Source organism: Gordonia sp. CPCC 205515, assembly GCF_048537925.1.
In the GTDB taxonomy this organism is placed as follows: domain Bacteria; phylum Actinomycetota; class Actinomycetes; order Mycobacteriales; family Mycobacteriaceae; genus Gordonia.
Genome location: NZ_JBCLVJ010000004.1, coordinates 285,201 through 340,884, shown reverse-complemented (window position 1 = coordinate 340,884; position 55,684 = coordinate 285,201). Strand labels below are relative to the sequence as shown.

Sequence of the window (55,684 nt, the reverse complement as noted above, 5' to 3'; positions counted from 1 at the left end):
GTTCGACGAACGCCTTCTCGATGGCGGTTGCCTCGGCCGCGGCGAGCGGCGTCATGATCGATTGCGCCCGGGTGACCATCAGATCGCTGCGAAGCAGGCCTAGCGCGGAGAACTGGCCGGGGCTGCGCGGCACGATAACTCGATCGAGGCCGAGGATCTGCGCGACCCGGTCGGCGAGCATGGGTCCGGCGGACCCGGACGGCTGCAGCGCGAACTCCGACAGGTTGAAGCCGCGGTAGACCGAGATGGTGCGCACCTTGGCGGCGATGTCCTGGCACGCGATCTCGTACGCCGCCGCCGCGAGCTCGGCGTCGGACATGTTCCACTGTTTTCCGCTCTGCGCCAACGCCGTTCGCGCACTCTCGACGTCGAGTCGGATGGCGCCGTTGGCGAACAGATCGGGCTGGAGGATGCCAAGTGCGGCGCAGGCGTCGGTCAGCGTCGGCTCAAGGCCACCACGCTGGTAGCACACGGGACCGGGGTTCGATCCGGCCGACGCCGGGCCGACCGCGACACTGCCCAGCGCGTTCGGGGCGATGATGCTGCCGGCACCCGATCCGATGCTCTCCACGTCGACGAGCGGCATCGTGAGCGTGAGCCCCGTCTCGAGGGTCCAGGTATCGGTCAACGGCGTCTTGGCATTTCGGATCGCGGCGACGTCGGTGCTGGTGCCACCGACGTCGATGGTCAGCAGATTCGGGTTGCTGCTCTCGGCCGCGAGTTTGATGCTGCCGCTCACGCCGCCGACCGGACCGGACACCAATTGGAACACCGGCGCTTTGGCCGCGTCGCGGAAGGTGGCGACACCCCCGTTCATCATCATGATCCACAACGTGCCGCGGTAGCCGTCGGCGGTCAGTCGGCCCATCAACCGGTCGAGATAACCGACGACGGTGGGCCCGACATAGGCGTCGAGCGCGACCGTCGCGGTGCGTTCGTGTTCGCGCGTGACCGGATACAGCGCCGAGGTCTGGATGTACGCGTCGGGGATCTCCTCGGCGACGATCTCGGCAGCGCGCTGCTCGTGGGCGGGATTCGCGTACGAGTTGACCAGGCAGATCGCCACCGATTCGGCGCCGTCGGCCGCCAGTTCCCGCGCGGCGCCACGGACGGCTTCCTCGTCGAGCGCCAGGATCTCGGTGCCGTCGTAGCGGAGGCGCTCGGGCACCCCGAATCGGAGCTCGCGCTCGACGATCGGTCGTTCCTGATGGGGGCGTCGCCAGGTCGGATCGTAGAAGCGTTCGCCGAACTCGCGGTGCATCCGGCCGATGTCGAGCAGATCGCGATGGCCGCCGGTGGCCAGCAGCGCGGTCCGTTTTCCGGTGCGGCTGAGGAGTGCGTTGATGCCGACGGTGTGTCCGTGCACGATCTCGGCGACGTCCGGGACGTCGACGTCGATGGCCGTCAGCGCGTCGAGGACGCCGACTTCCTGTTCGACGGTCGAGAGGACTTTGCCGTCGCGGATTTCTCCGGTCTCCCGGTTCAGTCCGATGATGTCGGTGAACGTACCCCCGACATCGATGCCGACCACCCAGTCGGCAGGTCGTTCGACCTGTGTCATAGCTGCGCCTTCCTGTGACGTGCAGTTGGGCGATCACGGTGCGGCCCAACCGTTTTGTGTCACAGGTCACTCTGCCGTGCGGCAGTGGCATCGACATCTGCCGCAGGTATGACTTTTGTACGACCTTCGGCTACGCCTACGACTCAGGGGCGCAGATCGGTCAATGGCGCTGATCGGCCCGTAGCCACACCGCGACCGCTTCGGCCCGGTTGGTGACCTCGAGCTTGCGCAGGATGCGGGTGACGTGGGTCTTGACGGTGCCCTCGGAGATGACCAGCCTGCGGGCGATCTTGGCGTTGGCATCGCCGTCGGCCATCAGTCGCATGATCTGCGCCTCGCGCCGGGTGAGAACCGAATCGTCGTCGCGGCCGGCGGTCACCGAGGCGGCAGCTCTCCGGGCGGGCGCCTGCCATTGCGCCACGCCGTCGAGGTGGGATCGCAAGGCGGCCACCCCGTCGAGGACGGTGACACGGGCGAGGCTTTGACTGACCCCGGCTGCGAAGGTGGACAGCATGGCTTGGTCGTCGGGCGTGAACAATCGTTTCTGGTGGTAGCAGTCGGCGTGCAGCAGTCCGACGACCTCACCGTCGACGAGGAGCGGCGCGATGCCGTAAGACGACGACTTGGTGACCTCGGCCAGTGCCCGGTTGACCCGTGGATTTTCCTGGACGTCGTCGACGAGGGTCGGTGCAACGCCGACGACGGTGTCGTTCTCCACCAGGGTCTTATCGAGCACCAGTGGCTCCTCCCGGCCGACGGCGACGATCTCGTCCGCCCAGCGCTGATCACGGACGACACACATCGTGTGCAGCTGCCAGGAGGTGTCGACGGTGGACATCAGCGCGCGATCGAACCCGAGCGCGCACGCGGCGCTGGGCGAGAGTGTCAAAAGTTCGTCGACCGACGTCGCCGACGAGACCTCGGCGAGAGCGGCGCGGATGCGCGACAACGCCTGCGACCGGTCGGCCAGCCGGGCCTGGGTCCACGACGACTCGGCGGCTCTGATCCGCGTCAGGAGTCCGAGCATCGCGGCCATCCGATCCGGGTCGGCGCCGGAGACGGCGTCACGTTGGATGCGGGCGGTGATCAGATCCCACAACGCCTCGAGAGGCTGCTCGATGAGCAGCCTCTCGACGTCGTCGTCCAGCAGATCACCCGCGTCGGCGACGATTTCCAGCATGTCGGAGGGCAGGTCGAGCATCGCACTCTCCCATCCGCTCTCAGGTCATCTGAGTCTAGCCAGCCACCAGCAACGCCACCAGATCCGCAGCCTTCACCGACGGATCGGTGTTCTTGATCGCCGCCAGCAGCGCCTCGGTCTGCTTAGCGCCGAGGTTGGTCGTGGTGAGATCACGGAACTTGGCGTCCGAATCCTCCTGCGACATCGGATTCGGTGCCGATCCGACGGAGTCCTCGACGAAGATGTGTTCGGTGGAGCCGTCGGTGAAGGTCGCGGTGATGTCGGCGACCATCTTGGTCGGATACTTCTTGTCGAGCTCGGCATCGACATGGATGCGCAATCGCTGTGCCAGTTGGGCGATCTCGCCCTCGGGTCCGAGATCCAGGGTGCCGGCCATGTACTGCCGGTGGGTCTCATAGCCGTTGCCCTTGCCCAGCGTCGACAGCGCGAACTGAAACGGCAGGCTGTACTGCAGATGCTCGATCTGTTGCGGCGCATACGCATTGACGTTACTGTTGCCGACGACCACATCGCCGCTCTCCCGGATACCCAGGTCGACGTGGTCGATCTCGGCGGCACGCGCGGTCAGTTGGCGGGCGCCGTCGATGAAGGCGTGGTTGAACGCGCAGCAGCAGTACGGCTTGAACAGCGGATCTGCGATCTCGTACGGCCTCGTCAGCGAAAAGTACTCGGTGTCTTCGTCGTTGAGGTCCTTGACGACGAAGGTCTGGAAGAATCCCTTGGCACCGGCCAGGAATCGGGCCGGTCCGGTGATACCGGCCTCGGCCATCTCCGCGGCGCGGATGCCGTTGCGGGCACCGATGCCCGAGTGCACGCGCTTGATCGAACCGCCCGACGAGGTGTACTCGGTGGTGCCGGCGCAGTGGCTGAACGCGATCGCGAGTGCGTTCAGCGTGGTCGGCAGGTCGAAGCCGCGCATCTTGGCCACCACCGCGGCGGTGCCGAACGGGGAGAGCACGGCGTGCGGATGGAAGCCGCGGCGTAGCAGATCCGGAGAAGCCAGGGTGCCGATGCGGGTGTAGACCTCATAGCCGGCGACGATGCCCTCGATCACCTCCCGCATGGTGGCGCCCATCTCTTCGCCGACGGCCAGCGCGGCCGAGATGACCGCGCTGCCAGGGTGACTCAGGCTGGCCGCGTGCGCGTCGTCGTACTCGAAGCTGTGGCCGAAGGTGGCGTTGACGAACGCGGCGTCGCTGGCGCTCATCGCTTCCCCGGACAGCGCCACCCGGGCGGTGCCCGGCGCGTGGGTGCGCCGGGTCAGATCGGCAACCGCCTGGCTCCACGGCAGGGTGGCGCAGCCGACCTGCAGGCCCAGCTGATCCTGCATGAGGCGACGAGTGCCGTCGAGGGCGTCCGGAGTGAGCTGGTCGTAGTCGAGATCGACGACCAGCCGGGCGACGGCTTCTTCGATGGAGGTCATGAAAAGTCTTCTCCTACAGAACTAAGTGAGTTTCGCGAGCAGATCGGCAGGCAGTCCGTACGACTTGAGTTCGACGTAGGCGTCGAACCCCTCGAGTCCGGCTTCGCGGCCGATGCCGCTGTTCTTGAAGCCACCGATCGGGGCGTGGAAGCCGACACCGCTGCCGTTCAATTCGACGGTGCCGGTGCGGATGTTGCGAGCGAACGCGAGGGCGTGTTCCGGGTCGGCGGTGAACACCGAACCGTTGAGCCCGTATTCGGAATTGTTGGCGATGTCGATCGCCTCGTTCTCGTCGCCGAAGGTGTGCACCGTCAGCACCGGGCCGAACACCTCTTCCTGCGCGATCTTCGCGTTCGGGTCGACGTCGGCGAAGATCGTCGGCTCCACATAGAAGCCACGGTCCAGGGCATCCGGACGTCCGCCGCCCACAAGGAGCTTCAGCCCGGCGGCCTTGGCATCGTTGACATAGCCCTCGACGCGCTCACGCTGCACTGCGCTGGCGACCGGACCGATCTCGGTGGCCGGGTCGAACGGGTCGCCCACCGGCATCGAATGAACCATGTCGACGAGGCGGTCGAGCAACTCGTCACGACGCGAGGCGGCGACCACGATGCGGGTCTTGTTGCTGCACACCTGACCGGTGTTGCGCAGAGAGAGTGCCCGGATCGACGGGATCGCGAGGTCCAGGTCGGCGTCGTCGAGCAGCACCGCCGCCGACTTGCCGCCCAATTCCAGCGTGCAGCGTCGCAGATCCTCGCCGCACAGCGCGCCGATGCGGCGGCCGGCGGCGGTGGACCCGGTGAACGAGACCTTGTCGACGCCGCGATGGCGGACGAGGTACTCGCTGACCTCACGGTCGGCGGGCACCACGTTCACCACGCCGTCGGGCAGGCCGGCCTCGGCGAGCAGATCGGCGAGCAGGTAGGCGTCCAGCGGGGTCTGCGGCGTCGGCTTGATGATCATCGTGCAGCCGGCGAGCAGCGCCGGGGCCAGCTTGATCATCGTGATCAGCAGCGGCGCGTTCCACGGCACGATCGCCGCGACCACTCCGACCGGCTCCCGCGTGACCAGCGCATTGCCCGTCGCGGACTGCCGGATGTCGCGCCAGTTATACTGCGGCGCAAGCGCGATGAAACTGTTGAGCAGCAGTCGCGGACCAATCGACTGCATCTTGGTCGACAGCGTGATCGGACAACCCATTTCGGCACTGACCAACTCGGCGGCGTCGTCCTGGCGCTCCTCGAGTTTCGCGCTGAGCTTGCGCAGCACCGCGATTCGCTCCTCGAGCGCCATCCGCGGCCACGGGCCCTGGTCGAACGCCGCCCGCGCCGCGGCAACTGCCTTGTCCATGTCGGCGGTCGTGCCCTGCGGTACCCGCGCGATGACTTCCTCGGTCGACGGTGAGATCACCGCGAAGGTCTCGGCGGACTCCGGGTCCACCCATTTGCCACCAATGAACAGCTTGTCGTAGTTGCCTTGCCAGACCATGACGTTCTCCTTGCTACACAGATTATTTCAGCGCTGCCGCGCGCGAGTTGCGAATCGTCAGAACTCGATGACGGCCTTGCCGCGCGTCTGCTTGTCGAACTCCTTATAGGCCTGTTCGGCGTCCTCGATGTTCCAGCGGTCGGTGAACACGGCGTCGACGTCGATGCCGTGTGCGGCGACGAAGCGCGCGCACTCCCCCATCCCCACGTTGGAGAAGGTGTAGGAGCCGATGATCGAGATCTGCTTGATCACGATGTCGGGCGACACGTCGAGGTCGATGTTGCCGCCGAGGCCGACGAGCGCGATCCGGCCCCACACACCGAGCGCGCGGGTGGCTGCCGCGCGGGCGACCGGCGCACCGGAGGTCTCGATGGCCACGGACGCACCCTTGCCGCCGGTGATCTCGCGGATCGCTTCGATGGGATCGGTGGCGCTGGAGTCGACGATGTGGTGCGCGCCGATTTCCTTGGCACGGGCCACCCGGTCGGCGGCGATGTCGACGGCGATCACCTCGGCACCCATCGCGGTGGCGAACTGGATCGTCGACTGTCCGATCGGGCCGAGGCCGAACACCGCCACGGTGTCACGACCGGTCACGTCGGCGCGCTTGAGTGCACCGAACGCGGTTCCGGTGCCGCACGCGATGGCGGCGCCGGCCGAGAACGAGATCTCCTCGGGCATATGCACGAGCGTGCGTGCAGGCACCACCATGTAGGTCGCGTGCCCGCCGTGCGCGGTGGCGCCATAGATGGTCGCGCCCTGTTCGCACATCTGCGTCCAGCCGGTGCGGCACAGGTCGCAGTAGCCGCAGCCGTCGTAGTGGAAGACCATCACTCGATCGCCCGGTGTGAAGCTTTGCTGATTGACGTTCGAGCCGACAGCGGCGACGACACCGCACGGCTCGTGGCCCGCGATGATCGCCGGGTTCTCGTCCATGCCGCGCGAGGCGAAGTCCTTGAAGCCCAAAGCTTTCAGTGCTGCGCCGGGCGGATCGCGATAGAACTTCAGGTCGCTGCCGCACAGGCCGGATGCCTTGATCTCGATGACCACATCGTCGGGTCCGGGCGTCGGGTCGGGGAAATCGGTGACCTCGAGTTCACGGTCGCCCTTGAACACCACTCCGCGCATTGTTCTGCTCCTTCTGCCTTGTCGGCGCGCCTCAGCGCGTTCCGCTCACCATGGTCGCGACAAGGGTGACCGGCTTCTCGGTGCGATTGCTCCAGATGTGCTTGACGCCGCGGGTGACAAAGGTGTCGCCGGGCTTCAGCAGGGTCTCGTCGGTCTCGGTGACGGCATACAGTTCGCCCTCGATGATGGTGACGACGTCGACGGTGTCGGTCTCGTGCCACACCGCGGCCTGCTCGTCGCCGGCCCCGCCGTGCGAGTCGGACCCGTGGAAGGCGTCGAGCGACGCGGCGTAGGCGTCGGCGTCGAACTCGCTGTCCGGCGGGAACACCGCGATCCGGACGACGAGGCCACCGTTTGGCGGATCAAGGACCGGCTCGGTGCCGACGGTGGATTCGCTGTTGACCTTGGCCGGCAGGCTGTCGATCTGCCATAGCTCGTTCACGGTGAAGCCGGGCTGGGCGGTGCGGACGACACTGTCGGAGTCGGACACGATGCTCGACTTGCCGTTGGCGTCGAGTCCGGAGACGACGATGCGCGACTGGACGGTGAGGTGCTCTCCACTCATGACATTCCTGCTTTCTCAAGGTGTTTCGAATGATTGCTGATCTGAGGTTCGACGGTCGCCGATGGCGACGCGGTGGATTCGCTAGGCCACGGGACACTGTTCCCTATGACTGCCATCACAGTAATTTATATATTATGCGGAGTCAATGGGTAGCTTGAGATTGTTTGCCGGAGCGCGACTCCAGGGCTCAGAGAGGTTGCGACAGAATCACATTGGCTGCGTTGCAACCTGTACAAGTCGGACCGTCGACTCAGCAGACGGAGCATCCAACATGGGTTTCAAAGCTCCCGGCTGATTGTGATACTTCGCCCGATAGGCCTCAGCGACTCGGTCGTTGGCCTGCGCATCGGTCACTCTCTCCAGCGTCGCATCGGACTCAAAGTTGCCGACCTGAACGCGAGCGGTGCCGGCGGTCGCGTGGCGATACCACGCACCGTCGGCACCGTAGGCAGATCGGATATAGAGGTCATCGTCGACGCGGACCACCCAGATGGGAATCCATTTGCGGAGCGAACCATCCTGCCGGTGGCTGGTGATGTGCAGTTCTTCGCTCTCGCCGATGAGGTCGAGTTGTTCTGTGCTCCAGGTCATAGGAACGACGCTAACCGCGTCGCATCCGGATAGGGAGAGGCTGCCAGCAACCCTCAGTCCTCGACCCAGGTGACCACTTCGTCCAACGCCGCCCGGCGGGTGCGGTAGCTGTTGGCCGGATGCTCTTCGTCGGCATAGCCAAACGAGATGCCCACCAGCACTTTTCGGTCCTCGGGGATATCGAAGTATTCGCGCAAGAAGTCCGACTGGCCGGCCAGCGCGGCCTGGGGGATGGTCGCGATACCCAGGCTTCGTGCCACCAGCAGGAAGGTGGCCAGATAGAGACCTGCGTCGACCGCACCGTAGGTGCCCTGCTCGGCGTCGGTGGTGATGAGGGCGACGTGCGGGGCGCCGAAGAACCGGAAGTTCTCGAACGCCTGCCGCGCCGATGCCTCACGATCACCGCGCGCCACTCCGACCGCCTCGTAGAGTTGCCAGCCGCTTTCCCGACGACGATCCCGGTATACGCCGGTGTACTGCGCCGGCGCCGGGAAGTCGAAGGACTGGCCCGGATGGTTTCGCACGTGCTCACCGAGCGCGGTGCGCAGACGATCGGTGGCATCACCCGAGGTCACGATGACCTGCCAGGGCTGGGTGTTGCACCAGGACGCGGACCGCTGGGCGGTGGTCAGCAGCCGTTCGACGAGTTCGCGAGGGAGCTGATCCGACGTGAAGGCGCGGCAACTCCACCGCTCGTCGAGGAGCTGACTCAGGACGTCGGCGGCGGGCTCAACCGCGGGCGACAAGGTGGTTTCGTTCGGTGCGACCATTCCGAAATAATACATAGTGCACTATCGTGCGTCTAGGTTCTACGTGAAACATGGATGGTGACGGCGATGGCGACGCGCAACGATTCGATGATCGATCGGGTGATCGAGGTGCTCGAGGCGGTCAAGACCGCCGGTACCCCGATGACCGCTTCGGGGGTGGCACGCACTACCGGCATTCCGATGCCGTCCACCCACCGCATTGTCAATGAACTGGTGCGCACCGGAATCCTGGAGCGAGACCCCGACTTCACGCTGCGGATCGGCATGCGCCTGTGGGAGATCACGGCGCGATCGACACCGGTGCTGACCCTCCGCGACATCGCACTGCCCTACCTCGAAGACCTCCTCGCCGTGGTCGGGGAACCGACGCTGCTCTCCGTCCTCGACCGCAACGACGTGGTCAACATCGAGACGCTTACCCCTCGGCAACCCAGTGCTACCAACGTGACCCAGCCGGGTGTTCGGCTCCCGGCATTGGTGTCGTCCCCTGGCATCGTGATGACCGCCTTCGCACCGTCCGCGGTCCGCGAAGACATCCTGGAGACCGGCAAGATCACCCGATTCACCGCCCACACCGTGGTCGATCGGGCCGAGTTACGGCGCATCGTCGACGACACCCGGCGGGTCAGTCATGCGATCGTCCCGCGCTGGATGTACCTCGACTCCACTGGCATCGCCGTGCCCATCCTGCGCGAGGACGGCACCGCACTGGCCGCACTGTCGGTGACCAAGCCCTACGACGTCGGCGTGCCCAGCGACCTGCTGCCCGCCCTGCACACCACCGCCCGCGGGATCGCACGCGCGGTGCGTGCCGGCACTGCCCGTCCCTCCGCCGACCCCGAAGTCGCGCTCCTCAAACAACGCCTTCGCCACGCCACCGAGGTGAAGTAGCCCCCGCTTCCTCCGCTTTCGCTGGTCGAGTAGCCCGCGAGCACCACCCCTCCGCTGGTCGAGTAGCCCGCGAACGCCCCTCCCCCCGCTGGTCGAGTAGCCCGCGAGCGCCAGCGAGCGAGCGTATCGAGACCACCAGCGGCACATGCGATCTCGATACACTTCGTCGCTATCGCTCCTCGTTACTCGATCAACGGGGGAGGGCCTCTTCCCGATCAAAAATGGACGATCCCTTCTCGCTAACCGAGAAACCGGGTACCGCCGGCGTGACAGGTGCCACACCATCAAACACCATGGCCGCGTTCACCATTGAGAACTCCGAAGACCCCATGTCCACCCTGTGCCGCATGGCACTGGAGACGACCTACGACGACCTGCCCGACGAGGTGATCACCCATGCCAAGCACACCCTGCTCGACGGCATGGGCGTCATGATCGGCGGCTCGGGGATGGACGGCATCCCCGAGATCGTCGAACTCGTCAAGGAAAAGGGTGGTGTCGACCAGACGCCGATCCCGTTCTACGGCGGCCGCGTCCCGGCCGCCGAGGCCGCGCTCGCCATCGGACCGATGCCGCGCGCCATGGATTGTGGCGATCTGCACGAAGAGGCCGGCCACATCAGCGAGTACATCGTCGCGAGCCTGCTGGCGGCCACCGGTCTCCGGGACACGTTGAGCGGCAAAGAGTTTCTCGCCGCCCTCGTCGTCGGACAGGAGATCCTCATCCGGATCGGGTCGGCCTACAAGGTGATCAGCACCGCGGTGAAATCCAATGACTGTGGCGGGCACTACATCTTCGGTGCGGTCGCCGCCGTCGGCAAGCTCATCGGACTCACCCAGGAACAGCTCGAGAACGCACAGGGCATCGCGCGCACCATGACCCAGCCGCACACCATGGGCATCTACGCGCCGGCCACCCTGATGGTCCGGGTGCATCACGGCCTGGTGTGCCAGTCCGCGATCACCGCGTGCCAGCTCGCGCAGAAGGGCATCACCGGTCCCCGGCAGTCCGTGCTGTTGGGGCCCAACGGTTTCCTCCGCACCGCGCACTGGGAGACCGACCCGGATGCGCTGACCCGAGGCCTCGGCGAACACTGGGAGATGACCAGGATCACCACGAAAGGCTATAGCGCCTGCTACTTCTCACACTCGTCGATCGACGGGATCATCGGCCAGATGCGCGATCACGGCTTCGACGCCGACGACATCGCGAGCATCCACATCGAGGTGTCGACGTCGGGGTGGCGTGCGGTCTGCGAACCCGTCAACCGCAAGTGGGACCCGCAGACGGTTCCCGAATGCCAGTTCAGCCTGCCGTACGCGGTGGCGACGGCAGCCGTCGACAAGCAGGTGTTCCTCGACTCCTACAGCGAACGGTCACGATCCCGCGACGAGGTTCGCGAACTGATGACGCGGATCACCGCGGAAGAGACACCGGCCGTGTCGGATTGGGGTGCACGGGTGCACACCACCCTGCGTGACGGTCGACGGATCGACACCGAACACGTCTACGTCAAGGGTCATCCCGACAACCCGTTCAGCGAGCAGGACTTCATCGACAAGTTCCGCATGTGTGTCCCGTACTCTGTGGTCCCGGTGAACATCGATGTCCAGGAGTCGATCATCAAGCACGCTCTCGAACTCGAACACAGCGTCGACGTCGTCGACGAACTCCTCCTCCCCCTCGTTCCCTGACCCAGGGACTATAGGAGAGTCAGACTCCGTGCCCGTGCTTCCGTAGATCGACGGTGTGCGTCGAGTTCTCCAGCGCCGTAACGGTTACCGTGCCGAACACGCCGGTACGGTCGAACATCTGGGCGGCGCACGCGGTCATCTGGAACGGTGTCGGATCGGCATCATCGACCACCGGGAGCGGGAACTGCCACAGCGCCTTCCGGCCGTCGTCGTGCCGTCGGTGGAAGAGTGCCGGACCCGTCACGAAAGAAGTCCCTTCTGGTCAGCCGCGTGCTGCGACAACCTCTTGCAGGATAACCGCCGCACTCACCGCGCTCGGCCAGCCCGCGTAGAACGCCAGATGCGTCACGATCTCGCTCAGCTCCGAGCGCGAAACACCGTTGTCGAGAGCGCGATTGAGGTGCGAGCACAGTTGATCGGGCCGGTGCTGCGTGATCAGCGCGGCAACGGTGATGAGGCTACGGTCACGCGGGGACAGTTCCGCACGCGCCCACACATCTCCGAACAGGACCTCGTCGGTGAGATCGGCCAGTTTCGGAGTGATCTCACCGACGAGTCGCTGTGCCGCCGACGGCTGTTCGGTCACTTGGCCGCCAAATGCTCGTCGAGGAACGGCTTGATCTCACTGACCGCGCGGTCCACGTATTTCGGAACGTCGTAGAAGTCCATGTGGGTGCCGCCGTCGACGACGACCATCTTCTTGGTGCTGTTGAGCTTCGCGTGCAATTCGGTGGAGTGCCACAGCGATCCGGCCTCGCTGCCGGCGACGATGATCACCGGTTTGGTGAACAGGTCCTCGACGAGGTTGAACGCGTCGAATCCCATAATGCGGGGAATGCTCGCCGAGAGCAGATAGGTGTTCTGCGCGTTGGGATGCTGGGCCCGCGGGGTCAGGTAGTACTCGGATGCCTGCGCGAGGTCGTAGGGAGTGTCGTCGTCGGGTTCGGCCGGCACGTACGGCGCGGTCGCCACCTCGCCGCCTTCGGCTTCGGCGGTGCGCTGCTGCGCCACCTGATCGAGCATCGGTGCGGCTGCCGAATCGGGATCGAGGCCGTACCAGCCCTGCCGCCAGGCGGTGCCGATGTTGAGGGCGCTGACGGTGGCCACCGCGTTGACGCGATGGTCGGTCATGGCGGCGTTGATGGCGTACCCACCGCCCGCACAGATACCGACCACGCCGATCCGATCGGAATCGACATAGTCCAGCGACTGCAGATAGTCGACCGCGGCGCGAACGTCCTCGACGCGGGCATACGGGTCCTCGAGGTGGTGGGGTTCACCACCACTCTCGCCCTGGAACGAGGCGTCGAAGGCGAGGGTCACGAAACCCTCGTCGGCGAACTTGCTCGCATACAGTCCCGCGGTTTGTTCCTTGACGCCGCCACCGGGGTGAACGGTGACGAGCGCCGCATACTTCTTCGACGCATCGAAGTCCGCGGGGGTGAAGAGATTGCCGGCCATGCTGATCGGGCCGCTGGGGAAGGTGACTGCGTCCACGTGGTGCTCCCTGTGTGGTGGTTGGTGGTTCGAGCCGTGCGGCTCACTGACAGAACTCATGCTGCCGCGCGACAACGACGCGTGGCAGAGTGCGGTTATAGGGGGGACCAGCAGCCCCTCCCCTTTGTCGGCAGAAGTTTCTACGGTGGAGTCATGGATATCGCCAAGGACATCCGCGACTTCTTGATGGCCCGTCGCGCCGAGATCACGCCGGACCAGGTCGGTCTGCCGGCGGGCGGACGTCGTCGTGTGCCCGGTCTGCGACGCGAAGAGGTCGCCCAACTCGCCGGCGTCAGCACCGAGTACTACACCCAGATCGAACGCGGTGGCGTCGTCGGCGTCTCCGACGAGGTGCTCGGCGCGATCGTGTCCGCGCTGCGGCTCTCCGACGAGGAGACCTCGCACCTGTTCGATCTGGTGGGCGCAGCAACCGCGAAACGCACCGCCCGCAAGCCCGCCCGGCGAGCGGGAAAGAAGGTGCCGCAAGGTGTTCAGGCTCTGATGGACTCGATGGTCAACGCGCCGGCAATCGTCATCAACGGCCATCTCGACATCGTCGCCGCCAACGCGCTCGGCCGCGCCGTCTACCAGCCCGTCTTCGATCACGCCGGAACTGCGGCGCCGAACATCGCCCGATTCACGTTCCTCACAACCGATTCCGACGAGACGTTCCCGAATGGGAACCGATCCGCCGACGATGCCGTCGCGCTGCTGCGCGTCGAGGCGGCAAGGTCTCCCAATTCGCCGGCCGTCACCGGGCTGATCGGCGAACTGGCCACCCGCAGTGACGAATTCCGGGTTCGGTGGGCCGCCCATCGGGTGACCGCGCATCGTCGTGGCACCAAGCTCTTCCAGCACGCCGACGTGGGCGAGCTGACGCTGCAGTACGAAGTGCTCGACCTCGCGAGCGCCGAAGGCCTGGCCCTGATCGGCTACACCGCCGAACCCGGCTCGACGACCGAGCAGGCACTGCGCCTGCTCGCGAGCCTCGTCGCCGACGAACACCCCGCCACCCCGGTCACTCTGCACGATTAGCGGTCGGCCGAGACCATCGTCGACACGACCGTCGCCGGTTGTCCCGATCGGTTGTGCCAGGCATGCGCGGTGCCGCGTTGCACGAAGCAGTCACCGGCCCGGAGCAGGGTCTCGGCGGTCTCCAGGACCGCGTAGACCTCACCGGAGACGACGGTCACGACATCGACGGAATCGGTGCGGTGCATGCCCGGCACGCCGGTGTTCTCCGGTTGCCGCCCATAGACGTCGGCAATGGCGGCGGCGTAGGCGACCGCATCCATATCGCTGTTGGGCGCAAACGTGCACATGCGCACCACCAGCCCACCCCGCGGGACATCGACAACCTCGCCGGTCAGCGCGTTGTCGGCATCGACACTGGACGGCAGCATGTCGGTACGCCACAAATCCATCACCCGCGAACCGTCCGGGCGCCACGCCCACGTCTGGGTCGGCCCATCGGCCACCACCGCGGACCGTCCTGCCGCGTCGGTTCCGGATACGACGACCCGCGCGGTTGTTTTCTCACTCATCGAGAGATTCCTTTCTGTGACTTGTTTCGCATTATGCACAATGTATCGTGTGATCTAGCTCGCAGTCAGCGAGGTTTCCGAGACAGCGCACAGAGCCGATCGACTCACCTGGCGCTGACCAACCGCACACCACCCGCCCCCGGAGGATGTCGTGACCACACCCACCCGCACCCGATCCCGCAGCGGCCTCGCCGTCGCGGTCCTGTGCTTCCTGACGATCGTCGCCGACGGCTATGACATGGTCGTCTACGGCGCGGCACTACCCAAGATCCTCGACGAGCCGGGCTGGAACCTCAGCCACGGCACCGCCGGACTGATCGGCACGTGGACCCTCGCTGGTCTGATGGTCGGTTTCCTCACTGCCGGTCCGCTGACCGACCGCATCGGCCGCCGCAAGGTGATGCTCATCGGCGTCACCTGGATCTCGGCCGGCTCGATGTTGTCGGCGGTCGCGATGAACGTCGAGATGTTCGGTGTGGCACGGTTTCTCACCGGCATCGGCATCGGTAGTGTGGTCCCCTCCGCGGTCGCACTGACCATGGAGTACGCCCCGCGGCGGCGGCGCCAGCTCTACAACGCGACGATGCTCACCGGCTTCTCCTTCGGCGGCATCCTGGCCGCGCTGAGCGCCATGTATCTTCTCCCGCACCATGATTGGCGAGTCCTATTCGGTCTCGGCGCAGCCTTCCTGATCCTCATCCCGATCATGTACTTCCGCCTCCCCGAATCGGTCGGGTACCTTGCCGCTCGCGGCCGCGACGACGAAGGTCGAGCTCTCTCCGCCGAATACGGTCTCGACTACGACACCGTCGTGGCAACCGTTCGCGCCCAGACCGATTCCGCGGCACAGGCACCCGGCATGCGTCGCCTGTTCGAGCGGCCGCTGGTCTCCAAGCTCATCCTCTTCACCGTCATCAGCATCTGCGTGAACGTCGTCGTGTACGGGCTGAACACCTGGGCCCCGGCGCTGATGCGCGAGCAGGGTTACGCACTCGACTCGGCACTGACGTTCATGTTGCTGCTGCAGGCCGGTGGTGTCATCGGCGCGATCGCCGGCTCGTATTTCGCGGACCGCGTCGGCTGCGCTCGAGTGGTGACGGTGTTGTTCCTCGTTGGCGCGGTGTCACTGCTGGTGCTGAGCAACAAGCTCGACACCATCTGGGTGATGATCGCGATCCTGGGCGCCGGCATCGGCGGCACCGGAACCAACTCGGTGCTCTACGGATTCGTCGCCACCAACTTCCCCACCGCCAACCGTGGTTCGGCACTCGGAGTGGTGATGGGTCTCGGCCGTATCGGCGCGATGCTCGGCCCGGCGATGGCCGGCTTCATCCTCGAGGCCGGGCTCGGCGCGAAGATGAGTTTCTATGCCTTCGCGATCCCCGCGATCATCGGTGCGCTGCTCGTGACCGCCGTGTCGCTGCAGGGACGACGTCGATCCCCGGCGGATGAGCGGACGCTGGTCGCCGCCTGATCAGCTTCCGCTCCCTCGTTGCGAATCCGCTCCCTCGGTCGAGGGAGCGGATTCGGCTTCGAGGAGCGAGATCACTCGGCCGCAGCGGCAACACTTTCCGCTGCGGGCGCGGCGTCGGATCGCTTCCGCGCCACCGGAATGATCAACGTGATGGCCACGCCGATGAAGGCCGCGACCGCGCCGATCAGGAAGCACCAGCGGAACGCGCTGTGGCTCGGTACCTCGTGGCCGCCGAACTCCATGGTCGAGCTGGTGAGCACCAGCGCCATCACCGCCGACGCGGTGGTGGTGCCGATCGACCGCATCAACCCGTTCAGGCCCACGGCGGCACCGGCCTCGCGGATCGGTACCGACCCCATGATCAGGGTCGGCATCGCCGCGTAACCGATACCCACACCGGCCGAACAGATCAGCGACGCGACAGCCAGCTGCCACGGCGCGTTCATCAGGAAGAACGCCCCGAGGTAACCGAGGCCGAGCACCGTCGCACCGATCGCCATCGTGTATTTGGCGCCGAGCTTGTTGATGAACGTCGCCGACACCGGCGCGAACACCAGCATCATCAGACCGCCGGGCGCCATCCACAGGCCGGCGGCCAGCAGAGTCTGGCCCAGACCGCCCATGGCTTCGGGGATCTCGAGCAGCTGCGGCATCACGATGGCCTGGGCCATCATGCCGAAGCCGATGGCGATCGCGGCGAGGTTGGTCAGCAGGACCGCCGGCCGGGCCGTCGTCCGTAGGTCCACCAGGGGATCGCTGTGGTGGAGTTCGAAGAATCCCCACACGACCAGCAGTGCCAGACCGCCGAACAGCAGTCCGAGCGTGGTGGCCGAGCCCCAGCCCCAATCGTTGCCCTTGGAAACGGCGATCAACACGCCGGACAGACCGAGCGCGAGTCCGATCGCGCCGATGATGTCCAGTCGTCCACCGTTGCTGTCGTCGAGATGCGGAACAAGCACCGCCACCAGCAGCACGACGATCACCGCGAGACCCGCGGACACCCAGAACAGCGCGCGCCAATCCCATTGCTGCGCAACCCACGCCGACAGCGGGAGGCCGATCGCGCCGCCCACGCCGAGGGTGGCGCTCATCGCGGCGACCGCCGCCGACGTCAGCCGTGGCGGCGTGATCTCCCGCATGAGGCTGATGCCGACCGGGATGAAGCCCATCGCCAGACCTTGAATCGCGCGGCCGACGATCATCGGGATGAGTGTGGTCCCCAGGGCACACACCAGCGATCCGATGACCAGCAGGATCGCGCTGGCCAGCAGGACCCGCTGTTTGCCGAACATGTCGCCGAGCCGGCCGGCGATCGGCATCGCGACGGCCGCAGCGAGCAGCGTGGCGGTGACCACCCAGGACGCGTTCGAGATCGTCGTATTCAGCAGGGTGGGCAATTCCGGCTGGATCGGGATGATCAGCGTCTGCATCAGCGACGCGACCAGGCCACCGAAGCACAGGACGATGACCGCAGTCAGCGCCGCGCCGGTGTGGCCTTCTTCGGCCGATGCACTGTGCGGCAGCTGATCCACGGGTGTCGCGTCACCGGATGGTGTCGAAGTCATGGCAATCCTCCTAGAGGATATGTACGTTACATATGTACTATGCACATGACCAGCTCACCGGTAGATTGTCGGCTGGGTCACATCAGGGAGGTCGGGGTCGTGGGGCACATTGACGATGACTCGATATGGCCGTCGCCCGTCTACGGGGAACTCGCGGAGGAACTTCTTCGGATGGGGCGACGGAAGACCAATGTCGTCGCCGGTGCCCGGCTCGAGGCATCCGCGTTCGCCATTCTGTGGGTTCTCTCCGACGGGCGGCCCCGCACTCTCCGCGACCTGAGCGAAGAGCTCGATCTCGACCAATCCACCGTCAATCGCCAGGTCAACGCCGCAATCCGGCACGGCTACCTCGAGCGCTTCGAGGTCGCGGGACAAGTATCTCGACGGCTGCGCCCGACGCCGGAGGGTATCGAAGCGTTCGAGCACGACGGGCGGATTCGCGCCGACCGGCTGAAACGGGTCTTCGCGGACCTGGATCCCGGCTCACCGGAGGCACTGCTGCACGAACTGCGCGCCTTCAACGACGCCTACGAACGAACCGTCGCCCACCAGGGCGATCCGGCTCTGCGCCGCGCCTGACGGCATCAGGCACCCACCCCCATTCGAAGAGAGAAACAACCATGGCTCGACTCGACGGCAAAGTTGCCTTCATCACCGGCGTCGCCCGCGGACAGGGGCGCGCCCACGCGGTGCGCCTGGCCCGCGAGGGCGCCAAGATCATCGGCGTCGACATCGCCGGGCCGCTCCCGGGTGCGGTCCCCTACGACCCGGCGACCCCGGAGGACCTCGAGGAGACCCACCGTCTGGTCGAGGCCGAGGGCTCGCAGGCCCTGCTTTCTCGCTGCGACATCCGCGACCTCGACGGGTTGAAGGGCGCCGTCGACGGCGGTGTCAGCGAGTTCGGCGGGCTCGACATCGTCGTCGCCAACGCCGGCATCTGCCCGCCGCAAACCTGGGACGAGATCAGTGGCCAGGATTTCGCCGACGTCATGGACATCAACGTGACCGGCACCTGGAACACCGTCATGGCCACCGCCCCGCATGTCATCACACGCGGCGGCGGCTCGATCATCCTGATCAGTTCGGCGGCCGGCCTCAAGATGCAGCCGTTCATGGTGCACTACACGACCAGCAAGCATGCCCTGGTCGGCATGGCCCGAGCGTTCGCCGCCGAACTCGGCCAGCACAACATCCGTGTCAACACTGTGCATCCCGGCGGCGTCGCCACCCCGATGGGCTCGGGCCGCATGGTCGAGCGGCTGGAGAAGACCGCCGAGTCCAACCCGCGCCTGCAGGGGATGGGCATGGGGTTCCTCAACCAATTCGTCGCCGAAGCCGACGAGATCGCGAACGTCGTCGCGTTCCTCGCGTCCGACGAGTCGAAATTCATGACGGCCCAACGCGTCGGCATCGACGGCGGCAGCACCGTCTTCTGATCAGAATTCCCGCGAGGCCGCGGTCAGCACATCCATCATCGTGCCGACCGCGGCCTTCGTCGATGGCCTCGTCAGTGCCTCGTAGACACGTGCCGCGCGAATTCCTTTGATTTCCAACAGTTTCACTCGGGGGTCTCGAGCGGCGTACCGCGGCATCAGCGCGATCCCGTGGTGACCCGCGACGAGCGCCTCGATTGTCGAGAAGTCCAGCATCCGCTGCACCACCCGCGGCGCCACCCCGGTGACCGCCGAAATCGACAGCAGCACATCGTCAACCGGAAAGCCGCCCTGGACGCTGATCCAATCATGCTCGGCCAATTCCTCAACCGCCACCGATTCCCGCTCGGCCAGCGGCGAATCCCCCGACACCACCACGTCGATCGGCTCGCGCATCAGCTCGGTGACCTGCACCCGCGGTAGCCGCACCGACGCGGTGCGCTCGTCACGGTGCGTCACGACGATGTCGAAGTCCGCCAACGCATTCGGCGCTTCAGGATAGCCGACGTCGAGATGGGAGGCATGGACGTCGATGCCTCGCTGCGCCGCCCGGTCGAGCACCGACGGCAGCAGCAGCGTGGCACCGGACGGGAACATCGCCAGCCGCACCGACACGTTCCCGGATCGGTATGACGCCATCTCCTCCTGCGCCCGATCCACCGCCGCGATCACCTCGTCGGCCCGCAAGACCAATGCACGCCCGGCGTCGGTCAACCGGATACGACGACCATCCTGCTCCAGCAGCTCGACCCCCGCCTCCTTGGCCAGCACCCTCAGCTGCTGCGACACCGCCGACGGTGTCATGTGCATCGCGTCGGCCACCGCCCCCACCGACCCCCGGTCGGCAAACTCCCGCAGCACCCGCAGCCGCTTGACATCCATGAGGTCAAGTTACAACGGCCCGTAGCCGGATCGCGGGCGCCAAGGGCGCTGTCAACGCAACCCCCGGCGTCAGCCGGCAATAACCAACCGCGGCCAGTGCGTGGCCCAGTCGCGGTACCGTCGAACCATGCCAACGCCGTCTGGACAGATGATCATCGCCGGTTCTTACGAGTCCGGCACCGGCATCAACGCGATCCTCGCCATCAACCCGGCGACCGGCGAGCAGCTCGAACCCGCGTATCGGTACGCGACCATCGTCGGGGTCACCGATGCGACGACGGCCGCAGCCGAGGCCTTCCCGACGTACCGCGCGACGACCTCCGAGGCCCGCGCGGTTTTCCTCGACACCATCGCCGACAACCTCGACGCGGCTGCCGACCCGATCATCGAGCGGGCGGTCGCCGAATCCGGGTTGCCCGTCGCCCGGATCACCGGCGAGGTCGCCCGCACCGCAGGCCAGCTCCGGCTGTTCGCCGCGGTCCTCCGCGAGGGCAGTTGGCAGGGCGCGCGGATCGATCCGGCGCTGCCCGATCGGAAGCCGTTGCCCCGCCCCGATATTCGACAACGCAAGATCCCACTCGGACCGGTGGCGGTATTCGGTGCGAGCAACTTCCCGCTCGCCTTCTCCGTCGCGGGCGGCGACACCGCCTCCGCACTCGCAGCGGGGTGCCCGGTCGTCGTCAAAGCCCACGACGCCCACCCCGGCACCTCCGAATTGGTCGGCCGGGCGATCACCGATGCGGTGTCGTCCACCGGCATGCCTGCCGGAACGTTCTCACTCATCAACGGCGGCAACGAGATCGGCGCCATGCTCGTCACCGATCCGCACATCAAGGCGGTCGGGTTCACCGGGTCCCGCGCCGGCGGATTGGCACTGGTCCACGCCGCGGCATCGCGACCCGAACCGATCCCGGTCTACGCGGAGATGAGTTCGATCAACCCCGTCTACCCGCTCCCCGGCGCCCTGGCCGAACGTGCCGAAGAACTCGGCGAGGCCTTCGTCGGGTCGCTGACCATGGGCTCCGGACAGTTCTGCACCAACCCCGGGCTGGTCATCGCGGTCGACGGCCCCGATCTCGACCGGTTCGTCACCGCCGCGGCCAAGGCCCTCGGCGACACCAGCCCGACACCCATGCTGACCCCCGGCATCGCACGCGCCTACGCATCCGGCGTGCAGCATCTGGCGGCCGCCGCAACCACCGAGGCCCGCGGCCAGGAGGAACCAGCCGGACCACACACCTGTCGCGGTGCGCTCTTCAGCACCGACGCCGCAACGTTCCTGTCGACCGACGAATTGCGTCAGGAGGTCTTCGGCGCCTCCAGCGTCGTCGTTCGCTGTCAGGACGCCGCGGAACTGGTCGCGGTCACCGATGCGCTTGAAGGCCAGCTGACCGCGTCGCTGCACAGCACCGACGACGATCTCGCCCAGGCCGGTGACCTGATGTCGCATCTGGAACTCAAAGCCGGACGAATCATCTTCAACGGCTGGCCCACCGGCGTCGAGGTGTGCCACGCGATGGTGCACGGCGGTCCATATCCGGCGACCTCCGATCCGCGCAGCACATCGGTCGGATCCCTGGCCATCGAACGTTTCCTCCGGCCGGTGGCGTACCAGAACACGCCCGCCGACCTCCTGCCGGCGCCCATCGCCGACGGCAATCCGGACCAGATCTGGCGCCGCATCGACGGCCGACTGAGCCAGGACTGACCACCCGAGGGAATTAACCGGACCGAAGTACCATTTACTACAACTATGAGCAAGAAGATCGGTTTCCTCTCGTTCGGGCATTGGTCCGACGCCCCCGGCTCGCAGGTGCGAACCGGTGCGGACACACTCCTCCAGTCCATCGACCTCGCGGTCGCCGCCGAAGAACTCGGCGCCGACGGCGCCTACTTCCGCGTCCATCACTTCGCGCGCCAGTTGGCCTCCCCGTTCCCGCTCCTCGCGGCGGTCGGCGCCAAGACCGATCGCATCGAGATCGGCACCGGCGTCATCGACATGCGCTACGAGAATCCGCTGTATATGGCCGAAGATGCCGGCTCCGCGGACCTGATCTCGGAAGGCCGACTCCAGCTCGGCATCAGCCGGGGATCCCCCGAGCAGGTCATCGAGGGCTACAAGTACTTCGGGTACGTCCCGCCGGAAGGGATGACGGACGCCGACATGGCCCGCCAGCACACCGACGTCTTCCTGAAGGTCATCGAGGGCAACGGCTTCGCGCAACCCAACCCCCAACCGATGTTCCCCAATCCCCCGGGTGCACTGCCGATCGAGCCGCAGTCACCGGGACTGCGCGACCGCATCTGGTGGGGCGCCGGCTCTCGTGCCACCGCCGAATGGACGGCGCAGCAGGGGATGAACCTGATGAGTTCGACGCTGCTCACCGAGGACACCGGCATCCCGTTCCACAAGTTGCAAGCCGAGCAGATCGACCGGTTCCGTGACGCCTGGACCGCGGCCGGCTGGACCCGCGAACCCCGAGTGTCGGTGAGCCGCAGCATCTTCGCCATCACCAACGACATGGACCGCGCATACTTCGGGCGCAGCGGCGACGAGGACGATCAGGTCGGCTACATCGACGGCGGAATTGCCCGCTTCGGCAAGAGCTACGCCGCCGAACCGGACAAGCTCGTCGAGCAACTCCGCGAGGACGAGGCGATCGCCGCTGCCGACACCCTGTTGCTGACCGTGCCGAACCAGCTGGGTGTCGACTACAACGCCCACGTCATCGAGTCGATCCTGAAGTACGTCGCACCAGAACTTGGTTGGCGCTGACAGCGTCCCAGGTAATGCGGCACGCACACCGGACTATTCGGGTACCTCCAATACGAGAACGTAGTTCTCGTATATTCGGCGTATGTCGGAGGAACAGAAGACTGCGCTGGTGACCGGCGCGACGAGTGGAATCGGCCGGGCGACCGCACTATTGCTCGCACAACGAAACATCCGAGTGCTGGCGAGTGGGCGCGACCGGGTCCGCGGGAATGCCCTTGTGGACGAGATCCGCGAGGCGGGCGGGACTGCCGATTTCTTGCCTGGCGATCTCAGTGACATCCAGGGTTGCGCCGATCTTGCCGCACGCGCGACCGATTGCGCCGGTCGCGTCGACATTCTGATCAACAATGCGGCGATCGCACCGATGGGCCCAACGAAATCGATGCGCGGGATCGACTTCGATTCAGCGTATGCGGTAAACGTCAAGGCTCCGTTCTTCCTCGTTGCCGCGCTGGCGCCGCCGATGGCCGAGCGCGGCGACGGCGTGATCGTCAATGTGAGCACGATGGTCGCGTCGTTCGGCACTCCAGCGTCGGCGGTGTACGCGTCGAGCAAGGCGGCACTGAATCTGCTGACTAAATCGTGGGCTGCGGAGTTCGGCCCCAGCGGCGTACGAGTCAACGCCGTGGCACCGGGCCCCACGCTCACTGAAGGAACTGCCGAGGCCTTGGGCGAGCGGGGGTTGGATCGGCTTGCACACATGGCCCCCGCACGCCGCGTCGCCAGTCCTCACGAGATAGCGGAAACCATTTGCTTCCTCGCCGGCGACGACTCCCGGTTCATCCACGGTGCGGTCGTACCTGTGGACGGTGGCCGTACGGCAGTGTAGGGCTCGATCAGACCGCAGCGGTGGTTGCGGCCTGGTCCTGCACCGAAACCGAACGCTGCGGGGTCCGCAGCAGGAACAGCGCCACCGCGGACACCGTGACGATCGCTGCTGCACCGAAGTAGAGTTGCTGCGACGACCACCCTCCGTCGAGGAGAGCTCCGGTGGCCATCGGAGCGAGAATGGCTCCGGCACGGCCGATTCCGATCGCCCAGCCGACGCCGGTGGTCCGGATGCGGGGCCCGTACAGTGCCGGCGCGAGGGTGTACAGGCCGGCGACACAGCCGTTGATCAGCGCACCGATCAGCACACCCAGGATGAACGCCACGATCAGCATCGGGGTGGAGAGGATGAACATCACCATCAGCGCCGCGGAGCCGAGGGTGAATCCGATGAGCACCGGGCGCACCGCCCACTTGCTGGTGAGCAGGCCGAAGATGATGGAGCCGACGGTGCCGCCCAGGGTCAGCATCATGCCCGCCGTTGCGCTCTGATCCTTGGTGAGACCGGCTGTTTCGAGGAGCGACGGCGTCCACGAGTTCACGAAGTAGAAGCCGTACATGGTCGCGAAGAAGGCGGCCCACAGTAGCAGCGTCGACCGTAGGCGGCCGGGTGCGAACAGCTCTCCGATCCGCCCGGTCCGGCCGTCGGCGTCGCCGGATGCGGCGGTCAGCGACGCGACCGCAGGTTGGCCGATCCGCGCGGCGATCTTGTTCACCCGGTCGAGGTCACCCGCACGACCGCGGGAGTTGAGGAAGTCGATGGATTCCGGCAGCAGGGCAGCCAGGATCAGCAGCACCAGACCGGTGAGCACCGCACCCACGACAAACACTGCGCGCCAACCGTGATCGGCCATCAACCCGACGGCCGCCAGACCACCAAGCGTCGCGCCGACACCATAGCCTGCGGTGTACACACTGATGGCCAGCCCACGCCACCGCGTCGACGAGTATTCACTCGCGATGACCGTGGTGGAGGCGAGGATGCCACCGATCCCCAGCCCGGTCAGCACCCGCCACAGGCCGAGTTGCTCTGCGCCGCCCGCGGTTGCCGAGAGCGCGGTGCCCGCCGCGGCCATGCCGACCGACAGCAGGATCATCGGCCGACGTCCGATGCGGTCGGCCAGCGGGCCCAGTGACAGCGCACCGACCGCCATGCCGACCAGACCGGCGCTCATCAGCAGGCCGATGGCCGATCCGCTCAGTCCGAAGTCGGCACCGATACTCTTGGCCGTAAACGCCAGTGCCATCACGTCGTATCCGTCGAGGATGTTCAGCACGACGCAGAGGCCGACGATCAGCCATTGGTAGGGGCGCATCGGCGAGACGTCGATGCGGGAACGCAGATCCATGGTGATTCCTTGGGGGAGAGGTATTCTGGGGTCAGTTGAGGGCGAGCGTGATGACGGGTGCGTCGGTCGAGCGACGACGACCGCAGCCACCGGCCACGCGGGATACGCACGCGCACAGGTGGTTCGATGTGTCCTTCTGCTTCTCGCTGAGGAAGACATCGCGGTGGTCGATGACGCCGTCGACCGACACGACATCCACTTGACACAGTCCGCATTCGCCCTTGCGGCAGTCGAACATCATGTCGACGCCTGCGCGTTCGAGGGCGTCGAGCATCGATTCGCCGGCACTCACGGTGGCCTCGATGCCCATGGAGGGCACCTCGACGACGAACTCTTCCGGGTCGAACCATCCACTGTTGCCGAAGGTTTCGTACCGCAGGTTGGGTAGCGGCAGGTCGCGCGTCACCCATGCGCGACGAACCGCGTCCATCAAGCGGATCGGGCCGCACATGTAGAGTTCGGTCTGGTCATCGAGGCCGGCGACCAGGCTCCCGGCGTCGAGCACCCCACCCTCGTCGTTCACCAGCAGCTCGAATCGATCACCATGAGTGGCAACGAGTTCCGGCACAAAGGCCATCGCCTGCCGCGTGCGGCCGACATAGATGAAGCGGTAGTCGACCCCGAGACGTCGGACCATCTCACCCATTGCCTTCAGCGCGGTGATACCGACACCGCCGGCCAGCAGCACATAGGTGCGTGCACCAACTCCGAACGGAAAGTTCTGTAACGGCAACGTGATATCGATCGGATCACCAGGAACCAGCGAGTGCATGTACCGCGACCCGCCGCGTGACGTCGGCGATCGCCGGACGCCGAGGGTCACTGTCGCACCGTCGGCAGCCACCACCGAGTAGGAGCGGGTGTCCCCGTCGGGTAGTCGGACGTCGACATGGCTACCTGGCTCGGCACGCACCGGACGGTCCACCGCGATCACGATCTCGGCGATCTGGCCTGCTGCGGCGCGGGTCGAAATCACCTGTCCACGAGCCCATTCTGCTTGATTGGCGGCGACCATGTCAGCGCACCGCCCCGACGACCGCAGCATCGGCGGTCATCGATCGCTCTGCCTCGACCATCCGTTGGATGAGACGACGGACCCACATGCCGCCGGCGTCGATGTTGAGGTTGTAGAACTCGTGATCCGGGTTGGCCTCGATCGCCTGCTGCTGCGCGGTCAGCATCTCCTCGTCCTCGCCGAACACGCCGTGCACGCCCTCGCGCAGCTGGGTGGTGATGAGCTGGCTGTCGAGGCAGTAGTTGCGCATGAACGCCCAGAAGTACAGCGCGGTGCGCTCGTCGACGGGACTGATCGTGTTCATCACGAAGCCGTTCACGCCTTGGCTCCGATCGCCCTCCGGCGCACCGGTTCCCGCCTTGGCCACTCCGACGTCGATGCGGATCGTCGACGGCACCTCGAACTCGATGATCTGCCACCGGTCGACCTTGCCCTCGAAGCCGGGGAACTTGTCGCGCATGTTCTTGAGCCAGAAGGGCGGTGCGTCGATGTCGTGCATCCAACGACTGACCGTCACGGTGCGGTCGGTGTGGGTGACCACGAAGTCGGACTCGCTCAGTTCGTCCTGCCCGATCGACGACGAGTGTACGAACTCCTCGTGCGTGAGGTCCATCAGATTGTCCAGCACGAGTTGGTAATTCGCGCGCACGTCGATGGTCTGTCCGTCGCCGGCCCACTCGGGGGAGTCCATCTGGAACATGTCGGGGATCAGTGACGGGTCGGCCTGGGTGGGATCGCCGGGCCAGACCCACACGTAGCGGTAGCGCTCGACGACGGGGAACGATGACACCATCGCCGACGGGTTGATGGTCTCCTGCGCGGGCATCTTGGTGCAGCGGCCGGCGGAGTTGAACTGCAGCCCGTGGTACGGGCACTGGATGCCATCGGCACCGATGAGCTTGCCCATCGACAGCGGGGCGAGGCGATGCCAGCAGGCGTCGGCCAAGGCCACCGGACGTCCGTCGGTGGTGCGGTAGATCGCCATCGGTTTGCCCGCGATCGTGCGGGACAGGATCTGCGACCGGCCGACCTCGTGGTCCCACGCGGCGACATACCAGGCGTTGAGGGGGTAGGCCATGTTCTTGGCGGTGGCTCCGGACGGACTGAGGTCGGTCATGCGTGCTCCTTGCGACTCTGGGCTGCGACACTCACTACGGAGATAGTTAGTAAGTGATACGGCACACACAATAACTATCTTCATAGTCTTTGGCAATAGCGAGTCGGCTCGGTTGAATGGGGGCATGAGTCTCCGTCACGCACTCCTGGCGATGCTGACCGCCGAACCCATGACCGGATACGACGCGGCCAAGCGCTTCGAGGCATCCGTCGGACACGTGTGGCATGCGCCCGATTCCCAGATCTACCCCGAGCTCCGCAAGATGGAGAAGGACGGACTCATCGCCGGCGAGCAGGTCCGTTGGGGACCGCGCAGCACCAAGACGCGGTACTCCATCACCGACGACGGCATTGGTGCGCTACGGGACTGGATGAACACCACTCTCGAGTACCAACCGGTCCGCGATCCCGTACACCTGCAGGCCGCCTACTACGAGTGGGCCGACCCCGAGTGCGCCCGCGACCACCTGCGTCGACACATCGACTACCACCAGCAGCAGGTCGACCAATGGGTCGCGATGCGGGAGACGATCCTGGCCACCACCCACCCGAACATCGCCAAACGCCTGGAGAAGTATCCGGCGGCCGACCACGAGAAGATCGTCGCCTACAAGGCCTTCACCTACGAAGGACTGATCGACAAGTCGCGCGCGGAGATCGCTTGGGCGCGGCGAGGATTGGATCTCGTCGACTCCCTGAACCCCGATAATTAAGAGTCTCTACAACGTTAGTCAGAAACAATTCGATTGTTCTGGAACAACAATCCGATCAGACTTCTTGTCATGACAAACCGTGACCGGCTGCTCGCGCTGGCCGTGGTCGCGATGTGGGGGTTCAACTTCATCGCGATCCGGCTCAGCCTCGATCACTTTCCGCCGTTCTTCTGCGCTGCCCTGCGCTTCGCGGTGATGGCGATCCCGGTGATCCTCTTCGTCCGGTTCCCCAAGGTGCAGATGCGCTGGTTCCTGCTCTACGCCGTCGGATTCGGCGTCCTGCAGTTCGCGTTCCTCTTCCTCGCCATGCACATGGGCATGCCGACCGGGCTCGCCTCCCTGGTCCTGCAGACCTCGGCACCGTTCACCGTCCTGCTCGGCGTGTTGTTCCTCGGCGAGCGGATGAGTCCGCTGCAGGTCATCGGCATCGCGGTCGCCGTCGGCGGCATGGTCGCGATCGCCATCGATCGCGCGACGCACAGCTCGCTCGGCATCGGCGCGGTGGTGCCGATGCTGCTCACCGTGCTCGGCGGCCTCGGCTGGGCCTTCGGCAACATCGGCAGTCGCCAGGCTGTATCGACCGGGCCCGCTCGCTCCGCTCCCGGCGCCCGACCCGACGACCCACTCCGCATGACCCTGTGGATGTCGGTGGTCCCGCCGATCCCGTTCCTGATCCTCAGCATCATCGTCGACGGCCCCACGGCCGGCATCGACTCGCTGACCACCCTGGGCACCCATACCGGCATCCTCGCGCTGGTCGGGCTCGCCTACACGGTGCTGCTCGGCACCATCGCCGGCTCCGGACTCTGGACGATGCTGCTCTCGAAGTACCCGGCCAGCCGGGTTGCGCCGATGTCGCTGCTGGTGCCGGTCGTCGGCATCACCGCAGCCTGGGCACTGCTGGGTGAGGCGCCAAGCGTCGTCGAGATCGTCGGTGCGGGTGTGGTGATCCTCGGCTGTGCGGTCGGAGTGCTGGCGGCGCCGGTCAATCGCCCGCGCGTGCGTTCAGCGGAACGCACCCGCGAGGGCGTCCCCGATCCTGTTGACGGCGGCGCGGGCATCGGGGCTGATGAGCGTCATGTTCGCGAAGCCGTGGATGAGGCTGCTCGCGCGGTCGAGGGTGACCGGGACCCCGGCCTCCCGCAGGCGCTCGGCGTAGGCGATGCCCTCGTCCCGGAGTGGGTCGAACCCGGCGACGATCACGTAGGCGGGCGCGACGCCCGACAGGTCGTCGGCCAGTAACGGCGACACCCGCGGGTCGGTGCGCTGCGCCAGGTCGGGCACGTAGTGATCGAGGAACCAATCCATGTGCTCATCGGTCAGGAACAGACCCGAGGCAAACTCACGGCGGGACTCGCGCTTGGTGACCAGATCGGTGGCGGGATAGATCAGCATCTGCAGGCACGGCGTCACGTCCTCGCCACGCACCTGCTGGGCGATGACCGCGCTGAGGTTGCCGCCCGCGCTGTCGCCGGCGACCGCGATCCGATCGACCGGAACACCCCAGGTCGGGGCCTTGTCCACGGCGAAACGCCAGGCCGCGAGGGCGTCGTCGACGGCCGCCGGGAACGGGTGCTCCGGGGCGAGCCGATAGTCCACGGAGAGCACGTCGGCGCCGGTGGCGATGGCCAGCCGACGTACCAGGTTGTCGTGGGTGACGCGATCACCCTGCACGAACCCGCCGCCGTGGAAGAACACCATTACGCCCACCGACTCGATCTGCGCGCGGTAGCGGGTGGCGGGGATCCGCCCGTCGGGACCGTCGATGTGCAGATCTTCCTCGACGGCCATCGGCGGCAGGTCCTCGGCCAGCGCGCCGGCGTTCTCCCGCAGGTCCGCGCGGGCCTTCGCGACCGGCTTACCCGCCAACTCGAACGCCGGCAGGGTCTCGGCGACCCAGCCGGTCAACGCCATCTCCGGCGCCAGCCGGTCGCCGTCGGAGTTCACCCGGTTGCGCTTGCCTACCGCCCGGCGCAATACCGACGGCGGCAGGGCCCCGGTCCCGCGCATCACGACGCGCTGAATACGGGCGGAAATACTCAATGACAACTCTGTGGCCTGGCTCACGGCCGCGAGCGTACCCGGCCTGCGCAGACGCGCTCCGTCGAGCACCTTGTGACAGACTCTCACCCATGTCCGACCGGAACCGCCTCCCGCTCCGCACCACCGTGGCCCTGGGCGCGGCGTCCGCGGCACGCTGGGCGTCGCGCACCGCGGGCCGCGGCAAGGGCTCGATGATCGGCGGTCTGGTAGCCGCCAAGATCGACCCGCAGATCATGGGTCGTCTCGCCGCCGGGAAACGCACCGCGATCGTCACCGGCACCAACGGCAAGTCCACCACCACCCGGATGACCGCCGCCGCCCTGTCCGAGTTGGGCGCGGTCGCCACGCAGGCCGACGGTGCCAACATGGATGCCGGCATCATCGCCACCCTCACCCTGGATCGCGGCGCATCCATCTGCGCTCTCGAGGTCGACGAACTGCACGTCCCGCACGTCAGCGACGCCGTCGACCCCGAAGTTCTTGTGCTCCTCAACCTTTCCCGCGATCAACTGGACCGCGTCGGCGAGATCAACATGATCGAACGTCGCCTGCGCGAGGGGATCTCGCATCATCCCGAGACGACGATCGTCGCCAACTGTGACGACGTCTTGATCACCTCGATGGCCTTCGACGCTCCGAAAGTTCTGTGGGTGGCCGCGGGTTCGAGCTGGGTGGGCGACTCGGTCAGCTGCCCGCGCACCGGTGAGCCGATCATCCGGTCCGGCGACGACTGGCGCTCCAGCGGCGACGAGAACTTCCGTCGACCCACCCCGGACTGGTGGTTCGACGACGACAACATCTACGGCCCCAACGGTTTCCAAGCACCACTGACCCTGTCGGTACCGGGCCGGGCCAATCGCGGCAACGCCACCCAGGCCGTGGCCGCGGCGGTCGCTATGGGCGCCGACCCCGCGAAAGCCGTTGCGGCGGTAGGCACAGTCGGCGAGGTCGCCGGACGGTACGGCGTGCACCAGGTGGGCAACCATTCGGTCCGGACACTGTTGGCCAAGAACCCGGCCGGCTGGCAGGAAGCGCTGTCGATGATCGACCAGGATGCCGACGGACTGGTCATCGCGGTCAACGGGCAAGTGCCCGACGGCGAGGATCTCTCCTGGCTGTGGGATGTGCGGTTCGAGGCGTTCGAGACGATGGCTGTGGTCGCGGCCGGCGAACGCGCAGCGGATCTTTCGGTGCGTCTGCTCTACGCCGGTGCCGAGCACACCACCATCCCCGACCCCCTGAAGGCGATCGCGTCGTGCCCACCCGGCCGCGTCGAAGTCCTGGCCAACTACACGGCTTTCCGCGATCTCGGCACCGCGATCGAACGCGCGGAGCGGGCCCGAAAGGGGGAGCAGTGAGCGAATCGACCCTGCGGATCGGGCTGGTGCTCCCCGACGTGATGGGCACCTACGGCGACGGTGGTAACGCGTTGATCCTGCGGCAACGCGCCCGGATGCGCGGCATCGATGCCGAGATCATCCAGATCACCCTCGACGACGAGGTTCCCGACTCGCTTGACGTCTACACCCTCGGTGGCGCAGAGGATTACGCGCAACGCCTGGCCACCCGGCACCTCACCCGGTTCCCCGGGTTGCAGCGTGCGGCGGCCGCGGGACGCCCCGTCCTCGCCATCTGCGCCGCCATCCAGGTGCTCGGTCACTGGTATGAGACCTCGGCCGGTGAGCGGGTCGACGGCATCTCCCTGTTCGACCTGACGACCTCGCCGCAGGCAACCCGCAGCATCGGCGAATTGGTCACCGACCCAACACTTCCCGGCCTGACCCAGCCGCTGACCGGCTTCGAGAACCACCGCGGCGGGTCCACCGTCGGCCCCGACTCGACACCGCTGGCGCGGGTGCGGCACGGCGTCGGCAACGGAGTCGGCGACGGCACCGAGGGCGTGGTCAGCGGTTCGGTGATCGGCACGTACCTGCACGGTCCAGCTCTGGCCCGCAATCCCGAACTGGCCGACTATCTGCTGGCCCGCGCAATGGGCACGGATTCGCTTGCCCCGCTCGATCTTCCGGAGGTGGATCGGCTGCGCAAGGAACGACTCGCTGCCGGTCGCCGCGGCTGACTCACCCCCGGTCGAACATCGCGAACCGGAACTTCGAGCACACCTCGGCACCGCACACCGAGCAGTCGGTCCCCGTGCGGTAGTGCAGGTGCGCATCTCGACGATGTCCACAGCGGCAGCGGGATTCCGGACCGCGCCCCAACCAGCGATTCACTGTGGTCAGCCGGAACATCGCGACACCCCCGCATTCTCGGCCGCAGCCGTCAGCACGTCCACGAGCATGGCCGGCGTGAGCCGCCCGGTGAACGTATTATGTTGACTCACATGGTAACTGGCAAAGAATGTCAACTCCTCGCCGCCCCGTCGGATGACCGTACGCGCACCGTGGGTGAACTTCGGCCGTGGCCGATCGATCACCCAGCCGAGGTCGCGGAAAGCGCGCAAACCGGACTGCCAGCCGAACGCCCCGAGCACCACCACCGACCGCAATGTCGGCAGCAATAGCGCGAGTTCGGCGTCGAGCCATCGGGCGCAGGTGTCGCGTTCGGTGACGGTCGGCTTGTTCTGCGGCGGAGCGCACCGGACCGGTGCGGTCATCCGCACGCCGTAGAGCGTCATGCCGTCGTCGATGGCGGTCGCGGTGGGTTGGGAGGCGAGTCCGGCGTCGTAGAGCGCGCGGAACAACACGTCGCCGCTCTGGTCGCCGGTGAACATGCGGCCGGTGCGGTTGGCGCCGTGCGCCGCCGGCGCCAGACCGAGGATCAGCACTCGTGCGTCGATCGGTCCGAATCCGGGAACCGGTCGGCCCCAATATGTCTGGTCGGCAAACGCGGCACGCTTCTCGGCCGCGACCTGTTCGCGCCAGGCCACCAATCGCGGGCATGCCCGGCACTCGACGAGGTCGGCGTCGAGTGCGACGATGCTGCGGTAGCCCACGGTTTCACCGTAGTCCGCGCGGCGTCGGTGCGATCAGAGAACAAGGTACTCAATCGAGTACGCGGCACCGCTCACGAGTGCGGTCGACCGCGAACCAGCCACGTTCGAACTGTTGCCATCGTTCGAGCATCGGCCGTGACTCCTCACCGTCGCGGGCGACGGTACGTGCCAGCCGTTCCGCGGCCGGACCACCATCGAGCCACAGCGAGTAGGTGAGGCGTTTGGCGATCCGTTGCCGCGCCGAGGACACCCCCTCGATGACCAGCAGCGGCTCCCACCGCAACCAGACCTGCGGACCGGGGCCGGGTACGCCGTCGCGCCAGACCCGCGGCCGGTAGGTGTAGTCGCGGCGACGGATGAACGCATGCAACACATCGGTTTCCAGCTCCGGCCACCACGCGACAGGGTTGTCCCAGGTGGCGAAGTCGTCGGTGCGGATCAACACCACCCCGGTGCCGCGGCACCGGAGTTTGGCGACCAGCGCGTCGGCCACGGTGGACTTCCCCGCCCCCGACGGACCGTCGATCGCGACGATGCCGGATTCCATCTCGGCGGCGAGCTCCTCGAGTCGCGCGTCGAGGTCGGGACTGATCATTCAGGCCAGGACACGCCGACCGGACAGCGCACGGCCGAGCGTCAGTTCGTCGGCGAACTCGAGGTCGCCGCCCATCGGGAGTCCGGAGGCCAGTCGTGTCACCGACAGTCCCGGGAAGTCCTTGAGCATCCGCAGCAGATAGGTGGCCGTGGCCTCACCCTCGGTGTTCGGATCCGTCGCGACGATCACCTCGGTGACGTCGACGCCGTCGGCCTGATTGGCCAGCCGCTTGAGCAGTTCCCGAATCCGCAGCTGGTCGGGGCCGATCCCGGACAACGGATCGAGCGCCCCGCCGAGCACGTGATAGCGGCCGTTGAACTCCTTGGTCCGCTCGATCGCGTGCACATCCTTGGGTTCTTCGACGACGCAGATCTTGGTCGCGTCACGCCGCGAGTCCGAGCAGATGCGGCACAGCTCGTTGGCCGACACGTTGCCGCATTCGGCGCAGAACGTGACATCGTCGCGTACCCGGCCGAGCGCGTTGATCAGCCGGTCGATCTCGTTGTTGTCGATCGAAAGCAGGTGAAACGCGATGCGCTGCGCGCCCTTGGGCCCGAGTCCCGGCTGTTTGGCGAGCTCGTCGATCAGATCCTGAATGGGTCCCTCGTACATCGGGCCGGTGATTCAGCCGAGGCCGGGCAGGCCGCCGCCGAGTCCACCGGCGAGCGGGCCCATCTTCTCGCTCGCGAGTTCCTCGCGCTTGGTCGACAGGTCGGCGAGCGCACCGAGGACCAGGTCCTGCAGGGTCTCGACATCCTCGGGGTCGACGACCTTGGGATCGATGGTCACCTTGGTGACCTCGCCGGTTCCGTTTCCGGTCACCGTGACCAGGCCGTTTCCGGCGGTTCCGGTGATCTCGGCCGCCGCGATCTCGTTCTGTGCGGACAGCAGCTTCTCCTGCATCTGCTGAGCCTGCGCCAACAGCCCGGCCATCGGGTTGTCACCGCCCTCGCCGCCGCCGAACAGTGCGCTGGGGTCGAAAGGTTGAGTCACGCGTCCCAGGGTAGTCGCCGGATCAGCGCAGCAACCGATCGACATGCGCGGCGAGTTCGTCGACGGTGTCCCCATCGCGCGGGGTGACCTCGAAGGACAGCACGTCGTCGCCGAACAGCCGACCGGCTCGTGGGGTCAGTGCGAACTCGAATCGATCCTCGACGCGGCGCCACTGCACGATGCCGTTGTAGATGGGCGCGCTGGCGCCGGTGGTCACGCAGTATTCGTCGGCACGTGGTCCGCCGACGAGGTCGCGCTGGATCTGGAAGCACGCCAGGGACTCGTCGTCGATGAAGACGACGGCCTCACAGCCCAGATCGGTATGCCGCTCGTAGCTCGCCTGGATGGCCATTGCGTCAGGCTACCGACCGCCCGGACACGAACTCCCGCGCCTGTCCGGTGAGCGGGTCGTCGAAGCTCAGCGAATACGCCACCAATCGCAGCGGTTCGCGGAAATCGCCGTGATCGGGGCGTTCGGCGAGATGGGGCCGAATGTCGGGGTAGAGCGGGTCCCCGACGATGCCGATCCCGAGTTCGGCCATGTGCATGCGCAGTTGGTGCGTGCGGCCGGTCTCCGGCCGGAGGTCGTAGACGCCGCCCGCCGCGGTGTCCTCGAGCAGCGTGATGGTGCTGATCGCGTTGACCTCGCCGTCGACCACCCGCGCCCGCAGATCCCCCGCGGTCTTCTCGATCCGATTACTGATCGTCACCGGGGTGGTCAGGTCCGGCCGTACCGGCGCCAACGCCCGATAGGTCTTCCGCGCCCGCCGGTGAGCGAAAAGGTCCTGGTAGGCCGCCCGCACGTCGGGCCGCACGGTGAACAGCAGCACACCCGCGGTAAGACGGTCGAGCCGGTGGGCGGGCGCGATCAGATCGTTGCCGAGGTCGCGACGCAGCCGGACCAGCGCGGTCTCGGTGACGTGCCGCCCGCGCGGCATGGTGGCCAGAAAGTGCGGTTTGTCGACGACGACGATCGCGTCGTCCCGATAGAGAATCGGCAGGTCGAAGGGGATGTGCGGTTCGTCGGGCAGATCCCGGTAGAGAAAGACCGACGCATTGAGGCGCGCCGGGTCGTCGAGTGCCACCGGCCGGCCGTCGGCGTCGACGATCTCGCCGTGCGCGGCACGATTGTCGAGGTCGGCGCGGGTCAGCCCGACCAGCGATCGGGTGTCGAGCAGACAGTCGGCGACGGTGCGTGCGGGCCCGGCCCGCAGCACCACCCGGGTGGCGTCGACACCGTCGCGCGGCGGCAGCGGGGTCGACCGGCGACGACGGCTCAGTTCTCCAGGCGCTTCTTGAGATTGCCGAGCAGCTCGGCCTGGATCTTGTTGAGGCCCTTGGGCGCGAACGTCTTCTCGAAGAACCCGCCGATGCCGCCGGCACCGTTCCAGGTGGTGGTCGTGGTCACGGTGCTGCCCGCCCCGGCCTTGGACACCTGGTAGGTCGTGACCAGCGACGAATTCTCGTCGGTCTCGGTGATGGTGTCCGGGCTCACCCGGACGTTCGCCTTCACGTCACGCTGACGCTTCTCGGTGGCCTGCAGAATCCAGTGCACGACGGTGCCGTCGCCGTTGCCGCCGGAGAGCACCTGGTAGTCGCGATAATTCGCGGGCAGGATCGCCGGACGCGCCTCGTGGTAATCGGCGAGCGCGGCGACCACGGCATCCGGGGCGACGGCGATATCGATCGACTGAGATGCGGAAACCTGACCCACAGCGGGTACTCCTTAGACCTGATTGGCGGGTGACTTACTCACGTCCTAGGCTATCCAAGTGAGGTCGGACCGGTTGGAGATGGGGGCGCAGGCCTTCGACGAGGGAGTTGCCAAGCTCCTCGAGAGCTATCGCGCGATACCCGACGGCGCCACCGTGCGGTTGGCGAAGAAGACGTCGAACCTCTTCCGCAAGCGCGCCAAGAACCCCTACCCCGGACTCGATGTGTCCGGATTGGATCGGGTCATCTCGGTCGACGCCGCGGCGAAGACCGCCGACGTCGCGGGCATGTGCACCTACGAGAACCTCGTGGCCGCCACCCTGCCGTACGGGCTGGCGCCGAAGGTGGTGCCGCAACTCAAGACGATCACCCTCGGCGGCGCGGTCACCGGGCTGGGCATCGAGTCCACGTCGTTTCGCAACGGTCTGCCGCACGAGTCGGTCCTGGAGATCGACATCCTCACCGGCGCAGGCGAAATCATCACCGCCACTCCCACCAACGAGCACGCCGACCTGTTCTTCGGTTTCCCCAATTCCTATGGCACGCTTGGCTATTCGGTGCGACTGAAGATCGAGCTGGAACCGGTGCCGCCGTATGTCGCCCTGCGCCATGTCCGATTCGGGTCACTCACCGAGCTCCAGGAGACGATGACCTCGATCATCGCCGACGGCTCCTACGACGGCGAGCAGGTCGACTACCTCGACGGCGTGGTGTTCACCGCCGACGAGTGCTACCTGACCCTTGGGCGGCAGACCGCAGACGAAGGGCCGGTCTCGAACTACACCGGGATGGACATCTTCTACCGGTCGATCCAACACGCAACGTGCATCACCAGGGACCGCCTGACCATCCACGACTACCTCTGGCGCTGGGACACCGACTGGTTCTGGTGCTCCCGGGCGTTCGGCGCCCAGAATCCGCGGGTTCGCCGGTTCTGGCCGAAGTCTTTGCTGCGCAGCAGCTTCTACTGGAAGCTGATCGGACTCGACCACCGTTTCAACATCGGCGACAAGCTCAACGCCCGCAAGGGAGAGCCACCGAGCGAGCGGGTCGTGCAGGACATCGAGGTGCCGATCGAGAACACCACCGCGTACGTGGCCTGGTTCCTGGAGAACGTTCCGATCGAGCCGATCTGGTTGTGCCCGTTGAAACTTCGTGAGCCGGCGGTTCCCGGCAGCGATACCGCGCGACCGTGGCCGCTGTATCCGCTGGAGCCGCACCGCGTGTACGTCAACGTCGGCTTCTGGTCGGCGGTGCCGGTGACCCCGGGCGATCCGGGGCACACCAACAAGTTGATCGAGCACAAGGTCGCCGAACTCGACGGCCACAAGTCGCTCTACTCCGAATCGTTCTACTCCCCCGAAGAGTTCGACGAGCTCTACGGGGGCGAGAGTTATCGTCTCCTCAAGAAGCGGTACGACCCGCGCGGCCGGCTGCTGGACCTGTATGCGAAAGCGGTGAAACAGCAATGACGACCTTCAAGGACAGTTCGGTACAGCCCACCGGCGACACGTCGTCGCACAGGATGTCGCTGGCACAGATCTTCGAGTCGCTGATGGGCGGCAACCTAACCATTCGGGTCACCGCCTACGACGGCAGCTCTGCCGGCCCGGCCGACGCCGAGTACGGCCTGAACCTCAAGACACCGCGCGGCACAACCTATCTGGTGACCGCGCCCGGCGACCTCGGCCTGGCGCGCGCGTACATCGCGGGCGATCTCGAGTTGGTCGGCGCCCATCCCGGCGACCCCTACGGTGCGCTGCGCGCCCTTGCCAGCGACCTCGAGTTCAAGCGTCCGTCGCCGCTGACGCTCGCGAACATCGCGCGATCGCTGGGCATCGAGCACTTCAAGCCGATCGCACCGCCGCCGCAGGAGGCGTTGCCGCGCTGGCGCCGATTCGCCGGTGGTCTGCGGCACAGCAAGACTCGCGACGCCGAGGTGATCCACCATCACTACGACGTGTCGAACACCTTCTACGAGTGGGTACTCGGGCCGTCGATGACCTACACCTGCGCCGTGTATCCGGAGCTCGAGGCATCGCTGGAGACCGCGCAGGAGAACAAGTATCGCCTGATCTTCGACAAGCTGCGCCTCAAGCCTGGCGACCGTCTCCTCGACATCGGTTGCGGCTGGGGCGGAATGGTCCGCTACGCCGCCCGCCGCGGGGTGCACGTGATCGGCGCGACCCTGTCGGCCGAGCAGGCCGAATGGGCGCAGCAGGCCATCATCGACGAGGGTCTGAGCGAGTTCGCCGAGGTGCGGCACACCGATTACCGCGACGTCACCGAGACCGGATTCGACGCCATCTCCTCGATCGGCCTGACCGAGCACATCGGTGTCGGCAACTACCCCGCCTACTTCGGCTTCATCCGTGACCGCCTGCGGGTTGGCGGAATGTTGTTGAACCACTGCATCACTCGGCCCGACAACAACAAGAACGCGCGCGCCGGTTCGTTCATCGACCGCTACGTGTTCCCCGACGGCGAGCTCACCGGCTCCGGCAAGATCATCTCCAAGCTGCAGGACATCGGCGGCATGGAAGTGGTGCACGAGGAGAACTTCCGCTTCCACTATGCGATGACCCTGCGCGACTGGAACAAGAACCTCGTCGACCACTGGGACGAGGCCGTCGAAGAGGTCGGCGAGGGCACCGCCCGCCTCTGGGGCCTCTACATGGCCGGCTGCCGCATCGGTTTTGAGCGAGACATCATCCAGCTGCACCACGTCCTGGCGACCAAGCTCGACAACAAGGGCGGCAGCGACCTCCCCCTCCGCCCTTGGTGGGACGCCTGAGCCACCCGCTGGTTTCAGCCGCCCACCCGCCGGTTGAGCGCGACGAGCCTCACCGCCGGTTGAGCGCGACGAGCCCCACCGCCGGTTGAGCGCGACGAGCGAGCGCAGCGAGCCCGACGCTGGTCGAAACCGCCCATTCGATGACAAGTGCACCGCCAACAGGACGACGGCACTCACTCGATCGGCCGCGCCCCCAGTTCGCTCTTGAGCAGCTCCAACGCCACCTGATCAGGGTCGAGCCGACTCTCCGGCGCCCCCGAGTGCGCGTCGGCGACCATCTCGTCGCGCTCGGCGTCGGTCAGTTCCTCGTCGGATCGCGGTGGGGTCGGTTCCGGCTCGGGTTCGGGTTCCGGCGGAAGTTCCTCCGACGGTTGGCCCGTGCCACCGCCGCTCTGCTCAGCACCCGACTGCCCGCCTGACCGGCTGGGCCGCGAGAACTTCGGACGCTGTTGCGGCGCTTGCGGTTCCGAGGTGGTGCGGGTGGGAGTGGACGTGGGTACCGCGGCACCGGGCGGCACATGAATCGTCTGCACGTCGAGCTCGGTCTCGAAAACCTCACGCAGGGCATCACGCAGAATGCCGGTGGCGTGCGGTGCCGACAATCGCCCGACCAGTACCTCCGCCGGGTGACCGATCACCACGGTCTGGTCCTGCAGGTCGTGGATGGTCGCCGCCGACAGCATCGGTTCGAGACTCTTCGACCGCGTGCGCACAGCGGTGCGCACGTCCTGGAACCGCTTGCGCATCGACTCGACGTCAAGGCCACCCGACGCTGCGGGCTCCGGCTCGGGTTCCGGCGTCGGCGCCGCAGGCGCCTGCCGACGTGCCGCACCCCGCTCCCCCTCCGGTGGCGCCTCAAAATCGGAAGGCTCGTCGGGCAGCGGGATGTCGTCAATCTCGCCGACAGCAACCACTTCCGCGTCGACAGCAACCACTTTGTCGCCGACAGCAACCGTTTCCGCGTCGACAGCAACCACTTTCTCGCCGACAGCAACCGTTTCCGCGTCGACAGCAACCGGGCGGTCGGCCGGAACGCGTGCCGGCGGCTGCGGCGCGGTCGGATTGCCACCCCCGCGCGGTGCTATCGGCGGCTTTTCGGTTGCTGTGGGCGCAGGGGTGGGCGCTGTCGACGCAGGGGCGGGCGCCGTCGACGCAGCAGGGGGCGCTGTCGGCGCAGGGGTGGGCGCTGTCGACGCAGCGGGGGGCGCCGTCGACTCAGCAGCGGGCGCCGTCGACTCAGCAGCGGGCGCCGTCGACGCAGCAGCGGGCGCTGTCGACGCAGGGGCGGGCGCTGTCGACGTATCAGCGGGCGCCGTCGACGCAGGGGTTTCAGCCGCCTTGCGCTGCGAGGGCCGCACATACTTCGGTGGCGGCTCGTTGTCCGACGGGGCGGTCACAGACGGGGCAGCGACACGAGGCGCCGCTGCGGGAGGAGCGTCCCCATCGACGGTGGCTTGCGCGGAAGGTGCTGGGCGAGGGGCACTTCCGCTGGGTGCCACGACCCCCGACTCGAGTCGTTCGAGTCGCTGCAACAGCGCGGCGTCGTCGGAGGCGGCACTCGGTAGCAGCATGCGGGCGCACATCACCTCGAGCAGCAGCCGGGGTGAGGTGGTTCCGCGCATCTCGCCGAGCGCGGTATGCACGATCTCGGCGTAACGCGTCAACGACGCCGGACCCAGCGTTTCGATCTGGGCTTGCATCCGCTGCAGCTGATCGCCGGGCGCCTCAACGAGTCCGCGGTCGGCGGCATCCGGAACCGCTTGCAGCAGAATCAGATCCCGGAGCCGTTCGAGCAGGTCGATGGCGAAACGTCGCGGATCGTGGCCGGCGTCCACCATCTTCTCGACAGCCCCGAACAGCGCCGCACCATCGGCGGTGGCGAGTGCATCGATCGAGTCGTCGATGAGCGCGATATCGGTGACGCCGAGCAGGGCCAGGGCCCGGTCGTAGGTGACGCCCTCGTCGGATGCACCGGCGAGGAGCTGATCGAGAATGCTCAGCGAGTCGCGTGGTGACCCGCCACCGGCCCGGATCACCAGCGGATAGACCTCGGGCGCAACGGTCACCTGCTCGCGTTCACAGATCCGCTCGAGCAGCCCACGCATCACCGGCGGCGCCAAGAGCCGGAACGGGTAGTGATGCGTGCGCGACCGAATGGTCGGGAGCACCTTCTCCGGCTCGGTCGTCGCGAACACGAAGATGAGGTGCTCCGGCGGCTCCTCGACGATCTTGAGCAGCGCGTTGAAGCCCGCGGTGGTGACCATGTGCGCTTCGTCGACGATGAACACGCGATACCGCGATTCCGCCGGCGCATAAAAGGCGCGGTCACGGAGTTCGCGCGTGTCGTCGACGCCGCCGTGACTGGCTGCGTCGAGTTCGATCACGTCGAGATTGCCCGGTCCACCGGGCCCGAGCGCCACGCACGAATCACAGGTGCCGCACGGCGTCGACGTCGGTCCATGCGCGCAGTTCAGTGATCGTGCCAGGATGCGCGCCGACGACGTCTTGCCACAGCCCCGCGGTCCGGAGAACAGGTAGGCGTGATTGATGCGGCCGGAGTCGAGCGCACGACTCAACGGATCGGTGACGTGCTCCTGACCAACGACTTCGGCGAAGGTTGCCGGGCGATAGGTGCGATACAGAGCCACGCGTCGAGACTACCGGCGATCACCGACAAGGCGATCCGCTCCCCCATGCCTGTGGATGAAGCTCAGGAACCGCCGACCAGGAGCGACATCCACGAATCCGTGAGCGTCTCCAGACAGATTTCCCGCGGCGTGATCCAGCCGGTCCGGAACCACCGCTGCGACAGGTATTCGAGCTGACCAAACGCCAGGATGCAGCGCACCCGACGGTCCTCGGCATCGAATCGTCCCGCACTCGCCAGCCCGTTCTGCATGGAGGAGATCGTGTCGTCGAACCACTTCTCGATGGCCTGATCGACATCGCTCTCGATGGATGCGGCCTGGTGCGCGACGACCATGTACGGCTTGAGGATCTCCCACTGCGTGAACTTGCGATCGAGCCACGTGCGGATGAGGTCGCGCGACCCGATCTCCACCACCGTTTCCAGCGGCGGATCATCCGCCTCGGTGAGGAGGCCGTCCGCGCTGCGCACCAGCTCCGACATCACCTCGGCCTTCGACGGAAAGTGCAGGTAGAACGTAGCGCGGGTGGTTCCGGCCGCGGTGGCGATGTCGTCGATGGTGGTCGCCGCGTAGCCCTTCTCCTCGAACTTGGCGAGCGCGGTGTCGAGCAACAGTTGCCGCGTCTGCTGTTTCTGGAGCTCTCGGAGCGTGGCCATGCCGACAGCGTAACGGCCGATCAGGGTACATACGGTTCGTATCTCCACAATTCTTCTAGACCATTCACTTGACAGTATGTCACTTCAGTACTTATGTTGTTGCTCGCATCACAGTCATCTCCGACCGTGACCTCCCTTTCGATCACCGAGGAACCCCATGAGTACCGATCCATCCCGCACCCGCGGCACCGGCACATTGGTTGCCGCCTCGCTCGCCGTCATGGTCGCCCAGATCGCGAACGCCCTGCCGGGCGCGCTGAACGGCGTCTTCCAAGAGTCCTTCGGGACGGTCGGCTCCCAGCTGACCTGGATCACGGCGGCGTTCATGATCCCGGTGGTCGTCTTCGAGCTCACCTTCGGCGTGCTCGGCGACCGCTTCGGTCACCGCAAGCTCGTCGTCGGCGGTTCCGTGCTGGTCGGCATCGGTTCGTTCGTCGCCGTACTGGCTCCGACGGTGCAGTGGATGTGGGTCGCCTCGGCGATCAACGGCCTGGGCGCCGGCGCCATCTTCCCGGCGTCGCTGGCGCTGGTCGCGTCGATCAGCACGACCGTGCATGACCGTATCCGCCGAATCGCGGTCTGGGCCGGCTTTCTGTCGGCCGGTTCGGCCATCTCACCGTTGCTCGGCGGCATGTTCGCCGACGCCGGATGGTGGCGCGGCGCTTATGTTTTCGTCATCGTCGCGGCACTGATCGCGGCGGTGCTGACCCTGGTCCTCGCCCAGGAATCGACTCGCCACCCGGAACGACGACCCGACCTGTGGGGCCAGATCACCTTTGCCGTCGGACTCACCGCGGTGCTGTTCGGGTTGGTGCAGGGACCCGAAAATGGTTGGGGATCAACATCTGTCGTCACCGCCCTGGTCAGCGGCGCCATCCTGCTCGCGATCTTCCTGGTCATCGAGACCAAGGTGTCGTCGCCGCTGCTCGACCTTTCGCTCTTCCGCATTCGACAGTTCAGTGTGTCCTCGATCGTCGCTGTCGTCGGCATGTTCGCGTTCCTCGGCGCCTGCTTCTCCACCAGCATGTGGCTCGGACCGGTCCAGCACCAGAGTCCGCTCTACACCGGCCTGATGTTCCTGCTCCTGCAGGGGCCCGCGTTCGTGCTGATCCCGGTCATCGCGCGGCTCCAAATGCGCGTTCCCGCACACCTGCTCCTGTCCGTCGGGTTCGGCGCCATGGCCGTCGGCGCGTTCCTCGCCTCACGCAACGACGTGCTGAATCCCGCAGTCAGCGCGTTCGTGCTGCCGTGTCTGCTCGTCGGCATCGGCTTCGCGCTCACGCTGTCGCCGATGACCGCGGTCGCGGTGAACTCGGTGCCGGTCAATCGCACCGGAACCGCGAGTGCGGTCACGAATCTGCTGCGCGATCTCGGCTTCGCCCTCGGCCCGGTCCTCGTGGGTGCGATCGCGCTCAGTTCGGCCGGCACCAAGCTCATCGAAGACTTGCAGTCCGCGAATCTTGATCCGGCGCAAGCAGGTCCGGCGATGGGTATCGCCCAGGCCGGTGGCCCGATCGCGGTCAACAGCCTCCCGCCGGGCGCACCCGGTTCGGCCGCACACTCGATCGCGCTCGAGGCGCTCGGCAGCGGCTTCACGCAGGCCTACGTCGTGGTGGCGATCGCCGCGGTCGCGGCTGCGGCCCTCAGCTTCTTCGGCCTCCGCTCGAAGCGGGTTCGCGAGGAGACACTCGAGGTGGTGGCGGTTCCGGCCACCTGATTCGAGCCGCTATTACGTCGCCTGCCCTGCCCCGAACTGTTCGCGCAGTTGGTATTTCAATACCTTGCCGGACGGATTACGGGGCAGGGCTTCGACGAACTCCAGGCGCAGGGGCAGTTTGTACGCGGCGAGTTGGTCGGCGGCGAACTCCCGCAATTCGTCCAGCGTCACCGATTCCCCAGAGGCGGCCGCGATCACGGCCGTCACCGCCTCTCCCCACTTCGCGTCCGGGAGACCCAGGATCGCCACCTCGGCGACCGCGGGATGGCTGTAGAGGATGCTTTCCACCTCTGCGGGATAGACGTTTTCGCCGCCGGTGATCACCATGTCCTTGACGCGGTCGACGACGTAGATGTAGCCGTCGGCGTCCTCCCGTCCGACGTCACCGGTGTGGAACCAGCCTTCGTCGTCGATGGCGGCTGCGGTCGCCTCCGGCCGATTCCAGTAGCCGGCCATCACCTGCGGTCCGCGCACACAGATCTCGCCCGGCTCCCCCAATGGCACAACGGTATTGGCGGCATCGACGAGCCGGACATCGGACAGCGCCATCACCTTGTTGCCGGCCGCGCCGATCTTGCGTTCGGATTCCTCGAGACTCATGACCAGGGCACTCGGCGAGGTCTCGGTCAGCCCATACCCTTGCGCGAACGGGATTCCGCGCGCCCCGTAGCGTCGCATCAGCGGCTCCGGCACCGGCGCTCCACCGCAGATGAGGAACCGCAGGCTCGACACGTCGGCGGTCTCGAACTCGGGCACCTGGCTCATGAACAGGAACATCGCCGGGACACCGAACATCGTTGTCACCCGATACTTTTCGATCGCCTGCAGGGCACCGACCGGATCGAACGACGGGGCGAGCACCACATGCCCGCCCTTCTGCAGCGTCATCAGGGTGGTGACGTTGAGTCCGCCGATGTGGAACAGCGGAGCCGCGACATAGGTGGTGTCCGACGACACCACGTCGAAGCTCAGCAGTCCGTTCACGTTGTTCCAGAACAGGTTTCCGTGCGTGAGCAGCGCACCCTTGGGGCGGCCGGTGGTACCGGAGGTGTACATGATCAGCGCAACCTCGCCGGGCGCCGGGTGGGCGGGTTCGGTGATCGGTTCGTGGGCGGCGATCAGATCCTCGGCGGCCTCCCACCCATCGGCTGCCGTCACCGCGATCCGCCGGGTCAGCGACGCGAGATCGCCTGCGATGGAATCGATCACCCCGGTGAAGTCGTCGGCAGCGACGAGTGTGTGGACACCGGCGTCGTCGAGGATGTAGGCGAGTTCCGGGCCAGTGAGCCGAAAGTTCAACGGCACGAACGTCGCTCCGGCGCGCACTGCGGCAAACATGGTGGTGAGGAACATCGGATGGTTGAGGCCGAGGTAGCCGACGCGGTCGCCGGGGCCGATCCCGCCGGCCACCAAGGCCGTCGAGAGCCGGTCGATGCGGTCCTGCAGTTCCGCGAAGGTCTGCGTCGTTCCGTCGAAGGTGATCGCCGGACGATCCGGTCCGATCGCCGCGCGCCGGGCCGTCCACGATCCGAGGTCCATCGCCGATTCCGGTGTCTCCACACGTGTCATGGCGACAGCGTAGAGCGGCGCGTCGTCAGACGGTGGCGGTTCCGCTGCAGATGGGCGCGGGCAACGCCGGAATCAGCCCGTGGCCGACGGATCTGATGGTGATCCGGATCGGGCCACGCCCGCGGAGATCGTCGATTTGGTAGCCGGAAAGATCGGCGAGACTCGGCTGCCACCGACGGTGGAAGGTCTCCGACCGATTCGTCGTCAGGGAGGTGACGGTGATCGTCGTGTCCACGGTGCTGGGGAACACCGCTTTGCTGTACGACCACAGACTGAACAGTCCCGGCCGGTTGGTGTCGGTGCGGACCGAGACACCATTGTTGAACGGCAGGTCGACGATGTTGGGGCTGATGCTCCAACAGTTCATGCCCACCGTCTGCGTGCGCAAGACCGCGTCGGCGGGTGGGGCGAGGGCAACGGTGGCGGCCAGCGTCGTGCCGAGTGCGGCGGCCGTGGTGAGGGTGATTCGACGTCGCATGGTTCTGCTCCCTTCGACGCGAGACGCGAGGACGATCCGCACGCCCCTACTGGGACAGTCGACCAGGTTCCCGTGTTCGTTACCGCGGGACGAAGAGCGCTGGATCGACGGTGGGCCGCGCGATGGGTCGTCGTCGCAGCACCAGGATCGTCGACGCCACGGTCACGATGAAGACGACGTTGTACGGGTACACGGTGAACCATTCCAGCCAGGTGATGCCGTGTTTGAAGAACAGTCCGATGAGGTAGGCGTCGGGCACGGTCCGGTTGACGAACCAGATGGGGTGCGCGAGGTAGGTGCGCCAGGAGAAGGCGACGAGCATCATCCCGAGCAGCCCGGCCACGAGGAGCCCGTAGGTGAGCGCACGACGACCCGGCGTCAGCAGCAGATGCACGCCGATCACCACCAGCGGCACCATCCACACCCAGTGATGTCCCCAGGAGACCGGCGAGATCGCGCAGGCGGTCAGCCCGACGACGGTGATCGCCAGGAGTTCCTGGCCATGTCGATGCGCGAGGACCGCCGCATACATGCCGGCGACCAGCGCGGCCACCGCCAGCACCACCCACAGCAACCCGTTCGGCGTATCGGTGTGCATCAGGTTGGCCAGCCACCCGCGTAGCGACTGGTTGCCGACGGTCTGCGGCGCACCCACCCGGTCCGGGTCGAACAGTTTGTCGGTCCAGTACGACCACGACCCGCTCGGCAGGATCAGGAACCCGACGACGACGGTGCCGACGAACCCCGCGATCACCCCGACCATCGACCGCCACTGCCGCAGCACCGCCAGGTAGAGCACGAAGATCAGCGGAGTCAGCTTGATGCCTGCCGCGATACCGGTACCCACCCCGCGCAGCCGGCTGTGCTCGGGTCGCGCGAGGTCGGCGACGATGAGCAGCAGCAGGAATACATTGATCTGTCCGTACCAGATGGTCGTGCGGACGGGTTCGAGCAGAATGACGACCGCGACCAGCGACAACGCGATGACCCGCAGCGGCCAGCTCGCCCGGCGACCCAGGCTGCGGAAGCTGAGCATGATGATCAGGTATAGCGCCAGCAGGATGCCGACCGACCAGATCACGCGGGCGACCTCGAACGGCACCCACGCGAACGGGATGAAGATCAGGATCGAGATCGGCGCATAGGTGTAGTCCATCTGGCCGAGCAGCTTGGCGTCGTAGAGACTGCCGCCGTCGAGCACGGTCTGCGCGCCGGCCCGGTAGACGTCGAGGTCGAGCTGGTTGCCGAACAGCCCCCAGAACGGGGTGCTGAACGGGACGACGACGTTCTGCAGCCAGATCGCGATCAGCCCGATCACCACGAAAACGGCAGCGATCAGCGCCGATCTACTCCGATTCATGCCTGCACGACGACCAGTGGGTCAGGCGTCGCGTGCAGTGAGCAGCGATTCCGACGCGGCCAGCAGCACGCAGGTCGCGACGCCGTCCATGGCGACCTTGAGGTCGTCGGTCGACGGGAACGTCGGGGCGAGTCGGATGTTGCGGTCGAACGGGTCCTCGCGATATGGGAAGGCCGACCCGGCCGCGGTGAGCGCGATGCCCGCCTCTTTGGCCAGCGCGATCACCCGACGGGCGGTGCCGTCGATGACGTCGAGGTTGATGAAGTAGCCGCCCTCGGGCTCCGACCACGCGGCGACCTTGGAGTCGGCGAGCCGGTCGTTGAGGATGTCGAGGACCAGCGCGAACTTCGGCGCCAGGATCTCCCGATGCCGGGCCATGTGGGCGCGGACGCCGTCGGCGTCGCCGAAGAACCGCGCGTGGCGCAGCTGGTTGAGCTTGTCCGGTCCGATCGACTTGAACGAGAAGTGCTTGGTGAACCATTCGACGTTGGCCGGCGACGACCCGAAGAACGCCACCCCGGCTCCGGCGAAGGTGATCTTCGACGTGGAACCCAGCACGTAGACGCGGTTGGGGTGGCCGGCTTCGGCGGCCCAGTCGAGCACCGGGAACGGCGTCGGCGCGGCGTCGACCAGGGTGTGCACCGCGTAGGCGTTGTCCCAGATGATGCGGAAGTCGTCGGCGGCCGGCATGGCCAGCAGCGCCCGGGTGACCTCTTCGGTGAAGGTGACGCCGGTGGGGTTCGAGTAGGTCGGGACCGCCCACATGCCCTTGATGCTCGGGTCGTTGGCGGTCAGCGCGGCGCACGCGTCGACGTCGGGGCCGTTCGGCAGCATCGGCACCGGGATCATCTCGATGCAGTAGCTCTCGGTGATGGCGAAATGCCGGTCGTAGCCGGGGGCCGGGCACAGGAACTTGATCGGCTCGCTGCCCCACGGCTTGTCCGAGTCGTTGGTGCCGGACAGCAGGGCGAACACGATGAGGTCGTGCATGACCTCGAGGCTGGCGTTGCCCAGCGCAAGGAGGTTCTTCGGGTCGACGGCGAGCAGTTCGCCGAAGATCTCACGCAGTTCGGGGATACCGGTGAGGCCGCCGTAGTTGCGGGTGTCGGTGCCGGCGGAGTCCTTGTAGACACCGTCGCCGGGCAGCGACAGCAACTCGTTGGAGAGGTCGAGTTGCTCGGGCGCGGGCTTGCCGCGGGTCAGATCCAGCTTCAGGCCCGCAGCGCGCAGCTGGTCGTACAGCTTCTGCAGGTCGGACTGGGTATCGCGGAGTTCGGCAGCACTCATTGAGTGGTAATTCAACGCGGGACCTCTCGCGCAGACACCGCTGTGGGTGGGCGGTGACGCTCTCTGGTTTATGTAGGGGACCCCGCGCACCCGAGAGAGCCCGTTGACCCTTGCTGCCTTCCGGCCCTGGGGGAGTTCACAGGATGCACGCCGCGCGGGATCCGTCGTCAAGTGTAGCGGTACCGATGTAGCGCTTGGGTGGGGGTCCTTCCCCGCCCGTTTTGGGTGCTGACGCTTCGTTGGTTACCATGGCCAGGCTGGAGGATTCGCCTAGTGGCCTATGGCGCTCGCCTGGAACGCGGGTTGGGTTAATAGCCCTCAGGAGTTCGAATCTCCTATCCTCCGCGCTGACGATCCGCAGCGACCGGCATTTCGACCGGTCGCTGCGGATCTTTCTTTATGTTGGAGACATGACATATGTCGTGCTCGGTGCCACCGGAGGTCAGGGAGGGGCGGTTGTCGACGCGCTCCTTGACGCGCAGTTGCCCGTGCGGGCGTTGGTCCGCAATCCGTCGTCGGGCCGTGCGCAGGCGCTCGCCGAGCGTGGCGTCGAGCTCGCGGTCGGCGACATCGTCGCGGGCACCGGACTCGCCGACGCGTTCGCCGGCAGTTCCGGCGTGTTCGCGCTGACCACCCCGTTCGAATCCGGACCGGACGCGGAGATCGCGCAGGGCACCTCCATCCTGGACGCGGCCCGCTCCGGCGCGGTCCCCTATCTGGTGTTCTCGTCGGTCGCCAGCGCCGACCTCGGGACCGGGGTGCCGCATTTCGAATCGAAGTACCGGGTCGAGCAGCTACTGGCCGACAGCGACATTCGGCACACCATCGTCGGACCCACCTACTTCTACGACAACCTCCTCGGCGGCTCCGACGCACTGGCTGCCGGCGTCATGCCGCTGGGGATGCCCGATGACACACCGCTGCAACAACTCTCGCGACAAGATCTGGGGCGATTCGTCGCCGGACTGTTCGCCGATCCGGACGCCTACGTCGGCGAGCGCATCGACATCGCCTCCGATGCGCCGACCCCGGCACAGATGGCGGCGACGCTGTCCGACGTCCTCGGTCGCCCGCTGACTGCGGAATCTTTTGATCCCGAACGTATTTCGTCCGAGGATATGCGCGCGATGTTCACTTTCCTGGGCCGCGACGGGTATTCCGTCGACATCCCGGCGCTGCATGAGCGGTTCCCCGAAGTGGGGTGGGTGTCGTTTGCCGAGTGGGCGGCAGCGGAGCTGACCTGAGACCTACGCGCACAGAGCGGCGCGGGAGGTGGTCGAAGTTTTGGACAAGACCGGGGGTTTCTGTAATCACCCCGGCCTCTGGTTCAGCAAGCGGGTTACAGCACCGCGTGAACGTGGCCCCCACCGTATCAGCCGACCCCGTCGAATCGCGAATCGTCTCGTGCGAAAGTAGAACCGTGCTGTTCCCCACCCTGACCCCCAACGCCCCCGACCTGCCCGACGCGATCACCGTCGGCGACGAGTCGCTGTCCCGTGAAGATCTGGTCGGTGCCGCCACCGCGGTCGCCGAGCGGATCTACGGCGCCCGCACCGTCGCGGTCCTGGCGCACCCCTCCATCGACACCGTGTTGTCGATTGTCGGCTGCCTCATCGCCGGCGTGACGGCGGTGCCGGTACCGCCGGATTCCGGCACCAAGGAACTCGCGCACATCCTGACCGACTCGGGTGCGCAGGCCTGGCTTGGCGCGGCACCCGACGACTCGACGCTGCCGGTGATCCCGGTGCGACGCTATGCCCGGTCGTGGCACGGCCACCCTCAGATCGCCGGGTCGGCGACGGCACTGATGCTCTACACGTCGGGCACTACCGGGCTGCCCAAGGGTGTGCCGATCACCCGGGACGCCATCGCGGCGGGTCTCGACGCTCTCGCCGACGCGTGGCAGTGGAGCTCCGATGATGCGCTGGCCCATGGTCTTCCGTTGTTCCATGTGCACGGTCTGATCCTCGGCATGCTCGGACCGCTGCGACGCGGTGGCCGGTTGATCCACACCGTCAAGCCCACCGCCGACCGCTATGCGGCAGCGGCCGATGCCGGCGCAACCATGTACTTCGGTGTCCCCACGGTGTGGGCCCGGGTCGGTGCCGATCAGGCTGCCGCCCAGCGTCTTTCGAGTGCGCGTCTGCTGGTGTCGGGGAGCGCACCACTACCGGTGCCGGTGTTCGAGACGATCCGCGACCTGACCGGCCACGAACTCGTCGAACGGTATGGCATGACCGAGACGATGATCACGGTGAGCACCCGCGCCGACGGGGAACGCCGTCCCGGCTGGGTGGGGTTGCCGCTGAACGGGGTGGAAACCCGCCTGCGCGAAGGTGATTCGGATCTGCCGCACGACGGTGAGAGTGTCGGCGATCTGCATGTCCGCGGCCCGATGATGGCGCGGGAGTACTTGAATCAGCCGGAGAAGACGGCCGAATCCTGGCTATCGGACGGCTTTTTCGCGACCGGCGACGTCGCGGTCATCGATCCGGACGGGATGCACCGGATCGTCGGCCGGCGGGCCACCGACCTGATCAAGTCCGGTGGCTTCCGGATCGGCGCCGGGGAGATCGAAACCGTGCTGCTCGGTCATCCGGCGGTGACCGAGGTGGCGGTGATCGGGGTCCCCGACGACGATCTCGGACAGCGGATAATCGCGTACGTGGTCGGTGAGCCGGTATCGGATATCGAGCTCATCGACCACGTCACGACCGAGTTGTCCCATCACAAGCGGCCCAGGGAGATTCGCTTCGTCGACGCTCTCCCCCGCAATGCCATGGGCAAGGTGCAGAAGAAGCTACTTGACTGACGCCGCCTCTTCAATGGGCTCCTCGACGATCGCTTTTCGCGAGGCCACCCGACCCAGCGCGAGGATCAGGACCATGGCCACGGCCACCGGGATGCAGGCGACCAGCACGATGGTGCTCGTCGAGTAGCCCAGCCCGATCATGGCGCCGCCGACGATCGGTCCGATGACCGATCCGAGGCGGCCCATCGAGGAGGTCCAGCCGACGCCGGTGGCGGCGGTGGCCTGCGGGTACAGCGACACCGCGACCGCGGCCTGGCCGATCATGCCGGCCTGCAGTCCGAGTCCGACACCGCCGAAGACCAGGAGCAGCAGCGCTTTGTCGGCGCCGAGGAAGGCCGAGAGCACCAGGAACACGATGGCCACGGCGGAGGTGCCGGCGAGGACCGAGGTCATCCGGAACTTCAGTGCGGCGACCATCAGCACACCGGCGCCGATGATGCTGCCCACACCGAGGGCGGCCGAGCCGAGCGGGGCGAGTTTGGTGGTGAAGCCGTAGCTGGTGAGCAGGGTCGGCAGCCACGACGAGAAGATGTAGTAGACCGAGAACACCAGGAACGCGAAGCCCCACAGCAGCAGGGTGCGGGTGCGGACGTTCGGGTCGAACAGTCGCGCCACCGAGGCATGGTGCTTGGCGTCGGCCGTGACCGATGCTGCGGCCATGGTGCGCTCGTCGGGCAGCCAGATCCACAGGAACGGCAGCAGTGCAGCGGACGCGATGGCTCCGGCGATGAACACCGCTTCCCAGCCGTAGGACCCGATCAGCTTGGTGCCGAACACTCCGGCGATCAGCGCGCCCATCGAGATGCCCATCGTCACGAACACCGCGATCGACTGCCGGTAACGCACCGGGTTGAGGGCGGTGGCCTGCGCAACTGCGGCCGGCATCACCGCACCGAGTCCGAAGCCGGTGACCAGGCGCAAGAAGCTCAGCTCCAGGATCGACGACGACCACGCGGTGGCCAGGGAGCCGAGGGTGAACACCACGACCGCGGCGCGCACCACGTTGCGGCAGCCGAAGCGGGCGGTCAACCGGCCGACGGCGATGTAGCCGAGCGCCACACCGAGGCTGGTCAGCGACAGGGCCGGGGTGAAGTGTGCCGCCGACACGCCCCAGTCCTTGGACAAGGCAGGGACGGAGAGTCCGAGGGCGATGGTGTCGTAGCCGTCGAGCACGACGGCCACGAAGGCCAGGATGAGCACCGGCCAGTTGGGGCGGGTGATCGGGTCAGAGGTGGAGTGGGATCCGTTCATAGTCGGTCCGCTCATGGTGGCGTCCTTGGGTTGGGCGGCGGGCTGCGCCGGTGTGGAAGATTTTACTGGGCGTATCAAGCTGCGCTGATCGGGAGGAATCCCTGCGCTTCGACCTCGACGGTGAGGCCCGGTTCCACCAGTGCCGACACCTCGACGAGGGTCGAACACGGGAAGTCTCCGGAGAAGACCGCACTGCGGGCGCGGCCGACGGCCGCCTTCTCGGTGATGTCGGTCAGATAGATGCGGAGGACCACGATGTCGTCGACGCTCGCCCCGCAGGCTTCGGTGAGATCGGCGATCCGCCGGAAGGCCTCGACCGCCTGTGCGTGGGTGTCGGCACCGCCGACCGGACCATCGGGGCTGCCGGCGTGCATACCGGACAGGAAGAACTGGTTCCCGACCACCCGGGCTTGGGAGAACATGTCGGGCCGGGGCGGTTCGGCGACGGCCGGGTGTGCGACGCGGGTCATGCCGCCCCGATCTCGCGGCGGTCACCGCTGATTCCGCGGCGCTCGTCGGACTCCCGGGTGAGGCGTTCGCGAACCGGCAGGAAGTCATACGTCGGGTAGAAGTCGGTCGTGAAGGTCCCCCACGCCCGGCGTTCGAGTTCGACGTTGACCGCGGCCAGCCGATCGGCCGGCAGCCGGAGCGTGACGATCTGGCCGATGCCCATCGCGACGACCCACGACACGATCTCGCAGCCCTCCGGCGGAAAGCCGTGCCACCAGTCATTGTCGTCGAGCCGGCCCTGCAGCTGCTCCAGGTTCTGGCCCTGGTCGTGCCGCAGGAACACGGTCAACATCATGGCCTCGGTCATGCGTTGGCCTCGGCCAGTTTCTGGGCCTGGGCCTCGGCGTCGGCGCGGTAGATGCGTCGAATCCGGGAGACACCGAGGTCATGCTGGTAGAGGTGCTCTTCGCGGTCGGCGTCGTGGGCCAGTGCCTCGAGGACCTCGCGGTCCTGTTCGAGGACCTCCCAGTGCTTGGCCTCCAGGGTGGCGCGGTACAGGAAGCGCCACGTCTCCCGCTCCCAGCCGCTGACGCGACGGGTCCGCCAGTGGAAGATCGCCGACGTGTTGCGGTCGATGGGGCAGCTCATGCCGACGATGCCGAACACGCCGCCGGGGCCCGCACCGGGACCGTAGGGGATCTCCAGGTCGACGAAATCCATGGCGCCGCGCGCGAATTCAACCCAGTCGAAATTGACGCCGACCTGGTCGGTCTTCTCGAAGAAGAAGCCGCGGTCGGTTTCGCGGATGCGGAACCGCGCAGAGGTGTCGCCGCCGAACATCGAGTGCGAGTTGCGGTGCAGGAACGCGCCGTGCATCGGGTCGAGGACGTTGTCCATGTAGAAGCGCCACGGGCCGGCCCACTCGGCGAAGTTGCCGAACCAGGACACCTCGGGATCGTCGAGTCGTTCCGGCAGCGCGAACGGAGTGGGTTCGGAGTCGGCGGTCAGCGGGATGAACGCGAAGATGGTGTCGGCGGCCTCGACGACCTCCAACGAGACTGTCGCCCTGCGCCCTTCGAGGGCGCAGCCGGGCATGCCGGGCACCGACACGACGGTGCCGGTGCCGTCGACCTGCACGCCGTGGTAGGCGCAGGCGATGCGGTCGCCGAGGTGCTGGCCGACCGAGAGCGGTGCGCTACGGTGCGGGCATCGGTCCTCGAGCATGTAGAGCTTGCCACGCGGGTCGCGGAAGAGCACCCAGTCGACCTCGAGGCGGCGGACCGGCACCATGGCGCCGGGCTCGACCATGTGCGACGGCAGGATCGGATACCAGCGGTCGCGGATGCCGGTGGCGGCGATGTCGTCGGCGTCGAGGTGCCGGCGGGTGCCGACGGCGAAGGTCGGGCCGCGTCGCTTGGCGGGACGGCTTGCCGCAGCGGCGTTGTCGCGGGTGCGGGCGGTCGGCTGTTCGGTGGTGGTCATGTCAGTTCCCCAATCGGCGCATCTCGGCGCGGAAGTTCTCTTCGGTCCAGATTCCGCCGTCCGGTCCGTGAAGTCCGAGGGCGTTGAGGCCGTCGACGACCTCGGCGAGTGTTGTTGCGCCACCGGAGAAGATCTCGGTGAGCGAACCGGCGAGCTTCTGCTCGTAGGGCGTGATGGGTTCGGGGTGCGTTTGGTGCACCTCGAGATACGGCTCTCGCTGGGCTGTGCGAGTGATCATCGGAGGGCTCCTTCGAGGAGGGGGGTGGGCGGGCTGAGCAGTCGACCGTCTCGGGCGGCGAGGCCTTCGGCGATGGCGACGAAGGACGAGCTCCATTCGGTGAACGACGCTCGGCTTTCGGTGTGCACGGGTTTCGGTGCGCCGTCGATGATGACGAACACTCCGTTGTCGATCTCCCCGGCAAGTCGCTGGGCTGCCGTGAGATCGGCGTCGGACGTGGGCGCCGACGCCAGGACCAGGGTGGGGACGGTGATCTGCGGGAGCAGTCCCGCGATCTCCTCGGTGATCGACACCGGTTCGGCCAGAATGAGACTCAGCACGGTGTCCGGGTGGTCGATGGCCAGTCGCAGGGCGTCGAGGATGTGGTCGCCTGCGGCGAAGACGTGGGTCTGTTCCCCGGCTTCGACGGTGGCGCGGGCGCCGTCGTCCCACCAGAGTTTCGTGGCGATCATGACCGGGCTCCCTTCGGCATCGCCTCGGCCGGGACGTGCACGGGCGGCACGAACGGTCCGGGACGCGGTGTCACTGCTTCGACGTCGATCTCGATGAAGGTGGGGCCGCGGTGGTCGACGGCCTCGGCGAGGTCGTCGGCGATGTGGCCGGGACCCTGCACCAGTCGGTACGGGATGTCCATCGACGCCGCGAGCAGGTCGAACCGCGGGGTGTGCAGGTCGACACCGCTGCGCCGGAACCCGTTCTTCTGCTGCATGTTCCGCAGCACACCGTAGCCGCCGTCGTTGAACAGCAGGACGATGACGTGGGCGCCGGAACCGGCGAGGGAGGCGAGTTCACCGAGGTGCACCGACAGTCCGCCGTCGCCGGCGATGACGGCTGTCGGGACGTCGGGGCGGGCGTGTGCGGCGCCGATGCCCATGGCCAGTCCCTGGCCGATGCCGCCGCCGAGGGGGAAGATGTTGCTGCCGCGATCGTAGATGGGCAGCAGCCGGTTTCCCCACTGGCTCGAGGGGATGGTGACGTCACGGGCGATGACCGACTCGGCCGGCAGTGCGGTGCGCAGCGCCTCGCAGATCTCGGCGTATCCGCCGATGTACTCGGTGAGTTCGGCGCGGACCTGGGTGCGGACTGCGGTGACCCGCTCGGCCCAACCGGCATCGGTTGCGGTGGTGGTGATCTTGTCGTT

At 66.8% G+C, this 55,684-nt stretch carries 55 protein-coding genes, 1 tRNA gene, 1 other RNA gene and 1 pseudogene (2 of these 58 only partly in view); 19 read left to right on the top strand and 39 right to left on the bottom strand.

Annotated elements, in window-relative coordinates; all coding sequences use genetic code 11:
- From AAFP30_RS06835 to AAFP30_RS06800, 8 genes are all read right to left on the bottom strand, one after another.
- Positions 1–1,561: the 5' portion of a hydantoinase/oxoprolinase family protein gene (locus AAFP30_RS06835; RefSeq protein ID WP_419229114.1), read on the bottom strand. Its footprint begins 518 nt before the window's first position; 1,561 of the gene's 2,079 nt are visible here — the first part of the coding sequence; its start codon is at positions 1,559–1,561; the stop codon falls past the left edge of the window.
- A gap of 160 nt (positions 1,562–1,721) precedes the next feature.
- Positions 1,722–2,762, bottom strand: coding sequence for a LuxR C-terminal-related transcriptional regulator (locus AAFP30_RS06830; RefSeq protein ID WP_419229113.1), 1,041 nt, complete (start codon positions 2,760–2,762; stop codon positions 1,722–1,724).
- A 34-nt stretch (positions 2,763–2,796) separates the two neighbouring features.
- Entirely contained in the window at positions 2,797–4,185 is a 1,389-nt protein-coding gene (locus tag AAFP30_RS06825; RefSeq protein WP_419229112.1) for an MmgE/PrpD family protein, read from the bottom strand.
- A 21-nt stretch (positions 4,186–4,206) separates the two neighbouring features.
- Entirely contained in the window at positions 4,207–5,673 is a 1,467-nt protein-coding gene (locus AAFP30_RS06820; protein WP_419229111.1) for an aldehyde dehydrogenase, read from the bottom strand.
- Positions 5,674–5,730: 57 nt separating this feature from the next.
- The gene (locus tag AAFP30_RS06815; protein ID WP_419229110.1) at positions 5,731–6,801 is read right to left on the bottom strand and encodes a zinc-dependent alcohol dehydrogenase family protein; all 1,071 of its coding nucleotides are present in this window, start codon (positions 6,799–6,801) and stop codon (positions 5,731–5,733) included.
- Positions 6,802–6,832: 31 nt separating this feature from the next.
- Positions 6,833–7,366 carry a cupin domain-containing protein gene (locus AAFP30_RS06810; protein WP_419229109.1) on the bottom strand — a complete coding sequence of 178 codons (534 nt, stop codon included), beginning with the start codon at positions 7,364–7,366 and terminating at the stop codon, positions 6,833–6,835.
- A gap of 207 nt (positions 7,367–7,573) precedes the next feature.
- The gene (locus AAFP30_RS06805; RefSeq protein WP_419229108.1) at positions 7,574–7,957 is read right to left on the bottom strand and encodes a DUF2255 family protein; all 384 of its coding nucleotides are present in this window, start codon (positions 7,955–7,957) and stop codon (positions 7,574–7,576) included.
- Between the two features lie 53 nt (positions 7,958–8,010).
- On the bottom strand, positions 8,011–8,727 hold the full coding sequence (locus AAFP30_RS06800; protein ID WP_419229107.1) for a nitroreductase: 717 nt from the start codon (positions 8,725–8,727) through the stop codon (positions 8,011–8,013).
- A gap of 66 nt (positions 8,728–8,793) precedes the next feature.
- Here AAFP30_RS06800 and AAFP30_RS06795 point away from each other — a divergent pair, with 66 nt between their 5' ends.
- Positions 8,794–9,618: an IclR family transcriptional regulator gene (locus AAFP30_RS06795; protein ID WP_419229106.1), complete on the top strand. Its 825-nt coding sequence runs from the start codon at positions 8,794–8,796 to the stop codon at positions 9,616–9,618.
- A gap of 293 nt (positions 9,619–9,911) precedes the next feature.
- A complete protein-coding gene (locus AAFP30_RS06790) occupies positions 9,912–11,312 on the top strand; it encodes an MmgE/PrpD family protein (RefSeq protein WP_419229105.1) in 1,401 nt (466 codons plus the stop codon).
- Positions 11,313–11,331: 19 nt separating this feature from the next.
- Here AAFP30_RS06790 and AAFP30_RS06785 read toward each other — a convergent pair whose 3' ends face one another.
- From AAFP30_RS06785 to AAFP30_RS06775, 3 genes are read right to left on the bottom strand one after another with little or no spacing between them, the layout of a single operon-like run.
- On the bottom strand, positions 11,332–11,556 hold the full coding sequence (locus tag AAFP30_RS06785) for a hypothetical protein (RefSeq protein WP_419229104.1): 225 nt from the start codon (positions 11,554–11,556) through the stop codon (positions 11,332–11,334).
- Between the two features lie 18 nt (positions 11,557–11,574).
- Positions 11,575–11,898, bottom strand: coding sequence for a carboxymuconolactone decarboxylase family protein (locus AAFP30_RS06780; RefSeq protein WP_419229103.1), 324 nt, complete (start codon positions 11,896–11,898; stop codon positions 11,575–11,577).
- Positions 11,895–12,809 (bottom strand): alpha/beta hydrolase, encoded by a 915-nt coding sequence (locus tag AAFP30_RS06775; protein ID WP_419229102.1) that lies wholly within the window; start codon positions 12,807–12,809, stop codon positions 11,895–11,897. Before AAFP30_RS06775 ends, AAFP30_RS06780 begins: the two co-directional genes overlap by 4 nt.
- A gap of 153 nt (positions 12,810–12,962) precedes the next feature.
- On the opposite strand from AAFP30_RS06775, the gene AAFP30_RS06770 reads away from it, so the two are divergent.
- Complete coding sequence (locus AAFP30_RS06770; protein ID WP_419229101.1) at positions 12,963–13,844, top strand: helix-turn-helix transcriptional regulator; 882 nt, start codon at positions 12,963–12,965, stop codon at positions 13,842–13,844.
- Here the strand turns inward: AAFP30_RS06770 and AAFP30_RS06765 are convergent.
- Positions 13,841–14,353, bottom strand: a complete 513-nt coding sequence (locus AAFP30_RS06765) for a cupin domain-containing protein (protein WP_419229100.1) — start codon at positions 14,351–14,353, stop codon at positions 13,841–13,843. The two genes, AAFP30_RS06770 and AAFP30_RS06765, sit on opposite strands and share 4 nt — an antisense overlap.
- A 151-nt stretch (positions 14,354–14,504) precedes the next feature.
- Here AAFP30_RS06765 and AAFP30_RS06760 point away from each other — a divergent pair, with 151 nt between their 5' ends.
- Complete coding sequence (locus tag AAFP30_RS06760) at positions 14,505–15,827, top strand: MFS transporter (RefSeq protein ID WP_419229099.1); 1,323 nt, start codon at positions 14,505–14,507, stop codon at positions 15,825–15,827.
- A gap of 71 nt (positions 15,828–15,898) precedes the next feature.
- On the opposite strand, the gene AAFP30_RS06755 is transcribed toward AAFP30_RS06760, so the two are convergent.
- On the bottom strand, positions 15,899–17,392 hold the full coding sequence (locus tag AAFP30_RS06755) for an MFS transporter (RefSeq protein ID WP_419229098.1): 1,494 nt from the start codon (positions 17,390–17,392) through the stop codon (positions 15,899–15,901).
- Positions 17,393–17,491: 99 nt separating this feature from the next.
- Between AAFP30_RS06755 and AAFP30_RS06750 the strand changes: the two genes are divergently transcribed.
- Together AAFP30_RS06750 and AAFP30_RS06745 are read left to right on the top strand one after the other, a co-directional pair.
- A complete protein-coding gene (locus AAFP30_RS06750; RefSeq protein WP_419229097.1) occupies positions 17,492–17,971 on the top strand; it encodes a MarR family winged helix-turn-helix transcriptional regulator in 480 nt (159 codons plus the stop codon).
- 41 nt (positions 17,972–18,012) lie between these two features.
- Positions 18,013–18,828: a mycofactocin-coupled SDR family oxidoreductase gene (locus tag AAFP30_RS06745; protein ID WP_419229096.1), complete on the top strand. Its 816-nt coding sequence runs from the start codon at positions 18,013–18,015 to the stop codon at positions 18,826–18,828.
- On the opposite strand, the gene AAFP30_RS06740 is transcribed toward AAFP30_RS06745, so the two are convergent.
- Positions 18,829–19,707, bottom strand: a complete 879-nt coding sequence (locus AAFP30_RS06740) for a LysR family transcriptional regulator (protein ID WP_419229095.1) — start codon at positions 19,705–19,707, stop codon at positions 18,829–18,831.
- A 127-nt stretch (positions 19,708–19,834) separates the two neighbouring features.
- On the opposite strand from AAFP30_RS06740, the gene AAFP30_RS06735 reads away from it, so the two are divergent.
- The 3 genes from AAFP30_RS06735 to AAFP30_RS06725 all read left to right on the top strand — a co-directional run bounded on the left by AAFP30_RS06735 (position 19,835) and on the right by AAFP30_RS06725 (position 23,312).
- A complete protein-coding gene (locus AAFP30_RS06735) occupies positions 19,835–21,415 on the top strand; it encodes an aldehyde dehydrogenase (NADP(+)) (RefSeq protein ID WP_419229094.1) in 1,581 nt (526 codons plus the stop codon).
- Positions 21,416–21,460: 45 nt separating this feature from the next.
- Positions 21,461–22,483 carry an LLM class flavin-dependent oxidoreductase gene (locus tag AAFP30_RS06730; protein ID WP_419229093.1) on the top strand — a complete coding sequence of 341 codons (1,023 nt, stop codon included), beginning with the start codon at positions 21,461–21,463 and terminating at the stop codon, positions 22,481–22,483.
- A gap of 109 nt (positions 22,484–22,592) precedes the next feature.
- Positions 22,593–23,312 (top strand): SDR family NAD(P)-dependent oxidoreductase, encoded by a 720-nt coding sequence (locus AAFP30_RS06725; protein ID WP_419229092.1) that lies wholly within the window; start codon positions 22,593–22,595, stop codon positions 23,310–23,312.
- Between the two features lie 7 nt (positions 23,313–23,319).
- Here AAFP30_RS06725 and AAFP30_RS06720 read toward each other — a convergent pair whose 3' ends face one another.
- The 3 genes from AAFP30_RS06720 to AAFP30_RS06710 are packed head-to-tail and all read right to left on the bottom strand — an operon-like array spanning position 23,320 to position 26,792.
- Entirely contained in the window at positions 23,320–24,660 is a 1,341-nt protein-coding gene (locus AAFP30_RS06720; protein ID WP_419229091.1) for an MFS transporter, read from the bottom strand.
- Positions 24,661–24,691: 31 nt separating this feature from the next.
- Positions 24,692–25,675, bottom strand: a complete 984-nt coding sequence (locus tag AAFP30_RS06715) for a PDR/VanB family oxidoreductase (RefSeq protein ID WP_419229090.1) — start codon at positions 25,673–25,675, stop codon at positions 24,692–24,694.
- Position 25,676: 1 nt separating this feature from the next.
- The gene (locus tag AAFP30_RS06710) at positions 25,677–26,792 is read right to left on the bottom strand and encodes a Rieske 2Fe-2S domain-containing protein (protein WP_419229089.1); all 1,116 of its coding nucleotides are present in this window, start codon (positions 26,790–26,792) and stop codon (positions 25,677–25,679) included.
- Between the two features lie 124 nt (positions 26,793–26,916).
- On the opposite strand from AAFP30_RS06710, the gene AAFP30_RS06705 reads away from it, so the two are divergent.
- A complete protein-coding gene (locus AAFP30_RS06705) occupies positions 26,917–27,504 on the top strand; it encodes a PadR family transcriptional regulator (RefSeq protein ID WP_419229088.1) in 588 nt (195 codons plus the stop codon).
- Between the two features lie 69 nt (positions 27,505–27,573).
- Positions 27,574–28,458: pseudogene (locus tag AAFP30_RS06700) on the top strand (EamA family transporter); the annotation flags it as partial.
- Between the two features lie 51 nt (positions 28,459–28,509).
- Here AAFP30_RS06700 and AAFP30_RS06695 read toward each other — a convergent pair.
- A complete protein-coding gene (locus AAFP30_RS06695; protein WP_419229087.1) occupies positions 28,510–29,571 on the bottom strand; it encodes an alpha/beta hydrolase in 1,062 nt (353 codons plus the stop codon).
- Positions 29,572–29,636: 65 nt separating this feature from the next.
- Here AAFP30_RS06695 and AAFP30_RS06690 point away from each other — a divergent pair, with 65 nt between their 5' ends.
- Positions 29,637–30,905 (top strand): MurT ligase domain-containing protein, encoded by a 1,269-nt coding sequence (locus AAFP30_RS06690; RefSeq protein ID WP_419229086.1) that lies wholly within the window; start codon positions 29,637–29,639, stop codon positions 30,903–30,905.
- Complete coding sequence (locus AAFP30_RS06685; protein ID WP_419229085.1) at positions 30,902–31,624, top strand: type 1 glutamine amidotransferase; 723 nt, start codon at positions 30,902–30,904, stop codon at positions 31,622–31,624. The genes AAFP30_RS06690 and AAFP30_RS06685 overlap by 4 nt, the downstream gene beginning before the upstream one ends.
- Before the next feature lie 159 nt (positions 31,625–31,783).
- Here the strand turns inward: AAFP30_RS06685 and AAFP30_RS06680 are convergent, their stop codons facing one another.
- From AAFP30_RS06680 to AAFP30_RS06650, 7 genes are read right to left on the bottom strand one after another with little or no spacing between them, the layout of a single operon-like run.
- Entirely contained in the window at positions 31,784–32,500 is a 717-nt protein-coding gene (locus AAFP30_RS06680; RefSeq protein WP_419229084.1) for a uracil-DNA glycosylase, read from the bottom strand.
- Between the two features lie 49 nt (positions 32,501–32,549).
- Positions 32,550–33,095: a uridine kinase family protein gene (locus tag AAFP30_RS06675; protein ID WP_419229083.1), complete on the bottom strand. Its 546-nt coding sequence runs from the start codon at positions 33,093–33,095 to the stop codon at positions 32,550–32,552.
- Positions 33,096–33,707 carry a recombination mediator RecR gene (gene recR, locus AAFP30_RS06670; RefSeq protein WP_419229082.1) on the bottom strand — a complete coding sequence of 204 codons (612 nt, stop codon included), beginning with the start codon at positions 33,705–33,707 and terminating at the stop codon, positions 33,096–33,098.
- Positions 33,708–33,719: 12 nt separating this feature from the next.
- Positions 33,720–34,133, bottom strand: coding sequence for a YbaB/EbfC family nucleoid-associated protein (locus AAFP30_RS06665; protein ID WP_419229217.1), 414 nt, complete (start codon positions 34,131–34,133; stop codon positions 33,720–33,722).
- On the bottom strand, positions 34,111–34,440 hold the full coding sequence (locus AAFP30_RS06660; protein WP_419229081.1) for a hypothetical protein: 330 nt from the start codon (positions 34,438–34,440) through the stop codon (positions 34,111–34,113). Before AAFP30_RS06660 ends, AAFP30_RS06665 begins: the two co-directional genes overlap by 23 nt.
- Positions 34,441–34,444: 4 nt before the next feature.
- Positions 34,445–35,308, bottom strand: a complete 864-nt coding sequence (locus AAFP30_RS06655; RefSeq protein WP_419229080.1) for a pseudouridine synthase — start codon at positions 35,306–35,308, stop codon at positions 34,445–34,447.
- A gap of 56 nt (positions 35,309–35,364) precedes the next feature.
- Entirely contained in the window at positions 35,365–35,802 is a 438-nt protein-coding gene (locus AAFP30_RS06650; RefSeq protein ID WP_419229079.1) for an SRPBCC family protein, read from the bottom strand.
- Positions 35,803–35,881: 79 nt separating this feature from the next.
- Between AAFP30_RS06650 and AAFP30_RS06645 the strand changes: the two genes are divergently transcribed.
- Together AAFP30_RS06645 and AAFP30_RS06640 are read left to right on the top strand one after the other, a co-directional pair.
- Positions 35,882–37,273: an FAD-binding protein gene (locus AAFP30_RS06645; protein ID WP_419229216.1), complete on the top strand. Its 1,392-nt coding sequence runs from the start codon at positions 35,882–35,884 to the stop codon at positions 37,271–37,273.
- The gene (locus AAFP30_RS06640) at positions 37,270–38,595 is read left to right on the top strand and encodes a class I SAM-dependent methyltransferase (RefSeq protein ID WP_419229078.1); all 1,326 of its coding nucleotides are present in this window, start codon (positions 37,270–37,272) and stop codon (positions 38,593–38,595) included. The genes AAFP30_RS06645 and AAFP30_RS06640 overlap by 4 nt, the downstream gene beginning before the upstream one ends.
- A 173-nt stretch (positions 38,596–38,768) precedes the next feature.
- Here AAFP30_RS06640 and AAFP30_RS06635 read toward each other — a convergent pair whose 3' ends face one another.
- The gene (locus AAFP30_RS06635; protein WP_419229077.1) at positions 38,769–41,243 is read right to left on the bottom strand and encodes a DNA polymerase III subunit gamma and tau; all 2,475 of its coding nucleotides are present in this window, start codon (positions 41,241–41,243) and stop codon (positions 38,769–38,771) included.
- 62 nt (positions 41,244–41,305) lie between these two features.
- Entirely contained in the window at positions 41,306–41,899 is a 594-nt protein-coding gene (locus tag AAFP30_RS06630; RefSeq protein ID WP_419229076.1) for a TetR/AcrR family transcriptional regulator, read from the bottom strand.
- Positions 41,900–42,056: 157 nt separating this feature from the next.
- On the opposite strand from AAFP30_RS06630, the gene AAFP30_RS06625 reads away from it, so the two are divergent.
- The gene (locus AAFP30_RS06625; RefSeq protein WP_419229075.1) at positions 42,057–43,616 is read left to right on the top strand and encodes an MFS transporter; all 1,560 of its coding nucleotides are present in this window, start codon (positions 42,057–42,059) and stop codon (positions 43,614–43,616) included.
- A gap of 12 nt (positions 43,617–43,628) precedes the next feature.
- Here AAFP30_RS06625 and AAFP30_RS06620 read toward each other — a convergent pair whose 3' ends face one another.
- The 5 genes from AAFP30_RS06620 to ffs form a co-directional block, all read right to left on the bottom strand.
- Positions 43,629–45,185, bottom strand: coding sequence for an acyl-CoA synthetase (locus tag AAFP30_RS06620; protein WP_419229074.1), 1,557 nt, complete (start codon positions 45,183–45,185; stop codon positions 43,629–43,631).
- Between the two features lie 25 nt (positions 45,186–45,210).
- Positions 45,211–45,663 carry a hypothetical protein gene (locus AAFP30_RS06615; protein ID WP_419229073.1) on the bottom strand — a complete coding sequence of 151 codons (453 nt, stop codon included), beginning with the start codon at positions 45,661–45,663 and terminating at the stop codon, positions 45,211–45,213.
- A 79-nt stretch (positions 45,664–45,742) separates the two neighbouring features.
- Positions 45,743–47,023: a glycosyltransferase 87 family protein gene (locus AAFP30_RS06610; RefSeq protein WP_419229072.1), complete on the bottom strand. Its 1,281-nt coding sequence runs from the start codon at positions 47,021–47,023 to the stop codon at positions 45,743–45,745.
- A gap of 21 nt (positions 47,024–47,044) precedes the next feature.
- Complete coding sequence (locus AAFP30_RS06605; protein ID WP_419229071.1) at positions 47,045–48,325, bottom strand: aminotransferase class I/II-fold pyridoxal phosphate-dependent enzyme; 1,281 nt, start codon at positions 48,323–48,325, stop codon at positions 47,045–47,047.
- A gap of 56 nt (positions 48,326–48,381) precedes the next feature.
- Positions 48,382–48,476, bottom strand: an RNA gene (gene ffs / locus AAFP30_RS06600) — signal recognition particle sRNA small type.
- Positions 48,477–48,569: 93 nt separating this feature from the next.
- Here ffs and AAFP30_RS06595 point away from each other — a divergent pair.
- From AAFP30_RS06595 to AAFP30_RS06585, 3 genes are all read left to right on the top strand, one after another.
- Positions 48,570–48,655, top strand: a tRNA-Ser gene (locus tag AAFP30_RS06595).
- A gap of 65 nt (positions 48,656–48,720) precedes the next feature.
- Positions 48,721–49,554 carry an NmrA/HSCARG family protein gene (locus AAFP30_RS06590; protein WP_419229070.1) on the top strand — a complete coding sequence of 278 codons (834 nt, stop codon included), beginning with the start codon at positions 48,721–48,723 and terminating at the stop codon, positions 49,552–49,554.
- Between the two features lie 176 nt (positions 49,555–49,730).
- Positions 49,731–51,122, top strand: coding sequence for an acyl-CoA synthetase (locus AAFP30_RS06585; RefSeq protein ID WP_419229069.1), 1,392 nt, complete (start codon positions 49,731–49,733; stop codon positions 51,120–51,122).
- On the opposite strand, the gene AAFP30_RS06580 is transcribed toward AAFP30_RS06585, so the two are convergent.
- The 7 genes in view from AAFP30_RS06580 to AAFP30_RS06550 are tightly spaced (at most 59 nt apart) and all read right to left on the bottom strand, a layout consistent with a single transcriptional unit that may run on beyond the window.
- Entirely contained in the window at positions 51,111–52,388 is a 1,278-nt protein-coding gene (locus AAFP30_RS06580) for an MFS transporter (protein WP_419229068.1), read from the bottom strand. The two genes, AAFP30_RS06585 and AAFP30_RS06580, sit on opposite strands and share 12 nt — an antisense overlap.
- Positions 52,389–52,447: 59 nt before the next feature.
- Positions 52,448–52,843, bottom strand: coding sequence for a RidA family protein (locus AAFP30_RS06575; RefSeq protein WP_419229067.1), 396 nt, complete (start codon positions 52,841–52,843; stop codon positions 52,448–52,450).
- Positions 52,840–53,190, bottom strand: coding sequence for a hypothetical protein (locus tag AAFP30_RS06570; RefSeq protein ID WP_419229066.1), 351 nt, complete (start codon positions 53,188–53,190; stop codon positions 52,840–52,842). Before AAFP30_RS06570 ends, AAFP30_RS06575 begins: the two co-directional genes overlap by 4 nt.
- A complete protein-coding gene (locus AAFP30_RS06565) occupies positions 53,187–54,305 on the bottom strand; it encodes a Rieske 2Fe-2S domain-containing protein (protein ID WP_419229065.1) in 1,119 nt (372 codons plus the stop codon). The genes AAFP30_RS06570 and AAFP30_RS06565 overlap by 4 nt, the downstream gene beginning before the upstream one ends.
- Position 54,306: 1 nt before the next feature.
- Positions 54,307–54,543, bottom strand: a complete 237-nt coding sequence (locus AAFP30_RS06560) for a recombinase-like helix-turn-helix domain-containing protein (protein WP_419229064.1) — start codon at positions 54,541–54,543, stop codon at positions 54,307–54,309.
- Positions 54,540–54,995, bottom strand: a complete 456-nt coding sequence (locus tag AAFP30_RS06555; protein WP_419229063.1) for an alpha/beta fold hydrolase — start codon at positions 54,993–54,995, stop codon at positions 54,540–54,542. Before AAFP30_RS06555 ends, AAFP30_RS06560 begins: the two co-directional genes overlap by 4 nt.
- Positions 54,992–55,684, bottom strand: partial view of a thiamine pyrophosphate-binding protein gene (locus AAFP30_RS06550; RefSeq protein ID WP_419229062.1) — the 3' portion only. It continues 1,068 nt past the right edge of the window; the window shows 693 of its 1,761 coding nt (coding positions 1,069–1,761); its start codon lies off the right edge, out of view — the gene reads right to left on this strand; its stop codon occupies positions 54,992–54,994. Before AAFP30_RS06550 ends, AAFP30_RS06555 begins: the two co-directional genes overlap by 4 nt.

What these genes read in the sequence shown, in the direction of transcription:
- AAFP30_RS06715 (WP_419229090.1), bottom strand. Translation starts at nt 25,675, where the DNA reads ATGGTCGCCGCCAATCAAGCAGAATGGGCTCGTGGACAGGTGATTTCG.
- AAFP30_RS06610 (WP_419229072.1), bottom strand. Translation starts at nt 47,023, where the DNA reads ATGAATCGGAGTAGATCGGCGCTGATCGCTGCCGTTTTCGTGGTGATC.
- AAFP30_RS06640 (WP_419229078.1), top strand. Translation starts at nt 37,270, where the DNA reads ATGACGACCTTCAAGGACAGTTCGGTACAGCCCACCGGCGACACGTCG.
- AAFP30_RS06765 (WP_419229100.1), bottom strand. Translation starts at nt 14,353, where the DNA reads ATGAGTGAGAAAACAACCGCGCGGGTCGTCGTATCCGGAACCGACGCG.
- AAFP30_RS06560 (WP_419229064.1), bottom strand. Translation starts at nt 54,543, where the DNA reads ATGATCACTCGCACAGCCCAGCGAGAGCCGTATCTCGAGGTGCACCAA.
- AAFP30_RS06705 (WP_419229088.1), top strand. Translation starts at nt 26,917, where the DNA reads ATGAGTCTCCGTCACGCACTCCTGGCGATGCTGACCGCCGAACCCATG.
- AAFP30_RS06555 (WP_419229063.1), bottom strand. Translation starts at nt 54,995, where the DNA reads ATGATCGCCACGAAACTCTGGTGGGACGACGGCGCCCGCGCCACCGTC.
- AAFP30_RS06810 (WP_419229109.1), bottom strand. Translation starts at nt 7,366, where the DNA reads ATGAGTGGAGAGCACCTCACCGTCCAGTCGCGCATCGTCGTCTCCGGA.
- AAFP30_RS06630 (WP_419229076.1), bottom strand. Translation starts at nt 41,899, where the DNA reads ATGGCCACGCTCCGAGAGCTCCAGAAACAGCAGACGCGGCAACTGTTG.
- AAFP30_RS06755 (WP_419229098.1), bottom strand. Translation starts at nt 17,392, where the DNA reads ATGACTTCGACACCATCCGGTGACGCGACACCCGTGGATCAGCTGCCG.
- AAFP30_RS06590 (WP_419229070.1), top strand. Translation starts at nt 48,721, where the DNA reads ATGACATATGTCGTGCTCGGTGCCACCGGAGGTCAGGGAGGGGCGGTT.
- AAFP30_RS06720 (WP_419229091.1), bottom strand. Translation starts at nt 24,660, where the DNA reads ATGGATCTGCGTTCCCGCATCGACGTCTCGCCGATGCGCCCCTACCAA.
- AAFP30_RS06575 (WP_419229067.1), bottom strand. Translation starts at nt 52,843, where the DNA reads ATGACCCGCGTCGCACACCCGGCCGTCGCCGAACCGCCCCGGCCCGAC.
- AAFP30_RS06660 (WP_419229081.1), bottom strand. Translation starts at nt 34,440, where the DNA reads ATGGCCATCCAGGCGAGCTACGAGCGGCATACCGATCTGGGCTGTGAG.
- AAFP30_RS06795 (WP_419229106.1), top strand. Translation starts at nt 8,794, where the DNA reads ATGGCGACGCGCAACGATTCGATGATCGATCGGGTGATCGAGGTGCTC.
- AAFP30_RS06815 (WP_419229110.1), bottom strand. Translation starts at nt 6,801, where the DNA reads ATGCGCGGAGTGGTGTTCAAGGGCGACCGTGAACTCGAGGTCACCGAT.
- AAFP30_RS06710 (WP_419229089.1), bottom strand. Translation starts at nt 26,792, where the DNA reads ATGACCGACCTCAGTCCGTCCGGAGCCACCGCCAAGAACATGGCCTAC.
- AAFP30_RS06790 (WP_419229105.1), top strand. Translation starts at nt 9,912, where the DNA reads ATGGCCGCGTTCACCATTGAGAACTCCGAAGACCCCATGTCCACCCTG.
- AAFP30_RS06820 (WP_419229111.1), bottom strand. Translation starts at nt 5,673, where the DNA reads ATGGTCTGGCAAGGCAACTACGACAAGCTGTTCATTGGTGGCAAATGG.
- AAFP30_RS06745 (WP_419229096.1), top strand. Translation starts at nt 18,013, where the DNA reads ATGGCTCGACTCGACGGCAAAGTTGCCTTCATCACCGGCGTCGCCCGC.
- AAFP30_RS06580 (WP_419229068.1), bottom strand. Translation starts at nt 52,388, where the DNA reads ATGAGCGGACCGACTATGAACGGATCCCACTCCACCTCTGACCCGATC.
- AAFP30_RS06730 (WP_419229093.1), top strand. Translation starts at nt 21,461, where the DNA reads ATGAGCAAGAAGATCGGTTTCCTCTCGTTCGGGCATTGGTCCGACGCC.
- AAFP30_RS06830 (WP_419229113.1), bottom strand. Translation starts at nt 2,762, where the DNA reads ATGCTCGACCTGCCCTCCGACATGCTGGAAATCGTCGCCGACGCGGGT.
- AAFP30_RS06740 (WP_419229095.1), bottom strand. Translation starts at nt 19,707, where the DNA reads ATGGATGTCAAGCGGCTGCGGGTGCTGCGGGAGTTTGCCGACCGGGGG.
- AAFP30_RS06665 (WP_419229217.1), bottom strand. Translation starts at nt 34,133, where the DNA reads ATGTCGATCGGTTGCTGCGCTGATCCGGCGACTACCCTGGGACGCGTG.
- AAFP30_RS06690 (WP_419229086.1), top strand. Translation starts at nt 29,637, where the DNA reads ATGTCCGACCGGAACCGCCTCCCGCTCCGCACCACCGTGGCCCTGGGC.
- AAFP30_RS06625 (WP_419229075.1), top strand. Translation starts at nt 42,057, where the DNA reads ATGAGTACCGATCCATCCCGCACCCGCGGCACCGGCACATTGGTTGCC.
- AAFP30_RS06825 (WP_419229112.1), bottom strand. Translation starts at nt 4,185, where the DNA reads ATGACCTCCATCGAAGAAGCCGTCGCCCGGCTGGTCGTCGATCTCGAC.
- AAFP30_RS06675 (WP_419229083.1), bottom strand. Translation starts at nt 33,095, where the DNA reads ATGATCAGTCCCGACCTCGACGCGCGACTCGAGGAGCTCGCCGCCGAG.
- AAFP30_RS06565 (WP_419229065.1), bottom strand. Translation starts at nt 54,305, where the DNA reads ATGACCACCACCGAACAGCCGACCGCCCGCACCCGCGACAACGCCGCT.
- recR (WP_419229082.1), bottom strand. Translation starts at nt 33,707, where the DNA reads ATGTACGAGGGACCCATTCAGGATCTGATCGACGAGCTCGCCAAACAG.
- AAFP30_RS06570 (WP_419229066.1), bottom strand. Translation starts at nt 53,190, where the DNA reads ATGACCGAGGCCATGATGTTGACCGTGTTCCTGCGGCACGACCAGGGC.
- AAFP30_RS06800 (WP_419229107.1), bottom strand. Translation starts at nt 8,727, where the DNA reads ATGGTCGCACCGAACGAAACCACCTTGTCGCCCGCGGTTGAGCCCGCC.
- AAFP30_RS06770 (WP_419229101.1), top strand. Translation starts at nt 12,963, where the DNA reads ATGGATATCGCCAAGGACATCCGCGACTTCTTGATGGCCCGTCGCGCC.
- AAFP30_RS06735 (WP_419229094.1), top strand. Translation starts at nt 19,835, where the DNA reads ATGCCAACGCCGTCTGGACAGATGATCATCGCCGGTTCTTACGAGTCC.
- AAFP30_RS06615 (WP_419229073.1), bottom strand. Translation starts at nt 45,663, where the DNA reads ATGCGACGTCGAATCACCCTCACCACGGCCGCCGCACTCGGCACGACG.
- AAFP30_RS06645 (WP_419229216.1), top strand. Translation starts at nt 35,882, where the DNA reads ATGGGGGCGCAGGCCTTCGACGAGGGAGTTGCCAAGCTCCTCGAGAGC.
- AAFP30_RS06620 (WP_419229074.1), bottom strand. Translation starts at nt 45,185, where the DNA reads ATGACACGTGTGGAGACACCGGAATCGGCGATGGACCTCGGATCGTGG.
- AAFP30_RS06805 (WP_419229108.1), bottom strand. Translation starts at nt 7,957, where the DNA reads ATGACCTGGAGCACAGAACAACTCGACCTCATCGGCGAGAGCGAAGAA.